The sequence below is a fragment of the Pseudomonas sp. P1_F1_2 genome (genome assembly GCF_056405815.1).
In genome coordinates this window covers 1-55,683 of the sequence record NZ_JBFUBK010000002.1, presented here as the reverse complement: position 1 = coordinate 55,683, position 55,683 = coordinate 1, and the positions used below count along the sequence as shown (strand labels likewise).

Here is a 55,683-nt window from a genome sequence, read left to right as displayed (position 1 = left end):
TCAACGAGCTGTCGAAGCAGGAAGGGCAGATCATTCTGTTCATCGACGAACTGCACACCATGGTCGGCGCCGGTAAAGGCGAAGGCTCGATGGATGCGGGCAATATGCTCAAGCCTGCGCTGGCTCGCGGTGAACTGCATTGCGTCGGTGCGACCACGCTCAATGAGTACCGCCAATATATAGAGAAGGACGCAGCCCTTGAGCGGCGCTTCCAGAAAGTACTGGTGGACGAACCGAGCGAGGAAGACACCATCGCCATTCTGCGTGGCCTGAAAGAGCGTTACGAGGTTCACCACAAAGTGGCGATTACCGACGGCGCGATCATCGCTGCGGCCAAACTCAGTCATCGCTACATCACCGACCGCCAGTTGCCGGACAAGGCCATCGACCTGATCGACGAAGCGGCCAGCCGTATTCGTATGGAGATCGACTCCAAGCCGGAAGTACTGGATCGTCTGGAGCGTCGCCTGATTCAGTTGAAGGTGGAATCCCAGGCGCTGAAAAAAGAAAGCGATGAAGCGGCGATGAAACGCCTGGAAAAACTCCAGGAAGAAATCGCGCGTCATGAGCGTGAATACTCGGACCTCGAAGAAATCTGGAACTCGGAAAAAGCCGAAGTCCAGGGCTCTGCGCAGATCCAGCAGAAAATCGAACAGTCCCGTCAGGAACTGGAAGCCGCGCGCCGTAAAGGTGACCTGAACCGCATGGCCGAGCTGCAGTACGGGGTGATCCCGGACCTGGAGCGCAGCCTGCAAATGGTCGATCAGCACGGTAAAAGCGAGAACCAGTTGCTGCGCAGCAAGGTGACCGAAGAAGAGATCGCTGAAGTCGTGTCGAAGTGGACCGGCATTCCGGTGTCGAAAATGCTCGAAGGCGAGCGCGACAAGCTGATGAAGATGGAAAGCCTGTTGCACCAGCGTGTGATCGGTCAGGACGAAGCCGTGGTCGCGGTCTCCAACGCCGTGCGGCGTTCCCGGGCCGGGTTGTCCGACCCGAATCGCCCGAGCGGTTCGTTCATGTTCCTCGGCCCGACCGGTGTCGGTAAAACCGAGCTGTGCAAGGCGTTGGCCGAGTTCCTCTTTGATACGGAAGAGGCCATGGTGCGAATCGACATGTCCGAGTTCATGGAGAAACATTCCGTGGCCCGACTGATCGGTGCGCCACCAGGATACGTAGGCTACGAGGAGGGCGGTTACCTGACCGAGGCGGTGCGTCGCAAGCCTTACTCGGTGATCCTCCTGGATGAGGTCGAGAAGGCCCACCCGGATGTGTTCAACATCTTGCTGCAAGTGCTGGAAGATGGTCGCTTGACCGACAGCCATGGCCGCACGGTGGACTTCAAGAATACCGTGATCGTCATGACCTCCAACCTGGGCTCGGTGCAGATCCAGGAACTGGTCGGTGATCGTGAGGCGCAGCGTGCGGCGGTGATGGATGCGATTTCCAGCCACTTCCGGCCGGAGTTCATTAACCGGGTCGACGAAGTGGTGATCTTCGAGCCACTGGCGCGGGATCAGATCGCGGGCATTACCGAGATCCAGTTGGGTCGCCTGCGCAGTCGCCTGACCGAGCGCGAGCTCAAGCTTGAACTGAGCCCTGAGGCCATGGATAAGCTGATCGCGGTGGGTTACGACCCTGTGTACGGCGCACGTCCGCTCAAACGAGCGATTCAGCGCTGGATCGAGAACCCGCTGGCTCAGTTGATTCTGTCGGGTCGCTTCATGCCCGGCGATACCGCCAAGGGTGTGGTGGAAAACGACGAAATCGTATTCGTCTGATCCATCCTGGCAACAAAACTGACGAGGCCTCGCATTGCGAGGCCTTTTTTTCGCCAGGCTGTTGAACTCTAAGGAAAAGGCTTGTAAAGTGCGCCCCGCAGTAAGTCACCCGGAAGGGTTTCTGCTCCCCAAGCGGAAATCTGAAATAAGTTGCAAATCATTAACTTGAAAGCAATTTAGGGGGTTGACAGAGGTGCTTAAGATTGTAGAATAGCGCGCCTCAGACACACGAACGCAGCGATGCGAACGGGTCGAAGAGAACGCAAAAAGCTTCACCGTTGTAAATTGAAATATGTAGTTCCGTGATAGCTCAGTCGGTAGAGCAAATGACTGTTAATCATTGGGTCCCAGGTTCGAGTCCTGGTCACGGAGCCAATTTCAAACCGGGGTATAGCGCAGTCCGGTAGCGCGCCTGCTTTGGGAGCAGGATGTCAGGAGTTCGAATCCCCTTACCCCGACCATTTTTGGGTCGTTAGCTCAGTTGGTAGAGCAGTTGGCTTTTAACCAATTGGTCGTAGGTTCGAATCCCACACGACCCACCATTTTTGAAACCAGTTAACGCTGGAATCGAATCTTAAGATCAGAGGCCAAAAGCGCTGATCGAAGAAGGCGACTTGCAAAGGTCGCCTTTTTTTTACCGGGGTATAGCGCAGTCCGGTAGCGCGCCTGCTTTGGGAGCAGGATGTCAGGAGTTCGAATCCCCTTACCCCGACCATATTAAAAATCCTCGTATCGAAAGATACGGGGATTTTTTTTGTCTGCCGTTTTTTTGTCTGCCGAAAATGCAATTCCCTTCAAGTCATCGTACAACTTGCCGATAGCCAAGCGACGGGGTCCTGCCGTAACTGCCCCTTATCCAAGTCATTACAAGAAAAAGGGCGTTCGTTATGTTGCTTCGTCAGTTGAATATTGCTCCTCGAGCAGCGCTGGGGTTTGCCCTGATCGCTGTGTTGGTCGCTTTGCTCGGCGTATTTGCGCTGGGGCAGATGTCGAGCATTCGCGACAGTGAGGTGGCAGTGGAGAAGCAATGGCTGCCGAGTATTCGTGGTGGGGACGAGATCCGCGAGTTGATGCTGCGCATTCGTACCATTTCGTTGCGCATGGCCCTGGACCAAGACCCGAAAAACATTCCGGTCTACCGCGGACAAATGGACACCCGAGACAAAGAACTGAGCGAGAAAATCGCGACTTACGACAAGTTGGTCGACACCCCCGAAGGCCAGGCCTTGTATGACCAGTTCAAAACCACTTTCGCGGCCTATCGCACAGGCATTGCCCAGTCTTTCACCCTTGCCGAGCAAGGTCGCCATGACGAACTGACCAAACTGTTGTTGATCGACATGAAAACCGTGGTCGACGGCTCCGGCAAGCAGCTTAATGACTTGGCCGACCTGTTCGCCAAACAAGTTGCAACTGAGAGTGAGAAGTCCGCAGCGCATTACGACACGTCGCGAACGATCGTCAGCCTGTTCATCGCATTGGCGGCGCTGGCCACCGTCGGCCTGGCCATGTTGCTGACCCGCAGCATCGTCCGTCCATTGAACGAAGCCCTGACCGCAGCGGAAAGTGTGGCACGAGGCGATCTGACCCGGCCTATCGAAACCCATGGCAATGACGAAGTCAGCCGCTTGCTCAAAGCCCTGGCGTCGATGCAGCGCAATTTGCGCGAAACCCTGCAAGCCATCAGCGGTTCGGCCACGCAACTGGCCACCGCGGCGGATGAGTTGAACGCCGTCACGCTTGATAGCACTCAAGGTCTGCAACAACAGAACAACGAGATTGAGCAGGCCGCCACAGCGGTCAATCAAATGACCATCGCCGTGGAGGAAGTCGCGCGCAACGCGGTGTCGACCTCCGATGCCACCCGTCAGTCCAGCGAATCGGCGCATCTGGGGCAGGAGCGGGTCAGCGAAACCGCGAGTGCCATCAGCGCCTTGGCCAATGACGTGCAGCATACCGGTGAGTTGGTGCAGTCCTTGGCCAACCAGTCTCAGGACATCGGCAAAGTGCTGGATGTGATTCGGGCTATCGCCGAGCAAACCAACCTGTTGGCGCTCAACGCGGCGATTGAGGCGGCGCGCGCGGGTGAAAGCGGACGCGGTTTTGCGGTCGTGGCCGATGAAGTGCGTGCGCTGGCGCATCGCACGCAGCAATCGACCCAGGAAATCGAGCAAATGGTCCAAGGCATGCGCAATGGTTCGAGCCTGGCGCTGGACTCGATGAACGCCAGTGCTTCCCGTGCTGCCAGCACGCGGGTCCTGGCGGAGCGGGCAGGTGACGCGCTGCAGACCATCACTGCCTCGGTCCATGAAATTCACGAACGTAATCTGGTGATCGCCAGCGCCGCCGAAGAACAAGCGCAAGTGGCCCGCGAAGTGGACCGCAACCTGGTGAACATTCGTGATCTGTCGGTGCGTTCCGCCACCGGCGCCGATCAGACCAGCGCCTCCAGTCATGAGTTGTCAAAATTGGCCAACGCTCTGCAGGGCTTGGTACAGCGCTTCCAGGTGTAAATCCGCCAGACAAAAAAGCCCCGCTTCTCGTTGGAGAGCGGGGCTGGGTACTCGAAGGCTTAGGCGCCGTCTTGGTCTTTCAGGTGCTCGAACAAGCCTTTTGGCATTTTCTTGCCGTTCGCTTCGAAGTTGGCTTTCACGTTGTCGTAAGCCTCTTTCTCGTCGATGAAGCCATCGTGGTTGGTGTCGATCTTGTCGAAGTTGGACTTCGGCGCAACTTTCTGGAATTCCGCGCGGGATACCTTGCCGTCGCCATCGGTGTCGGTCTTGGCCATCGACGCATCGCCACACTTGCCTTCACCACATTTGCCCTCAGGGGTTTTCACCACCTGTTCGGCCGAAGCCAGCAGATAGCCTTGAGTCAGCGGCTGCGAAGCGAATACGGTGCCGGTCAACATCATGCCACCGGCCAAAACAGCGCCAAGCAAACCGATAGTGTTTTTGGTGGTACGGGACATTTCAAATCTCCTGGGTTGCGCGACACAACCGTTCGATAAAGGACGCCACGTGAGTGCGGCGATAACCAGTGCAGGCGGGGTGCCTTGCTCGGGTGTGGCCATTTAGCGGGATGGGTGTATCGCTACTGTGTCGCGCAAGGGGGGAGTTTGTAAGCGAAGGGGCAAATCGCGGGGGCAGATACAGTGAGACACAGAAGTGTTCGCCGGTTAGACCGAGGCGCCTGCATCGCGGGTAAGCCGCGCTCCTACATTGGATCTGCGTCGTGCACAGATCCAATGTGGGAGCGTGGCTTGCCCGCGATGAGGCCCTGGCTGACGCCGGAAACTTTAGTGCAGCTTGAGCCGAGGCTCAGTCCCGCGACCAATCTTGCTGCCCAGCATCAGCATCGCTGTGCGGAACGCGCCATACAGCGCCATCTGGTGCATGCGGTACAGCGACACGTAAAACATCCGCGCCAGCCAGCCTTCCAGCATCACGCTGCCGGTCAGGTTACCCATCAAGTTACCCACAGCCGAAAAACGCGACAGCGAGATCAATGAGCCGTAATCGGTGTACTTGTACGTCGGCAATGCCTTGCCTTCGATACGCAGCTTCAGCGATTTGGCCAGCAACGAAGCTTGCTGGTGCGCTGCCTGTGCTCGCGGCGGCACATTACGGTCAGTGCCCGGTTGCGGGCAGGCCGCGCAGTCACCGAAGGCGAAGATGTTCTCGTCGCGCGTGGTTTGCAGGGTCGGCAGTACCTGCAGTTGATTGATGCGGTTGGTTTCCAGGCCGTCGATGTCCTTGAGGAAACCCGGTGCGCGAATGCCCGCCGCCCAGACTTTCAGGCTGGCGTTGATCACTTTGCCATCGGCGGTGATCAGGCTGTCGGCCGTCACTTCACTGACCGCCGCATTGGTCATCACATTGACCCCGAGTTTCTCCAGGGTTTTATGCACAGGCCCACCGATACGTTCCGGCAGGGCGGGCAACACCCGTGGGCCGGCTTCGATCAGGGTGATGTGCATGTTTTCCGGTTTGATCCGGTCCAGGCCATAAGCGGCCAGCTCGTGAGCGGCGTTGTGCAGCTCGGCGGCCAGTTCCACGCCCGTGGCACCGGCGCCGACGATGGCCACGCTGATCTGTTCGACCTTGTCGGTTTGCCCGGCATGGGCACGCAGATAGTGGTTAAGCAGTTGCTGGTGGAAACGTTCGGCCTGTTTTCGGGTATCGAGGAACAGGCAGTGCTGCGCCGCGCCCTGAGTGCCGAAATCGTTGGTGGTGCTGCCGACGGAGATCACCAGCGAGTCGTAGGGCACTTCGCGGGCAGGGACCAATTCCAGGCCGGCCTCGTCATAGGTGGCGGCCAGCTGGATTTTTTTCTGCGTGCGGTCAAGCCCGCTCATGCGCCCCAGCTGGAACTCGAAGTGGTTCCATTTTGCCTGGGCAACATAATTGAGTTCGTCTTCGGATGAGTTCAGCGACCCGGCCGCCACTTCATGCAGTAACGGCTTCCAGATGTGGGTCAGGTTCGCGTCGACCAGCATCACACTGGCCGTGCCACGCTTGCCCAGAGTCTTACCCAGACGGGTAGCCAACTCCAGACCGCCGGCGCCGCCGCCGACAATAACAATACGATGGGACATGGGGATAACTCGCAAGGCTAAAAGAAATCGGTGCAATTACCCGAGCGAGCGCGATGCGGCTCATAGCGTCAGGTAACTGATAAGTCGGCTCAAAAGGCCCAGACCAATGGTCACTGCCAACACCACCACCAGGAGCATCCACGGCCGGAAAGGCCGGCGCTCGACTCGGTGCTGGGACAGGTGCAGGTACTCTTCGACATGCTTCTGGTCGTCTGGGTTCAAGCGGCTGGTCATATAGGCCTCGTCAGTAGACGTTGCTGAATGTGTAGAAGCTACAGGCTGAGTTAACGAACGTTGAACGGAGCATAGCCGCTGTCCGGGATGGGCTCGACGCTCACCGTGTCGTCCAGTCGAATGATGCCACTTTGTAACACTCGGACGGTGATTCCGCCATGGCCGCGCACGGCCTGAAAGGTCCCGGGGCCGAGGTTGTGTTCAAGCCGCGCGCAGGGCTGGCACCAACCAGTGGTTTCAAAAACGGCTTGGCCGATTTTGAAGCGTCGGCCCTTGAGGCTGAACAGGTTGATGCCGCTGACCACCAGGTTGCGCCGTAGGTCCTGCGGCAATACCGGTTGATCGTCGGGCCGGCCCATCAGCGAACTGATGGCGGCCAGGTGTTCCCATTGAATCAACGTCACCTGCCGCGCATTGCGCGCTCCGGGCCGGGCGTGATCGCCGGTCAAACCGGCTTCAAACCGCGCCTCCACAGCATCGAGTGCGATCATCGGCGAGCGTGATTGCGGGCGCACGCCGATCCAGCGTACGCGGCCGGTTTGCGGGACCTGCGCGATCAATTCCTGCAGTGGACTCACAGGCTGATGCCGACATCGAAGACGATGCTGCGACCCAGGTTGCTGCGCAGGAAATCCGGGGCTTCGGGGTGCGCGAACAGCACCCGGGCGAATGTCGGGCCGACCAGCGATAACGAGCGCCAGCCTTGGCGCAAATATTCGGTCGGGGGTGGAAAGTGGCTATTGAGGTCCAGCACTTCGCGCTTGAGGCTGGCGAAGGCGATGATGTCGAGCTCCCCCAGGTCCATGCCACGTTCTTTGTAGTTGTGCGCTTTTTTGCGCAAGGTCGGCGCCAGTCTCAGCAAAAATTCATTGGCGGGGATGCGTTTGGGTTTGGCTTCACGTCGTACTAACTGACTCAACGAAAACGCGCTGCGGCGACGTTGCAACTCGTCGCGCCATTCGTCGTTCAGGCGCCGGCCCTCATCGAGCACGAAGAACACTTCGAAATTCGCCTCGCGAAACAGCACGTCCGGCGGCTCGCCGGCCGGGGCGAATTCGTCGGCGCGGTAGGGAATGTTCAAGCCTTGCAGCAGGCGCTGGCATACCCAACGCTCCCGCTCCCATTTGCGGGCATTGGAGAGGAACGCGTTGGCTTGCTCGGCCGCGATGGTCAGCAGGCGTAAATAATCTGAGTCATCCATAGGCCCAAGCTTAGCGTTCAAATGCGACAAGCAGAAAGCGTTTACCGGCAATGGACGTCACTGGGCAGTCTGAAAGGGCGGTGTAGACTGATGGCCATCATGCAGAAGCGATAGGACAAGGGGATGAATGTGAAATATTGGCCGGTGTTGCTGCTCGGATTTCTGCCCTTGTGGGCCCAGGCGCTGGAAGTGGGCGAGCGGCTGGCGCCCTGGACCTTGCTCGATCAGTACGACCAGGCGTTTACACTGGATAATCAGACCAAGACTCAGACGCTGCTGGTGGCGCGAAGTATGGATGCCGCCAAACTGGTAGAGGCTGCGCTGCAAGGCCAGCCAAAAGGCTATCTGGAGGCGCGGCACGTCGTATTTTTAGCGGACATTCAGCGCATGCCACGGTTGATCGTGAAGATGGTTGCCATTCCGGCCATGCGTGATTACTCCTACCGGGTAATGCTGGACCGTGAGGGGCGTGTGGCGCCGCGCTACCCTGGGGCTGAGGACAAAGTACTGTGGTTGCAACTCAAGGACGGCCAATTGTTGGCACAACACGAATATGCCACGGCCGCGCAACTGCATGAGGCGCTAGAGAAGGCCCGGCCATGATCGGCGCCGAGCTGCTGTCACCCGAAACGCTGACAGTCGGCTGGCTGATCTTTGTGCCCATCGTGCTCTGGGCCATCTGGCGTGCGCCTTGGGTTGAGCTGTTCACCGACAGCCGCCGCCAGCATTTGCTGTTTGGCACCGTGTTCGCGCTGTTTATGCTGTGGCTGGTGCGACGGGATTTCGACACCGGCGTGTCTTATCACTTCATCGGCATGACGGCCGTGACCTTGTTGCTGGATTGGCCGTTGGCAATCGTCGGCGGCTTGATTGCGCAGTTCGGACTGGTGCTGCTCGGACGTCAGGACCTGGTCGCTATCGGCGTAAACGGGGCGTTGCTGATTTTGCTGCCCGTGTGGGTTACCGAGTGCATCGCCATCCTGGTGGAGCGCGCACAACCGCGTAATCCCTTTGTGTATATCTTCTGTTCCGGTTTTTTTGCCGCCGCGCTGTCGGCGTTGTTGTGCCTGCTGCTGGCGCTGTTTGTGTTGTGGTACGACGAACGCTTTGCCATGCCGTATTGGCTGGAAGATTTTGTCGGCTATCTGTGGCTGCTGATTTTTCCGGAAGCGTTCATCAACGGCATGCTGGTCAGCGCACTGGTGGTGTTTTGCCCCGAGTGGCTGGAGACGTTCAACCGCACACGCTATCTTTCAGCACCCTGGAATGACGACGATCCGAAGTCTTGATCCGCATCAAATCTTTCTGACGCGGGTGAACTCATGCTCGGCAAAACCTTCAGGAGCATGGGCATGAGTGTTTACGAATGGGCACGGCAGGAGTTGCGTCAGAGTCTGGATGGGGCGCAGGAGGTGGGATTTGATCCGGGCTTGAGCTTGCGCGCCCTGCTCAGTGCCGTGGTGCAGCAGAGTAAAGCGGTGCGCAGTGCCGAAGACCTGGCCGACGAGTTGCGTTTTCTCGCGGAAAACCTCGATGACGGCCAGGACTACGGTTTTACGCGGCCTTGAACATCAGTGGCGCGGTTCGAAATCTTCGCTGAACATTTCGTCTTCGGCGTCCGGGCTGACGGGAATCTTGTGTTCTTCCGATGCCCACGCCCCGAGGTCGATCAGTTTGCAGCGATCCGAGCAGAACGGCCGGAAGGTGCTCTCGGCACTCCATTCAACAGGAGCGCCACAGGTTGGGCATTGGACGGTTGGGGTCTGGCTCATGACTGGCCTCCACGCAAAGTAAGGTAAAAGTGATGCAGGCGTTCGACCTCGCTGTGCAGCCAGGCGAGGTCACGGTCGTTGACCACGACGTCGTCGGCATGGCTCACGCGGTCCTGGCGGCTGGACTGGGCCTTGAGGATCGCCTGGACCTGTTGCTCGCTGGTCTGGTCACGCTGCAAGGTGCGTTCGATCTGTAGTTTTTCAGGGGCATCGATCACCAGGACACGTTGGGTCATGGCGTACTGCCCGGATTCGATCAGCAGCGGTGAAACCAGAATCGCGTAAGGCGATTGTGCCTTGGCTAGATTGTGAGCAATTTCTTCACCGATCAACGGATGCAACAAGCCTTCGAGCCACCGGCGTTCCTCCGGCACTTCAAAAATCAAGCTGCGCAGAGCCGCGCGATCCAGTTGCCCGTCGGCTTGCAGCACACCGGGGCCGAAGTGTTCGGCGATGGCGGCCAGCGCCGGGCGACCCGGTTCCACCACCCAGCGCGCCGCGTGATCGGCGTCCACGACATGGATGCCCAGGTCGATGAAGTGCTGGGCAGCGGCGCTTTTGCCGCTGCCGATGCCGCCGGTCAGGCCAAGAATCCAGGGTTTTTCCACAGGGGTATTCATTTCAAACCGACAAACTGCCAATAGAAGTCGGTTATTTGACCACCCCAGAGCAAGGCAATCCAGCCGGCAATCGCCAGATAGGGGCCGAAGGGGATCGGCGTCGATGTATTCGCATTGCGCAAGCGCAGCAAAATCACGCCGACGAATACCCCCGCGAGCGATGACAGCAGAATCGTCAGAGGCAAAATCTGCCAGCCGCCCCAGGCCCCCAGCATGGCCAGCAACTTGAAATCACCGTGGCCAATCCCGTCTTTGCCGGTGAGCAGCTTGAACAGCCAGTACACCGTCCACAACACCATGTACCCGGCCACTGCTCCCCACAGGGCTTCATGCAATGACACGAAAACCCCGAAGCTGTTGACGATCAACCCGAGCCACAACAGCGGCAGCACCAACACGTCCGGCAGCAATTGGTGCTCGGCGTCGATCAGGCTCATCGCCAGCAATCCCCAACTCAGGACCAGTACCGTGCCGGCCTGCCAACCGAAACCGAAATGCCAGGCGATAAACGCCGAGAGCAGGCCGCAGGCCAGTTCAGTCAGCGGGTAGCGCTTGCTGATCGGTGCGCTGCAGTTTGAACACCTCCCCCTTAAAAACAGGTAACTGAGCACCGGAACGTTTTCCCATGGGCGAATTCGATGGTCGCAATGCGGGCAATGGGAATGGGGCAGCATCAAATTGTAGGGCGGGCCTGGTGCTTCGGCGGGGACACCGAGCACGTCATGGGCCTGCAACCGCCATTCGCGGTTGAGCATTTTCGGCAGGCGCCAGACCACCACATTGAGGAAACTGCCCACCAGCAGACCTACAACCAGTGCGATGGCCACGAACGCCAGCGGATAAACAGTCAGGATTTCATTCAAGGGCATGTCAGATCGCTGAGCCGAGTTGGAAGATGGGCAGGTACATTGCAACCACCAGGCCTCCGACGATAACACCGAGCACGACCATGATGAACGGCTCCATCAGGCTGGTGAGGTTATCGACCATGTTGTCCACTTCGTCCTCATAGAAACTCGCGACTTTGTCGAGCATGTCATCCAGTGCGCCGGACTCTTCGCCAATCGCTGTCATCTGAATCGCCATGTTGGGGAAGATGCCCGAGGTGCGCATGGAGAAGTTCAACTGCATGCCGGTCGACACGTCCTGCCTGATCCGCAGCACCGCACGCTTGAACACAATGTTGCCAGTGGCGCCGGCCACGGACTCCAGCGCTTCGACCAGCGGGACACCTGCGGCAAAGGTGGTCGACAGCGTACGGGCGTAACGGGCCACGGCAGATTTGTACATCAGCGTGCCAATCAGCGGCAGCTTCAACAGCCAGGTGTCCGTCCAGTCGCGAAACCCGGGGGACTTCCTGAAAGCGTGGCGCACACCGAAAATGCCCGCGATCAACCCGCCGAGCAGCGCCCACCACCACTGCTGCATGAACGCCGAAAGGCCGATGACCATCACGGTGAACGCCGGCAGTTCAGCGCCAAACCCTTTGAACACCGACTCGAACTGGGGCACCACCTTGACCAGCAGAATCCCCGTGACAATGATCGCGACAAACACCACCGCGAGCGGGTAGGTCATGGCTTTCTTGATCTTGGCCTTGAGGCTTTCGCTCTTTTCCTTGTAGGTGGCCACCCGTTCCAACAGGGTATCGAGAGCGCCAGCCTGCTCGCCGGCGTCCACCAGGTTGCAGTAGAGCTCATCGAAATACTGCGGCTTCTTGCGCAGGGACGCGGCGAAGCTGTTACCGGCCGCGACTTCCTGTTTCACCTCGTCCACCAGTTTGCGCATGGCCGGGTTATCGAAGCCTTCGCCGATAATGTCGAATGACTGCAGCAGCGGCACGCCCGCTTTCATCATGGTCGCCATCTGCCGGGTGAACAGGGCAATATCCTGGGTCTTGATGCGTTTGCCGACGCTGAAAATCGAGGCGGATTTCTTGCGTACCTTGCCGGGATTGATGCCTTGCTTGCGCAGTTGGGCCTTGATCAACGCCGGGTTCTGGCCGCTCAACTCGCCTGTCATTCGGGTGCCTTTGCGGTCTGTGCCTTCCCAGGCATAGACGCTGATTTTTGCTGCTTTGACCGCCATGTTCAGTCCTTGGTGACCCGGTTGATTTCTTCAAGGCTAGTGAGGCCTTGCATGGCCTTGAGCAGGCCCGAGGTGCGCAAGTCGTTGAAACCGTCCTTGCGCATCTGGCTGTCGATTTGCAGTGAGTTGCCCTCGGCCATGATCAGCCGTTGCAGGTCCTTGGTGTTCTTCACCACTTCATAAATCCCGACGCGCCCTTTGTAGCCGTTGTTGCACTGATCGCAACCGACCGGCTCATAGATCGCGAATGAGCCGATGCGTTCCTCGGGGAAACCTTCCTTGAGCAGCGTTTCACGAGGGACGTCGATGGATTGCTTGCAGTGGTTGCACAATTTGCGCGCCAGACGCTGGGCGATGATCAGGGTGACCGAGGTGGCGATGTTGAAGCCCTGAATGCCCATGTTATGCAGACGGGTCAAGGTTTCGGCGGCGCTGTTGGTGTGCAGGGTGGACAGCACCAGATGCCCGGTCTGCGCGGCTTTGATGGCGATTTCGGCGGTTTCCAGATCGCGGATTTCGCCCACCATGATCACGTCCGGGTCCTGGCGCAGGAACGAACGCAGCGCCTGGGCGAAATCCAGCCCCTGCTTGGGATTGACGTTGACCTGGTTGATGCCTTCCATGTTGATCTCCACCGGGTCTTCGGCGGTGGAAATATTGATGTCCACGGTGTTGAGGATATTCAAGCCGGTGTAGAGCGACACGGTCTTGCCCGAGCCGGTGGGCCCGGTGACCAGAATCATGCCCTGTGGCTGCTTCAGGGCGGCCATGTACAAGTCTTTCTGGTCGGACTCGTAGCCGAGGGCATCAATGCCCATTTGCGCGCTGGACGGGTCGAGGATCCGGATCACCACTTTCTCGCCCCATAGCGTCGGCAGGGTATTGACCCGGAAATCAATCGACTTGCTCTTGGACAGGCGCATTTTTATCCGCCCGTCCTGAGGTTTGCGGCGCTCGGAAATGTCGAGGCTGGCCATGACTTTGAGCCGCGCCGCAATGCGGTTGGCCAATTGAGTGGGCGGCTTGGCCACTTCGCGCAACATGCCGTCGGTGCGCATCCGCACCCGGTATGTTTTTTCATAGGGCTCGAAGTGCAGGTCGGACGAGCCGCTCTTGATCGCGTCGAGCAGCATTTTGTGGACGAAACGCACGACGGGCGCATCGTCGGCATCCTGCCCGGCGATAGCGTCCTTTTTGTTGTCATCGACCGACTCGATGTCCAGCCCGTCGAGATCGACATCTGCCATGTCTTCCAGGCCGCTGGCATGGCTGTCGAAGAATTTCTCGATGGCATCGCTGAGCTTGTCGTCCTCCACCAGGATGGCTTCGGTGTTCAGCCCGGTGCTGAACTGGATGTCATTGATCGCCTGATGATTGGTCGGGTCGGAAATCCCCACGAACAACTTGTTGCCGCGTCGCCAGAGAGGCAGCGCATGGTGCTGGCGGATCAGCTTTTCGCTGACCAGTCCTTTGGGCTGGGTTTCCTTGTCCAGGCAATAGAGGTCCAGCAGCGCCATGCCGAAATGCTCCGAGGCAATCTCGGCGATCTGTCGACTCTTCGCCAGATTGTTCTGTACCAGGTAACTGACCAGGGAAATCTTGTTGCGTTGGGCTTGCTGATACGCCTGTTGCGCGCTTTTGTCAGTGAGCAGCTCGGCCAGGACCAATTGCTTGGCCAGACCGCTTAGGGCGATGTCGTTCATGGGGATACCGGACACAGACAGTTCAAGACTTATAGCCTAGTCAAGGCGCTGAACCAAACCAGCGGCGTTGAGGTGACAAAAAGTGTCAGATAGTGCGGTTGCAGGGGGCTCGAAAGCCCTTCGGCTCGACTTCGCGCCCCGCCAGCAGGGGCTCTGGCGCTTGGCATGGGCTGTGCTGATGCTCTTGCAGATCATGAGATTTCAACTCATGCATGGAGCGTGTCTATGAAGACTCAGAAAGGTTTTACCCTGATCGAACTGCTGATCGTGGTGGCGATCATCGGGATTCTGGCGACGTTTGCGTTGCCGATGTATTCCAAATATCAGGCTCGGGCGAAAGTGACGGCAGGCTTGGCCGAGATTTCCGCCATGAAGGTTCCGTATGAAGATGTGATCAACCAGGGGACTGCGCCAACGGTGGCCAACGTGGCGCCGGCGGGCAATGCCACCACCAGCAATTGCACGGTCGCAGTGACAGGTACGGTTGCCACGGGTGCCGGCACCATCACGTGCACGATCTTGAATGCACCGGGGCCTGTGTTGAGCAAGACCATCACATTGACCCGTGATGCCACTAATGGCTGGGCGTGTACCAGCACTGCTCAACAAGACTACGTGCCTAAAGGCTGCACGGGTTCCGCTACGTAAACGCTGAGATCCGGCACAGCCCCGCTTCTAAGGACACGGGGCTTTTTTTGCTTGCGAATGTCTCGCAGACACAGAAAAAAAGCCAAAAAATTCAGCGTGTTAGGAACTTTGTGAAAACCCGCATGTTGCATGCAGAGATTTACCAGGTCATGCATTTTGCATGATTTCGAAAATGGGTCGAATTTATAAGTTATTGATTTATAAGAATTTGTTAGTTGTTTCAAAGTTGGCACAGCGTTCGCAATATCCCCAGTAACCCTGCTGAGAAGACAACCAGCAGACTTTCTAGAAAAACAGGAGTTACTCGTATGAAGAAGTTCGCTATCGCTGCCGCTACTGCTACCGCGCTGACCCTGACCCTGGCCAACGCAGCATTCGCGCAGACCACCACCACTCAAGCCCCTTTGACATTGGCTTCTGGTGAGGCTGCCAAGGTCGAGGAAGCTACTTCCGATACCTGGATCACCACCAAAGTTAAAAGCGACCTGCTGACTGAAAAAGGTATTCCTGGCACCGACATCAAAGTCGAAACCAACAAAGGTGTTGTGTCCCTGTCGTCCACGGTTGCCGTGACTGATTCCCAGAAAGCCACCGCCGTGGCGATCACCAAGAAAATCAAAGGCGTCAAAGCGGTCTCCGCTGACGGCCTGAAAGCCGAGTAAGGCAAGACTTCTCGCCTGGACCGGGAGAAGGTGTGGCAGACGGGCTGAGCAATACGCCTGCCGCTTCTTGGGAGTTCATGCGAACGGCCATAAGGATGTGGCCATTACAGGCCTCCGACATTCGTGTCGGGGGCCTGTTCTATATGGGCAACACAAAACAACTGTGGGAGCGAGCTTGCTCGCGATGAGGGCATAACATTCAACATCCAGGTTGACTGTTAGACCGCCATCGCGAGCAAGCTCGCTTGTATGTTTAGACTTGAAGGGGTGGGGATTTAATTGCCGCGTTTGCTGGTGATTTGGGTCAGGCGATTGCCTTCAAAACGCAGGAACTGGTACATCCCGCCGTTGGGCCCGTAGGTCCATTCCTCCACCTGGAACTCTTCACGTCGATTGGCACTGCGTTTGTACCCGAGCAAATCGCGGCTGACAGGTTCTCCACACTTTTGCAGCACTTCGCTGGACCTGTCGCCGACGCTGATCAATTGACTGCCACAGCGCAAGGTGTCGGCCGCGGAGACTTGGCTGGCGCCCATCACCAGCACCAGGCCTGAGAGCAATCGCCTGACCTTCACTCGGCGTCCAGATGCATCGGCGTCACCACCCGGCCATCACTTTCTGCTTCGCCAAGGCTGGCGTCGATGAAGTACACGCGGTCATCGGCCAACTGGCCCTTGTCGACCAGATAATCCTTGATGCTGCTGGCGCGGTCCTGACCCAACTGACGCAACAGCACATCGCTGGTACTCCAGAACTTGATCACGTCCGCACGCATTTTCGCGGTGCGATCTTCCTTGCCCAGGTCCTTCCATTCGGCGGGTGGCTGGGTCTTCAGGCGGGTGCGGTAGATGCCTTCCAGCAGCGGGCCTTTCTCGTTGTCCGGAACATCCAGCAATGAGGCCTGTGCTGGCACCTTGTCGCCACGACGCTGGAGCATTTTGTAGTAGTTGTACTGGTATTCCCGCTCCAGGCGTTGCTCGGCGATCAGCGGGCCATCGCTGCTCGCCGCCGCCGTGCCTTCGATTTCCAGGCGCAGGGCCGGGCGTTCCTTCAGGGCGTTGGACAGTTTGACCAATGCCGCTTCGGCATCCTTGCCCAGGTCGCTTGAACCCGGCGCGAATGACACGCTGCCCAAGTCTTCGGAACCGCCGCCACTGACCAGCCCGCCAATCATTTTGAACGGCGCAGCGGCTGCCTTGACGATCAGGTTGCGCAGGGTTTGCCAGATAATCGGCATGACACTGAACTGCGGATTATTGAGGTCACCGGTGACGGGCAATTCGATGGAAATCTTGCCGTCGACATCCTTGAGCAAAGCGATCGCCAGCTTCAGTGGCAGGCTCACGGCATCCGGGCTGTCGACTTTTTCCCCTAGCTGCAATTGCTCGACCACCACTTTGTTTTCGGCCTTGAGCTGACCTTTGGTAATCAGGTAATGCACGTCGAGATTGAGCCGGCCCTTGCGGATGCGATACCCGGCAAATTTGCCGGAGTAAGGGGTGAGCGTGGTCAGCTCAACGCGTTTGAAACTGGTGGCGATGTCGAGGCTGGCCATCGGGTCGAATGGATTGACTGCGCCCTTGATCGTCACGGGTGCATAACGATCTACCTTGCCTTTCACATCAACGCTGGCCGGTTTTGGCTGGCGGCTGTCGATGGTGCCGATCTGCCCGTTGAGCTGTTGCACAGCGGTGGCGAAGTTCGGGGTCAGGCTGAAGTCGGCGAAGTTGGCCGAACCGTCATTGATGGCAATGCCGCCGATGTGGATGCCCAGTGGTTTGCCGTTGCCGGCCGGTTTGGCCGCGGTGGTTTTCGCGCCGGTGTCGGGCGGTTGCGGGATCAACAAGTCATCAATGTTGGTGGTGCGATCTTCATTGATCATGAAGCGCACATAGGGCTGGAACAGGTTGACCTTGTCGATCGACAGGCTGTCACCGTGTTGATAGTTCAGGCCTTCGACCACCACCTGCTGCCACTTGAGAAAGTCCCGGGTTTTCAGGGTGTCGAGGGTGTGCAACTGATCGACCTGAGCGCGACCGGTGACGCTGAACGCCAGAGGCTCGGTGCTTTTCAGATCGACTGCCAGATCACTGCCGAGCATGCCGCTGCGCAGTTCCAGGCGAATGAACGGGGTGATGTATGACTGGGCGACACGCAGGTCGATGTCTTTGGTCTGCACCTTCAGTTTGGCGCTGATCGGGGCGAGATTGACCACGCCGTCTGCCAACACCTTGCCCTGCTTGCCCAGGCCGGTGTCGAGCTTGAGATTGAAAGGCGAGCCATTGAGGCTGTCGAAGTTCTGCAGGTCCAGGTTCAACGGGCCCACTTCCAGCGCGACGGCGGGTTGCGCCTTGCGGTCGGCCAGGTGCACCTGGTAATCGCGCAGTTGCACGTCTTTGAGCAGCACTTGCCACGGTTTGCTCGGTGGCGCAGGTTCCGGTTTCGGTGAGTCGGCAGCCGCGGGTGTAGTGGCCGGTTCGGCCTTGGCTTTGGCAGCGGGTTTGGATGGCTGGCTGGCGAACAGTTTTTGCCAGTCAAGTTGCCCGTCGACTTCGAGGGCGGCCCAGGTTTCCAGTTTGTGGCTGCGGACTTTGCCGACCACCACTTGTTGCTTGGCCAGGTCCACGGTGGTGTCGCTGATGTCCAATCGTTCGAGCTTCGCCAGCGGCCGCCCGTCCGGAGCCTTGATCGCGAAAGGCGCGACGCTGACAGCGACATTGCTCAACAGCAGTTCGGTTTCCTTGGACAGATTGAGCTTGTAGTCGGTGCTGAGGCTCATGATGCCGCTTTCGAGGTCCAGGGGGACTGCGTCGCGGACATAGGGCCAGAAGGCTTTCATCTTGCCATCGGTGATTTTCAGCTTACCTTCGGAGGCGAGCGGGATCAGGCTGAAGTTGCCGGTCCAGTCGATCTGTCCGCCGTTGGGGCCGATGGCCACCAAGGTCATGTCGGCGCTGTCTTCGGGCAGGGTGCTGAGGTTTTTCAGCTCGAAGTCGAGTTTGTCGTAGAGAAACTCGATGGGTTCGCTGGGCCGGGCATCTTCAAAGTGCAAGGCGCCGCCCGCCAGCTGGATCCGCTCGATGCGCAGTGGAAACGGCTTGGCATCCGGGTCGGCGGGGGTGGGTTCGCTTGCTGGCAGTTTGAACAGCCCAAGCAGATTGAGCTTGCCGTCCTTGCCGAAGAGGATTTCAGTCTTGAGTTTGTCCAGTTCGATATCGGACAGATGCACGGCCTTGGTCCAGAGGCTGTCGATTTGCAGGTTGGCGTACAGGCGTTCGAAGCCGATCTGTTCCTTGCCCGGCTCGCCGATGACCAGGCCCCAAAGGGTCACTTCAAGGCTGAACGGGTTGAGTTCGATACGCTGGAGGTGGGCGGGCACCGTGGCGTAGTTGGCCAATTGTTGGTTGGCAACCCGCAAGGCGATGCCCGGTAAAATCAGAAACCCCAGCAAGCTGTAGAGAGCCAGAGCAGTCAACAAGGCGCCGATAGCGCGAATCAATCCTTTGGGCATGTGCGGCTTCATCTGTCTGAATCGGAGTGCCTTGGAGTATGGCATGCGATTGCAGTTCCGAAGTAACCACGCTTTGCAGGATTTGTCTGAAATGCTGCCTGGGTTTCAGAGCTGCAGGATCAATGTTTTTAGCGGTGGTTGCTGATCCATCGACGGGAAATCAGCGCCCGGTGTCATCACTGTCCATTCGCGCACCGGTCGCCCGGCTTTCTCGGCGCAACGCAATACCTGTTCACGCCAGTCGTCCATGGTGACCTTTGCCAGGTTGTTGCAGCAGATCAGCACGCCATTGTCGGCGGTGGTCAGCAGTGCGGGTTTGAGCAGGCTCTGGTAGTCGCGCAGCAGGTCGACGGTGCCGAAGGCGCTCTTGGCCCAGGCGGGCGGGTCGAGCAGCACCAGGTCGTATTGACGCTGTTCCAGGCGTTGATAACTCGGCAACTTCTGCCCACGGCGTTGACTGATCGGCAGCCCTGCCAGTTGGCGGATCGCCGGGAAGTAATCGGACTGGATGAACTCCATGGCGGGCAATTGCGGATTGAGCAGCCCATTCTCACAGCCGACCGCCAGATTGCCCTCGGCGAAATCGAGGTTGCACACCTCGCGGGCACCACCGGCCGCTGCACTCAGCCCCACGCCACAGGTGTAGGCAAACAGGTTGAGCACGCTTTTGTTCTGGCTGTGTGCTTTGACCCAGCCACGGGTGTTGCGCAGGTCGAGGAATAGCAAAGGGTCCTGGCCGGCATGGCGCCCGCGAACCCGGTAGTTCAGGCCCCACTCGTGGCCGACCAGATCCTGAAGCGCGGCTTCATCGGCCTGGTAGACGGTGTCTTCGCGGTCGATGCGCGAATTGCCACGGGAGCGGTCGTTGTAGACCAACAGGGTTTCCAGGCCCAGGTGTTGATTTATGGCGTCGTGCAATTGCAGCAGGGCGTCGCGTTCCAGAGACTGGTGAAAGCTTTGCACCAGCAGTTGCGGACCATAGCGGTCGATGGTCAGGCCACCGGCGCCTTCCTGGCTGCCGTGGAACAGGCGATAGCAATCGGTGCCTTGCTGATGCAGTTCGGCAAGCAGGTCCTGGCGATGTTCGAGGGCGGCGCGCAGCGCCTGATTCAAGGAAGACATGCTGGGCGCCTTGCAGGAGGGAATTTGGCGCGGGAGTTTAACAGCATTGCACCTGATCCCGAGCCACTGATCGTTCCCACGCGGAGCGTTGGAACGATCAATCGTCAGGTCAACAGCCCCATCCGCCGCTTCGCCCGCTGCACCGAGCCATTGCGCACTGCCCAGCGCAGCATCGGTGCACTGCGGTTGACGCTGGCGCGGATCAGTTTGCGTTGCAGTGGATTCTGGCTGACGCCGAGCATGGCACTGGCCCAGTCCGGTAGCAGATCGATACCCGCCTGCATCATCAAACCGCCAAAAGGCTTGGCCAAACGGCTGGGGGAGGGCGCGCTCAGCAGCAACCGCAACACTTCCCGGCTGCGTTCGTCGCACAGCAACTGAGGGCGAATGCGCGCAAGGTAATCGGCAATGGCCTGTCGCGAGCGGGGTACATCGCGGGCACCCAGGCGTTCGGCAACGATGGCGATTTCTGCGTAGTAGCGATCCTGATCGGCCAGCGACAGCGCCGGATTGCGGTAACGCAAATGCGCGGCGAGAAAGTTGCTGACCTCGGCCACATGCACCCAGGTCAGCAAGTCTGGATCACTGGCGGCGTAGGGGCGTCCGTCCGGTGCCGTACCGGTGACTTGCAGGTGGATGGTGCGGACTTTCTCGATCAGCCAGTCGGCATCCTTTCGCGAACCAAACGTGGTGCCAGAGATGAACTGCCCGGTGCGGCGCAGTCGGCCGAGCATGTCCTCACGAAAATTCGAATGATCCCAGACCCCGGCCAGCGCCAGTGGATGCAGGGCTTGCAGCATCAGGGCGCTGATGCCGCCAATGAGCATGCTGCTGAAATCGCCGTGCACTTGCCAACTCACCGAGTCGGGGCCGAACAGGCCGGGATCACCTTTGGGATTTTCCAGATCGAGCTTGCCCAGTGACAGACCGCTCAGGCTCATGATTTGGGTTTCGATGCGGGTACGGATGAATTCCATGGCGACTCAGTGGCGAAAAAAAGGCGCGGCCATCGCTGGCCGCGCGGGTGGGATGCAACAACGAATCATTGGTTCAGGCGTTTGTCGATCAAGCCCTGAACGACACTCGGATCGGCCAGGGTCGAGGTGTCGCCCAGGCTGTCCAGCTCATTGCAGGCGATCTTGCGCAGAATACGCCGCATGATCTTGCCCGATCGGGTTTTAGGCAAGGCCGGAGCCCACTGGATCAAGTCCGGTTTGGCGAAGCTGCCGATGTCCTTGCTGACGTGGTCGAGTAATTCCTTCTTCAGTTCGTCATTGGGGTCGGTGCCGTTCATGGGCGTGACGAAGGCGTAGATGCCCTGGCCTTTGACGTCGTGGGGATAACCGACCACGGCGGCTTCGGCGATGCTGTCATGCAGCACCAGGGCGCTTTCCACTTCGGCAGTGCCGATGCGGTGGCCGGAGACGTTGATCACGTCGTCGATGCGCCCGGTGATCCAGTAATCGCCGTCCTCATCGCGTCGCGCGCCGTCGCCGGTGAAGTAGTAACCGGGGTAGGGCTTGAAGTAGGTGTCGATCATCCGTTGCGGGTCGCCGTAGACACTGCGGATCTGTGCCGGCCAACTGGACTTGATCGCCAGCACGCCGCTGCCGGCGCCTTTGATTTCCTTGCCCGTTTCATCGAGCAACACCGGTTGTACACCAAACATCGGTTGCGTGGCGCAGCCGGGTTTGATCCGTTGCGCGCTGACCAGCGGACTGAGCATGATGCCGCCGGTTTCGGTCTGCCACCAGGTATCGACGATGGGGCAACGCTGCTCGCCGACCACATTGAAGTACCAATCCCACGCCTCCGGATTGATCGGCTCACCCACAGTGCCGAGTAATCTGAGGCTTGCGCGGGACGTTTCCTGCAACGGTTCGCGGCCTTCACGCATCAAGGCGCGCAGGGCAGTGGGCGCGGTGTAGAAGATGTTGACGTGGTGCTTGTCGATGACTTGCCAGAAACGCGAGGTGCTCGGGTAACTCGGTACGCCTTCGAAGATCAGCGTGGTCGCGCCGTTGGCCAACGGGCCGTAGACGATGTAGCTGTGACCGGTGACCCAGCCGACATCGGCGGTGCACCAGAACACTTCGTCATCACGGTAGTCGAGCACGTATTTGAAGGTCATCGCTGCTTGCAGCAGGTAGCCGCCAGTGGTGTGCAACACGCCTTTGGGTTTGCCGGTGCTGCCGGAGGTGTAGAGGATGAACAGCGGATCTTCGGCGTCCATCGGTTCCGGCGGGCAGTCGTCGCTGACATCACGCAAGGCCTGGTGATACCAGAGATCGCGGCCTTCAACCCAGTTCACATCGCCCTGGGTGCGCTCGACGACGATGACCGTGCTGACGTTCGGGCAGCTCTGAAGGGCCTTGTCGACGTTGTGTTTGAGTGGCACGAATTTACCGCCACGCACGCCTTCATCGGCGGTGATTACCGTGCGGCAGTCAGCGTCGAGAATCCGGTCGCGCAGGGAGTCCGGCGAGAACCCCCCAAACACCACCGAATGCACCGCTCCGATGCGTGTACAGGCGAGCATGGCGTAAGCGGCTTCGGGGATCATCGGCATGTAAATGCAGACGCGATCGCCTTTCTTCACGCCGCGGCTCTTGAGCACGTTGGCCAGGCGACAGACGTTGTGATGGAGTTTTTTGTAGGTGATTTGCGCGGATTCGGCGGGATCGTCGCCTTCCCAGATGATCGCGATTTGATCGCCGCGTTGTTTCAAATGACGGTCGATGCAGTTGTAACTGACGTTCAACTGACCGCCGGCAAACCAGCTCGCTTCACCGGTTTTCAGGTTATAGCGCTGGACGGTGTCCCACGGCGTACTCCAGTCGAGAAAGCGCGTGGCTTGTTCGGCCCAGAACGTACTGGGGTGTTCGATGGATTCGCGATACAGGCGCTGGTAGTCGTCTTGACTCAAATGCGCAGCCCGGCGGACGGCATCGGCTTTGGGGAACGTGCTGATATCGAACATGACGGTTCCTTATGCTTGTTTTGCGACAAGGATAAAGATGCGCCGAGTAGCGAGTGGGTTCAAGCCTTGCACCGCCCCTGTAAGAGCCGAGCTTGCTGGCGATGCAGACGTCGCGGTGGATCAGATACACCGCGTCATCGTTCATCGCGAGCAAGCCCGGCTCCTACGGGAGTGGGGTGTTAACCGCGGTGACGACCGCGGAAGTAGTTGATCAGGCCTTGGGTCGAAGCATCGTCAGCCGGGGTTTCTTCGCTGCCGACGAGGCGGTTGTAGACGCCTTTGCCCAACTCTTTACCCAGTTCCACGCCCCACTGGTCGAAGGCGTTGATGCCCCAGACCACGCTTTGCACGAAGACTTTGTGTTCGTACATGGCCACCAATGCACCGAGACGACGCGGGCTGATGCGCTCGACCACCAGGGTGTTGCTCGGGCGGTTGCCCGGGATCACCTTGTGCGGTGCGAGTTTCTGCACATCGGCTTCGCTCATGCCTTTGTCACGCAGTTCGGCTTCGGCCTCGCTGAGGGTCTTGCCGAGCATCAGCGCCTGGCTTTGCGACAGGCAGTTGGCGTACAGCCACTGGTGGTGGTCGGACACCGGGTTGAAGCTGACGATCGGCACGATGAAGTCAGCCGGGATCAGTTGGGTGCCTTGGTGCAGCAACTGGTGATAGGCGTGTTGGCCGTTGCAGCCGACGCCACCCCAGATCACCGGACCGGTGTCGGTGGACACTGGCGTGCCATCCTGACGCACGCTCTTGCCGTTGGATTCCATGTCCAGCTGTTGCAAGTGCTTGGTGATGTTCCGCAAGTAGTGGTCATACGGCAGGATGGCGTGGCTTTGTGCACCCCAGAAATTGCCGTACCACACGCCGAGCAAGGCCAGCAGTACCGGCATGTTCTGCTCGAACGGCGCGGTCTGGAAATGCTGGTCCATGGTGTAGGCACCGGACAGCAGTTCCTTGAAGTTGGACATGCCGATGGCCAGGGCAATCGGCAAACCGATGGCCGACCACAGCGAGTAACGACCGCCGACCCAGTCCCACATCGGGAAGATGTTTTCTTCACGAATGCCGAAGGCCACGGCCGCTGCATTGTTGCTGGAAACGGCGATGAAGTGGCGATACAACTCGGCTTCCGAGCCGCCCTGAGCCAGGTACCAGGCGCGTGCGGCCTGGGCGTTTTTCAGGGTTTCGAGGGTGTTGAAAGATTTCGACGAGACGATGAACAGCGTGGTCTCGGCGCGCAGCTTCATGGCCAGTTCGTGGAATTCGCTGCCGTCGATGTTTGCCAAATAGTGGCAACGCACGCCTTTCTGGGCGTAGGACAGCAAGGCTTCGGACACCAGTTCCGGGCCGAGGAACGAGCCACCGATGCCGATGTTCACCACGTCAGTGATCGGCTTCTCGGTGTAACCGCGCCACAAGCCGTCGTGGATGCGGCCCACGAGGTCGGTGATCTGGTTCAGTACTTTGTGCACTTCCGGCATCACGTTGACGCCATTGACCGACAGCTTGTCGCCAACCGGGCGGCGCAGTGCGGTGTGCAGGGCCGGACGACCTTCGGACGCATTGACGATTTCGCCTTCGAACAGCGATTTGATCGCGCCCTTGAGGTCGACTTCGTTGGCCAGACCCACCAGCAGATTGCGGGTCTCGGTGGTGATCAGGTTCTTCGAGTAATCGAGAAACAGACCGCAGCTGCTAAGGGTGAATTGAGTGAAACGCTGCGGGTCGGCATTGAAGGCCTCGCGCATGCTGAAATCCTGCATGGCTTGGCGGTGATCATTCAACGCTTGCCAGGCGGGCAGAGCGGTAACGTCGTGAGGGGTGCGGTAGTACGCCATCGCTGCGGGTTTCCTTTTTACTTGAACGGCCTTTTGAACACTAAAAATCCCGGAGCGCCTGGGGTGGCGCGTCCGGTCAACTGCGTCGACACGATCTCATGGCGCAGGGCGACTACAGTAAACCCCGCGCCTTGATCTGTCTTGACTTTGTCTGACCTGTTTCCTGTACTTTTTTAACATCGAAGTCAGGAACAACCCGACAAACGGAGGGTCGGCAGCGCTTCGGTGCGATCAGGCGACCTGAACCGGAATGGCGTTACTGGTGTGGCTCAGCTCATTGCCCGGCGCCATGTAGAGCATGCGCGGTTTGAAGTTGAGCAATTCGGCTTCGCTGTAATGGGCGTAAGCACAGATGATCACGCGATCACCGACCTTGGCCTTGTGGGCTGCGGCACCATTGACCGAGATCATGCGCGAACCTTCTTCGCCACGAATGGCGTAGGTGGTGAAGCGTTCGCCGTTGTCGACGTTATAGATCTGGATCTGCTCGTATTCACGGATGCCGGACAAGTCCAGCCATTCGCCGTCGATGGCGCAGGAACCTTCGTAATCGAGGACAGCGTGGGTGACTTCGGCGCGATGCAGCTTGGCCTTGAGCATGATGGCGTGCATGAGTGTTTCCCCAGGTCGGAATCGAACGGCGGGCAGTTTGCCCGAAGGGTTTGTGGGCGGCAATACAGCTGAAATGCAATCTTCAGAGCCACCAAAAAACCTGTGGGAGCCAAGCTTGCTCGCGATGAGGCCCGCACATTCAACATCATTGTTGAATACCAGATCGCTATCGCGAGCAAGCTCGGCTCCCACAGGGTTTGGTGGTGTTTAGACGGGGGCGTCGAGGTTCAGGTGCAGGTTGTCGATCAACCGCGTGGTGCCGAGGAACGCGGCCACCAGAATCACCAGGTCGCGATCTTCTGGCGTCGCCGGGCGCAAGGTCAGCGCCTGGCGGATTTCCAGATAGTCGGGACGCAAACCGGCGGTTTCAAGTTGTTTGATCTGTGCGTCGATCAGCGCCGGGAAATCCCGCTCACCTTGCTTGATTGCCTCGGCAATCGAACTCAGCGTGCGATAGACCACGGGCGCCACGGCACGCTGTTCTTCGCTGAGAAAGCCATTGCGCGATGACAGCGCCAGGCCATCGGCTGCACGGACAGTCGGTTCGCCAATGATCTGGATCGGCATGTTCAGGTCATGCACCAGGGATTTGATCACCGCCAGTTGCTGGAAGTCTTTCTGGCCGAAGATCGCCAGGTCTGGCTGGACCATGTTGAACAACTTGCTGACCACCGTCGCCACACCTTCAAAATGCCCAGGACGGCTGGCGCCGCACAGGCCTTCAGACAGCAGTGGAACGCTGACGCGAGTCTGGCCGGCCATGCCGTCCGGGTACATTTCTTCAACGGCTGGCGCGAACAGCAAGTGGCAACCGGCCTGGAGCAGCTTCTCCTGGTCGGCAGCGAGGGTGCGCGGGTATTTGTCGAGGTCTTCGCCAGCGCCGAATTGCAGCGGGTTGACGAAGATGCTCGCGACCACGAAATCCACCCGCTGGGAGGCTTTGGTAATCAGTGCAATATGACCGCTGTGCAGGTTGCCCATGGTCGGCACGAAGCCGATGCGCTTGCCTTCGCTGCGGGCACGGGCCACGGCGGCCCGCAGTTCGCGTACGGTTTTTACGGTGTTCATGCAGAGAATCCGTGTTCGATGCCTGGGAAAGTCGCCGCTTTGACTTCGGTCACGTAAGCACTCAGGGCTGCTTGAATGGTGTTCTGGCCAGTCATGAAGTTCTTCACGAACTTTGGCACACGGCCGGTAATCGACAAGCCCAGCATGTCGTGCAGGACCAGGACCTGGCCGTCAGTGCCGCTGCCGGCGCCGATCCCGATGACCGGAATCTTCACGGCTTGGGTGATTTCTTCAGCCAGTTCGCTGGGCACGCATTCGAGCAGCAACATGGCGGCGCCAGCCTGTTCCAGTGAGATGGCATCGGCGCGCATCTGCCTGGCCTGGTTTTCGTTACGCCCCTGGACTTTGTAACCGCCCAGGATGTTCACCGATTGCGGTGTCAGCCCCAGGTGCGCGCACACCGGGATACCGCGTTCGGCCAGCAGGCGGATCGAGTCCGCCAGCCACAGTGCGCCTTCTACCTTGACCATGTGTGCACCGGCCTGCATCAACAGGGCACTGTTGGTCATGGCTTGTTCGGTGGTGGCGTAGGCCATGAACGGCAAGTCGGCGAGGATCAACGCATCGGTGTTGCCGCGTTTGACCGCTGCGACGTGGTAAGCCATTTCGGCGGTCGTCACGGGCAGGGTACTGTCGTGACCTTGCAAAACCATGCCGAGGGAGTCGCCCACCAGCAACACTTCGACACCAGCCTCATTGCAGGCGTGGGCGAAGGTCGCGTCATAGCAGGTCAGCATGGTGATTTTTTCACCTTTTTGCTTGAGACCTTGCAGCGTGGTCAGGGTGATGGCTGGCATGAAAAGTTCCTCATTCAGGCGCTGTGGAAACTACTGCGAGTAACGCGCGTGATTCTTCGTTAAATACAGGCGCACGGTCTGTTGTCGTGCTTTTACGGCCTGGATTGCGCCCTTCAACGCCGTGTTGGCGGCAGCGGGACGCCTATAGTCGTGAGGAGAACTCGGGAAGTCAATTGCATGTGTTACCGCATTGTTACGACAGGGGTGTTACCGGGGTAACTGATGCGATTCAGCAACTATCGATCTCATGCCAGACACCAAACCAATGTGGGAGCGAGCCTGCTCGCGAATGCGGTGGATCAGTCAACTTTAAGTTTAATGACACACCGCATTCGCGAGCAGGCTCGCTCCCACAGGGGATTTGCGTCAACTTTTGGGGAGGCGTTCCAGGCCGACGAACGGGCAGGCTGCGACTAGATCCTTCAGATTGCGGCCATCGGCCAGGCGCAAATCCGCAGGCGCCAGTTCGGCCAGTGGATACAGGACAAAGGCCCGTTCCTGCAGGTGGTAATGCGGAACCTTGAGGCGCGGCTCATCGATCAGTCGATCGCCAAACAGCACGATGTCCAGATCCAGCGTACGAGGGCCCCAACGCTCCAGGCGCTCACGACCCTGTCCGTTCTCGATGGCTTGCAGCGCATCGAGCAGTTCCAGCGGGGCGAGTGTGCTGTCGAGGGCGGCGACCGCGTTGGTGTAACGCGGTTGGCCGGGTAGCAGCGAATCGCTTTGATAGAAAGCGGACACATCGACCAGCTCGGTCTGCGGTAAACGCGCCAGCGCTTCGACGGCGCTGCGCAATTGTTCGGCGGGGGCAGCCAGATTGCTGCCCATGCCGATGTAGATGCGTTCCATGGATTTACTCGCCCGAGACGCTCGGTGCACCGGCAGCGCGTTTGCGCTTGGCGCCACCGCTGCGGCGACGTTTGCGGGGTGCGCCGGTGCCGTCGTCCTTGCCGCTGAGGTCGCGGATCATGTCGCGACGTTCGCTGTCATTGGCGTCCTGATAGTCCGTCCACCATTCGCCCAGGCCATCGGTCTGCTCGCCGGCGCTTTCGCGCAGCAGCAAGAAGTCGTAACCGGCTCGGAAGCGTGGGTTGTCCAGCAACAGGTCGGCACGCTTGCCGCTGCGGCGTGGCAGGCGCTCTTGCATGTCCCAGATCTCACGGATCGGCATGGTGAAGCGTTTTGGAATCGCAATACGCTGGCACTGTTCGGCAATCAGCTCGTGAGCCGCTTCCTGCATGGCCGGAATCGGCGGCATGCCGCGTTCTTGCAGGCGCAATACGCGAGCCGGCAGGGCAGGCCACAACAGGGCGGCAAACAGGAACGCCGGGGTCACCGGTTTGTTCTGCTTGATCCGCAGGTCCGTGTTGATCAGCGCTTCGCTGATGAGGGTGTGGGTGTACGTCGGGTTGTATTCCAGCGCCTCGGCACTGGCCGGGAACAGCGGATCGAACAGTTGCAAGTCGACCAGCATCTCGAAGGTGTCCGCGGCGTGGCCGGAGAGGAACAGCTTGAGCACTTCTTCGAACAGACGGGCCGACGGGATCTCGCGCAGCATCGGTGCCAGTTCGCGAATCGGCAGGGCGCTGTGTTTTTCGATACCGAAATTCAACTTGGCGGCAAAACGCACGGCCCGCAGCATCCGCACCGGGTCTTCCTGGTAGCGCTGCTTCGGATCGCCGATCAAGCGGATCAGGTGATTGCGGATGTCGTGTACGCCGTTGGCGTAGTCTAGGATGCGCTCGCTGACCGGATCGTAGTAGAGGGCGTTGATGGTGAAGTCGCGGCGTTGCGCGTCTTCTTCCAGCGTGCCATAGACGTTGTCGCGCAAGATGCGCCCGCTTTCATTACGGGAAGACTGGTTGCTGTCTTCTTCCTCGTCGTTTTGCGGGTGATTGGCGCGGAAGGTCGCGACTTCGATGATTTCTCGACCGAAGTGGATGTGCACCAGTTTGAATCGACGGCCGATGATCCGCGCGTTGCGGAATTCGGCACGCACCTGTTCAGGTGTGGCGCTGGTGGCAACGTCAAAGTCTTTGGGCGTGATGCCGAGCAGCATGTCACGCACGCAGCCGCCGACCAGGTAAGCCTGATAACCGGCGTTCTGCAGGCGTTCGACGATATTCACCGCGTAACGGCTGAATTGCGCCTTTTGCAGCGAGTGTTGGCCGCTGTTGAGCACTTCAGGCGTACTGCGAATGTGTTGCGTATGACGCTTGGGAGAACGGAATGACTGGAACAGCTTCTTCAGCATGGGATGCACTGTTTGAAGGAATGTTCGGCCATAACAGAAGAATGACCGCATGATGGGCGGGGATTCTAGCATTTAGTCGAGGGATGGTGTAGGAAGCTGCGCAAGCAGCTGAAGGGGATATCTGGCAGACGCTATCCGTGTAGCCGGTGACGAGCAACACGAGGCTGCGTCCGGCGGCGAAGCCGTCGTCATTGCGGTGTTTCAGATGAAACGGGTCGTCTGTATTACGACTGCTGCGCAGCCGAACGCAGCCTCGCAGGCTCGACAGCTGCTACACGAGCCAACGCAGCCTCGCGTTGCTCGACAGCTGCTACAGGTCGGACGGGGGTTGGCAATTGCTGTCGCGTAAACGCCAGAAACTACAAGGGGAGCCGAAGCTCCCCAAGAAGTAGTTGCATGCTCTATTTTTATTATTGGTTTCGGGCTTTTTGTTTTTGTTAAGTGCCCTCGCCATGAAGATTTTCCTTCATGACCCTCCCAATCGGGAGCCAAGAGCAAACGGATTGCTTTGGTCGCTGTGCTGCAGTGATCTTGCGATCCAACCAGTTCAGGCACTGTCTGAGTGACAGTTTTTTATTATTCTCGGCCTGGTCGTGGGGCAAGCCCCAAATACAACGCCTCTCCAAAAGAATCAGTTAGCTGCGCCTCTCGCCGTCTTGTTTTTATTGTGCGTGAGTCGATTCGTCTTATTTTTATTGTCTTTTGCATTGCTTGTTATTGTTCTTGTACTAAACATATAGCAGGGTGCGTGCCAACTTTTGCGAACCCCAATAAAACAAGGGGTTAGGTCGGTCGGTGGGGTTTTTCAGGGGCAAAAAAAACCGGGGCTTCGTTACCGTAAGCCCCGGCTTCTGTTACGTGATAAATCTGAGGTAACAGTTTTTTCAGCGTGTCACGTGTTACCCACGCCTCAGACAGGTGACGTTCAGCTCTCGCTGGCGACCCCGGTCTTGCGCCGTGGGATGCCCAGGCGCTGACGCCGCTCCCACAGGCATTTGCGGCTGACCCCGAGTTTGCGGGCCAGCTCGGTTTCGGTCATGTGGTCCTGGTGCTCGAGAACGAAGTGCTGGAAATAATCTTCCAGTGACAAGTCTTCGGTTGGCTCATGACTGGAATTACCGCCGTTGTTGCCCTGCTGCGGCGCCAGGCCGATGAACTCGTCCTCTTCCAGATCGCTCAGCTCGATGTCGATACCCAGCAGTTCAGCAGAGATTTCCGGGCTCTCGCACAGGATGACCGCGCGCTCGACCGCGTTTTCCAGCTCGCGAACGTTACCGGGCCAGGAATAATGACGAATCGCTTGCTCGGCATCCGCGGCGAATTTCAGGTCGGTGCGGTTGATCCGCGCGCTCTGTCGCGCCAGGAACGCATTGGCGATTTCGTTCACGTCCGCACCGCGCTCGCGCAAGGCTGGCAGCTTCAGGGCGATCACATGGAGGCGGTAATACAAGTCTTCGCGGAACTGGCCGATTTTTGCCAGGCTCTTGAGGTCGCGGTGAGTCGCCGCGATCAGGCGCACGTCAACCTTCTGCGATTGAACCGAACCCACACGGCGAATTTCGCCTTCCTGCAACACGCGCAGCAGGCGAGCCTGGGCTTCGAGTGGCAGTTCGCCGATTTCGTCGAGGAACAGGGTGCCGCCGTCCGCCGCTTCCACCAGGCCGGCACGCCCGGCGCTGGCGCCGGTGAATGCGCCTTTTTCGTGACCGAACAGCTCGGACTCGATCAGGCTTTCCGGAATGGCCGCGCAGTTCACCGAAATCATCGGCGCCTTGGCGCGGCGGGACAGGTTGTGCAGGGCGCGCGCCACCAGTTCTTTACCGGTACCGGATTCGCCCTGGATCAGGACGTTGGAATCGGTTGGGGCGACTTTGCGAATTTTGCTGTACAGGTCCTGCATCGGCGGACACGAGCCAATGATGCCGATTTCGCCGTTGCTGTTGTCGGCACCCGCTTTCGCGGCGCCATTGCCGGCTTTACCCGCAGCAGGTTCACCGTTGGCTGGCAGCGATTGTCGGTCACGCAGGATCCGGGCGACGGCCTGGAGCATTTCGTCGTGATCGAAAGGCTTGGCAATGTAATCCACCGCGCCCATCTTCATTGAGTCGACCGCCGAACGCAGGCTGGCGTAGCTGGTCATGATCAGCACCGGGGTGCCTTGGCCGAGTTTGATCAACTCGGTGCCAGGTGCGCCGGGCAGGCGCAGGTCACTGACGATCAGGTCGAACGTGGGAATGGTGAAGCGTTCTTGTGCTTCCTGCACTGAACCGGCTTCGCTGACCTGGTACTGGTTGCGTTCCAGCAGGCGGCGCAAGGCGGAGCGGATAATTGTTTCGTCTTCGACGATCAAAATGTGCGGCATTGATTCGATACTCTCGACGGTCTCAGTTCACAGCGGACGTCGCTTCGACATGACGCGGCAAGGTCACCCTGATACGGGTGCCGCGTTGGCTTTGAACATCAGCCGGGCTGTCGATGGTGATTTGTCCATAATGCTCTTCAACGATGGAATAGACCAGTGCAAGGCCCAGACCGGTGCCTTCGCCAGGATCCTTGGTGGTGAAGAAAGGTTCGAACAATCGGTCCATGATGTTCTTCGGAATACCGCTGCCTTCGTCTTCCACGATCAGGTCGACCGTGTGTTCGCCGGCTTCGCTTTTAACCCGCACGGCGCTACCCGCAGGCGAGGCGTCGCGGGCGTTTGAGAGCAGATTGATGAGTACTTGGGCGAGTCGCTGCGGATCGCCTTCGACCCAGTGATCGGGGTCGCACAGATTATAGAACTGCACTTCGAAATTGCGTCGGTTCAAGGCCAGCAGGCCGATGGCATCTTGAGCCACTTCGGCCAGACAGACGGGTTCGTCGCTGTGCTGGTGACTGCCGGCGTGGGCGAAGCTCATCAGCGATTGAACGATGCGTGAGACGCGTTTGGTCTGTTCGAGGATCTGCCCGCTGATTTCCTTCAGCTCGCCATCGTCTTCGCGCTCTTCGCGCAGGTTCTGCGCCAGGCACGCAATGCCGGTAATCGGGTTGCCGATTTCATGGGCCACACCTGCCGCGAGTCGGCCGATGCTGGCCAGGCGCTCGGAATGCACCAGCTTGTCTTCGAGCATCTGGGTTTCGGTCAAGTCTTCCACCAGCAACACCAAACCGCTGTTACCCGGCGCCAGCGGTTCATCGATCGCCGCTTTGTGCAGGTTCAGCCAGCGAGTCTGGCCATCAAGGGCCAGGTGCTGCTTGTGCAAATGCTCGTCGGGCAGGTTGATGAAGCCTTGCAGCAGTTCTTTCCACGGATCGGCAATGGTGCTCAGGCGTGAACCGACCACACGCTGCGCGGCAATACCCGTCAGTTCCTCCATGGCTTTGTTCCACATGAGGATTTCCTGATCCTTGGCCAGCGAGCAAACGCCCATCGGCAGTTCTTGCAGGGTCTGGCGGTGATAGCGGCGCAGGGCATCGAGTTCGGCGGCCAGGCCGGTCAGCCGTGAGTGGTAATCCTCAAGGCGACTTTCGATGAAGTGAATGTCCTCGGTGACGTAGTTCTCGCCACCCGCCTTATAAGGCAGGAACGTCTCGACCATGTCTTGGGCAACGCTGGGGCCCATCAAGCCGGACAGGTTGGCTTCGATACGGTCACGCAAGCGACGCAAGGCGTAAGGCCGGCGCTCGTCGAACGGCAGATAGAGATCGCGCAGCGCCTGTTCGACTTCCTTCTGTGCAGCCTTGGCGCCCAAGGGTTTTGCCAGCTGCGTGGCGAATTCCTGGGGTGACGCGGCGTGCAGTTCGCGACGTTGCGGGCGACGTACATTGTCCACGGCGCAGGCTTCGGCGGCGCTGGCCTCTTCGGGGCTGGCGTTGGTAAACAGCGAGATCAGGGTGAACATCAGCACGTTGGCCGCCAGCGATGCGATGGCCGCCATGTGCCAGCTAGTGTCGTCCAGCACGTAGATCATGTTCAGCAGGGGAATGTAGAAGCCCTGCAGGTTGCCCACCAGTGGCAACAACATGGTCACCAGCCACACCAGAATCCCTGCCAGCAAACCGGCAATGAAGCCCCGGCGGTTGGCGGTCGGCCAGTACAGAACCGAGAGAACGCCTGGCAAGAACTGCAATGTGGCGACAAACGCGACGATGCCGAGATTGGCCAGATCCTGCTCCACGCCCAGCAGCAAGTAGAAACCGTAGCCGGCCATGATAATTGCGACGATCAGCGCCCGACGAGTCCACTTCAGCCAGCGGTAGATATTGCCTTCGGCCGGTGGTTGATAGAGCGGCAGCACCAGGTGGTTCAGTGCCATCCCGGACAGCGCCAGGGTGGTGACGATGATCAGGCCGCTCGCTGCCGACAAACCGCCGACATACGCCAGCAGCGCCAAGGCTTTGCTGTTGGCGGCGATGCCGATGCCAAGAGTGAAATACTCAGGATTAGTCGTGGCGCCGAGTTTCAGCCCGGCCCAGAGAATCAGCGGCACCGCCAGGCTCATCAGCAGCAGAAACAGCGGCAAACCCCAGCTGGCACTGACCAGCGAGCGCGGGTTGAGGTTTTCGGTAAACGTCATGTGATACATGTGCGGCATCACGATTGCCGAAGCAAAAAACACCAGCAGCAGCGTGCGCCACGGACCTTCTTGCAGCGGGGTGTGCAAGGCGGCGAGGGCGGTCTGGTTTTGCAGCAGCCACAGTTCAAGCTGTTGCGGGCCGTCGAACACGCCGTACAGCGCATACAGGCCGACGCCGCCAATGGCGATCAGTTTGATGACCGATTCGAAGGCAATCGCGAACACCAGGCCTTCATGTTTTTCTCGGGTGGCGATGTGGCGCGAGCCGAAGAAAATCGTAAACAGCGTAATCAGGGCGCAGAAACTCAGGGCCACGCGATGTTGAACCGGTTCGCGAGTAAGGATGCCGATGGAGTCGGCCACGGCCTGAATCTGCAACGCCAATAACGGCAGGACGCCGATCAGCATGAAAATCGTCGTCAGCGCGCCGGCCCAGGTGCTACGGAAACGGAACGCGAACAGGTCGGCCAGGGACGACAACTGATAAGTGCGAGTGATTTTCAGGATTGGGTACAGCAACACCGGTGCCAGCAGAAATGCGCCGGATACCCCCAGGTAGCTGGACAGAAAGCCGTAACCGTACTGGTAGGCCAGGCCGACCGTGCCGTAAAAAGCCCAGGCGCTGGCGTAGACGCCCAGCGACAGGGTGTACGTCAGCGGGTGGCGAATGATCGCCCGGGGGATCATGCCCCGTTCACTGACCCAGGCCACGCCGAACAGCACCGCCAGGTACGCGGCGCTGATCAGGATCATCTGGGTCAGGCTAAAGCTCATCGGCATCTTTTTGGCTCTGCAGGATGAAGGTCACAACGATCAGGATCAGCCAGAGCAAATAAGGGCGATACCAGGCGCCAGTGGCGTCGATCCACCAATCCATGATGGCCGGGGAGAACAGATAAATCCCCACTACCAGGAGCAGGACCAAGCGATAGATGTACATCCCGGCCTCTCTTTTTTATGCGTGTGCCCGAAAACGTGCGGCGATGGTAACGGATGGGCGCGCCACTGCAAGTGCGATCACTGCAGTTGCGCCTCGGGCAGGTTCAGTGTGCGCGGGATCAGCGACGCATCCCAGTGGGCAATGCCCCAGTCCAACACTTCCCGTGGGGTGGCGTAAGCCAGTTCGGTACCGGGTTTTTGCCCGAGTGCGCGTAAGGCACGCAACAACAAAGGTGTCGCCTGATCTTCGGTCAACGGCGGCGATCGGTAGGATTTGCCGAGTTTGTTGCCATCGGGCTGGGTAATCAGCGGGATGTGCAGATAACGCAGTTGGCGCAGGCCGAGCAGTTCTTGCAGATAGAGCTGGCGCGGCGTGGAGTCCAGCAGGTCGGCACCCCGCACGATATCGGTGATGCCTTGCCAGGCGTCATCCAGGACGACGGCCAGTTGATAGGCATACAGCCCGTCGCGGCGGCGAATCACAAAATCGCCCACCTCGCGACCCAGGTGCTGACGGTATTCGCCCTGGACGCGGTCGGTGAAGTGGTATTCCAGTTCAGGGACGCGCAGGCGAATCGCGGCGTCTTCGGTGCCATGGCCGGCATTGCGGCACAGGCCCGGATAAATGCCGTGATAAGGCTCCAGCTGTTTTCGCGAGCAGGTACAGGCGTAAGCCAGGCCATGGTTGAACAGGCTGTTGAGCACTTCGGCGTAGGCGTCGTGCCGTTCACTCTGGCGGACCATCTCGCCGTCCCATTCAAAGCCATAGCTTTCCAGGGCATTGAGGATCGCCGCTTGAGCGCCGGGTTCTTCCCGTGGCGGGTCGAGGTCTTCCATGCGCATCAGCCAGCGGCCCCCCACCGAGCGGGCGTCGAGGTATGAAGCGAGTGCGGCGACCAGCGAACCGAAATGCAGGTGGCCGCTGGGGGTAGGGGCGAAGCGCCCGATGTAAGCGGAAGAGATGATGGCAGTCATGAGGGGCGATTACGTTGTCTGGTCGTATTGAGCATGGCTTGAAGCCGTCATCGCGAGCAAGCTCGGCTCCTGCAGGAAGTCGCGCCAGCCTTTGTAGGAGCCGAGCTTGCTCGCGATGGCGATTTTAAAGACAACAGGTATCTTCAAATACCAGAAACAAAAACGGAGCGTTCGCACGCTCCGTTCTTCGTTCAAGTCGATGTTACTTGCCGACTTGCTTTTCCTTGATTTCCGCCAGGGTCTTGCAGTCAACGCACATGTCGGCGGTAGGGCGGGCTTCCAGTCGCTTGACGCCAATTTCGACGCCGCAGGACTCGCACCAGCCATATTCTTCGTCTTCAATCAACTGAAGGGTTTTGTCGATCTTCTTGATCAACTTGCGCTCGCGGTCGCGGGCGCGCAGTTCGAGGGCGAACTCTTCTTCCTGGCTGGCACGGTCTGCCGGATCCGGGAAGTTGGCTGCCTCGTCCTTCATGTGATCAACCGTGCGGTCGACTTCCTGCATCAAGTCCTGTTTCCACTTGTTCAGGACCTTGGTGAAGTGCGCGCGCATGGGCTTGCCCATGTACTCCTCGCCCTTCACTTCTTTGTAGGGTTCGAAGCCGCTGATCGTCGGGCTCGGTTGTTGCTTTGCTTGGGTGGACATGAAATAGACCGCCTCTACTCTTGTAATCCATCTGCGCAGGATTGCTCCATCACCGACACCTGCCGGCCCCGCGGCTGCAAGCGGGCGAACTTACCAGATCAAATCGGACCGCGCTACTCCCGGATGTCGAGGTAGTGGCCCGCAGGCCTTGCAAATCATTGCAAAGCCTTGTCTGGTGGTGCTGGAGACCTGATCAAATATTGATTTTAGTCAAACTTGGGGTACTCGTTTGGGTCGTTTGTGGCCGGGCTTATTAACGGTTGTGACCGCTTTAGGTTCTCGCTCGTTCCTGTGCTTGGGTAGAATTGATTTTTTTCTCTGTTGAAGGAAGGCTAATGGCTCAGTCCTACAGTGCCCGCAGTCGCGCGATCGAACCTTTTCACGTCATGGCGTTGCTGGCACGGGCCAATGAGCTGCAAGCCGCCGGTCACGACGTGATCCACCTGGAAATCGGCGAGCCGGACTTCACCACCGCCGAACCGATCATTCAGGCCGGCCAGGCCGCGTTGACGGCGGGGAAGACCCGTTACACCGCCGCACGGGGCATTCCCGAGCTGCGAGACGCCATCTCCGGTTTCTATCAGCAGCGGTATGGGTTGAACATCGACCCTCAACGAATCCTCATCACCCCCGGCGGTTCGGGTGCTTTGTTGCTGGCCAGCGCCTTGCTGGTGGACCCGGGCAAGCACTGGCTGCTGGCGGACCCCGGCTACCCGTGCAATCGCCACTTCCTGAGATTGGTGGAAGGCGCGGCGCAGCTTGTTCCAGTAGGTCCTGAGGTGCGTTATCAACTGACCCCTGATCTGGTGGCGCGTCATTGGGACCACGACAGTGTCGGCGCATTGGTAGCGTCCCCGGCCAACCCGACCGGGACGATCCTGACCCGTGACGAGCTGGCGGGGTTATCGCAGGCGATCAAGGTTCGCCATGGTCATCTGGTGGTGGACGAGATCTATCACGGCCTGACCTATGGCACCGATGCGGCCAGCGTGTTGGAAGTCGATGACAACGCCTTTGTGCTGAACAGTTTTTCAAAGTACTTCGGCATGACCGGTTGGCGGCTCGGCTGGCTGGTGGCGCCGGAAGCGGCAGTCGGCGAGCTGGAAAAACTCGCGCAAAATCTCTATATCAGCGCGCCGAGCATGGCCCAGTATGCCGCTCTGGCTTGCTTTGAACCGGCGACCATCAGCATTCTCGAAGAGCGTCGCGCCGAGTTTGGTCGTCGTCGCGATTTCCTGCTGCCGGCCCTGCGTGAATTGGGATTCGGCATTGCCGTGGAGCCTGAGGGCGCGTTCTATTTGTATGCGGATATCAGCAAGTTCGGCGGAGATGCCTTCGCGTTCTGCCGGCACTTCCTCGAAACCGAGCATGTGGCATTTACTCCGGGGCTGGATTTCGGGCGATATCAGGCTGGGCACCATGTGCGTTTTGCCTACACCCAAAGCCTGCCGCGCCTGGAAGAAGCGGTCGAGCGGATCGCTCGTGGATTGAAGAGTTGGCAAGGCTGATGCGTTTTCATCCTCCCCTCGAAAAAGGGCGACTTATCCGCCGTTACAAGCGTTTTCTTGCCGATATCGAAACCGTTAGCGGCGAGTTGCTGACCATTCATTGTCCCAATACGGGCTCGATGCTCAATTGCCAGGTCGAAGGCGGGCAGGTCTGGTTCAGCCGCTCCAATGACCCGAAGCGCAAGTTGCCCGGTACCTGGGAGGTTGGCGAAACCCCGCAAGGGCGCCTGTTTTGCGTTAACACCGGGCGAGCCAATGGTTTGATCGAAGAGGCGCTGCGCGGCGGTGTCATCAGCGAGTTGAACGGTTTTACCGAACTGAAGCGCGAAGTCGCCTACGGTCAGGAAAGAAGCCGAATCGATTTCCGCCTCGATTACCCCGGCGGTCCTGCTTATATAGAAGTCAAAAGCGTCACCCTGGGTTTTGACGGCTCATCGGTAGCTGCGTTTCCCGACGCCGTTACCCAGCGCGGGGCCAAGCATTTGCGTGAATTAGCGCATCTGGCCCGTGACGGGATTCGCGCGGTTCAGTTGTATTGCGTCAACCTGACCGGCATCGACGCGGTACGTCCAGCAGAGGAAATCGATTCGGCCTACGCGGTGGCCTTGCGTGAGGCGGTCGCGTGCGGGGTCGAGGTGCTGGCCTATGGTGTGCGGTTGACCCATGAAGAGATGGTGGTCGATCGGCGTCTGGACGTGCTGCTCAACGGCTAAAGGCTGACCCAGATGCCTTGCGCGTCTTCGCGGCAGGGCACGGTGGTCAATGATTGGCCCGCGCAGGGGCCGGAAACGCACTCGCCGTCTTCAATCAGAAACAGTGCGCCGTGGGTGGCGCACTGGATCAGGCTGTTGCTGGGGTCGAGAAAGCTGTCTGGCGTCCACTCCAGGCCAACGCCGCGGTGCGGGCAGCGATTGATGTAGACGTAGACCTGGCCAGCCCGGCGTACGGCGAAGAGCTTCTGGCCGTCGATGTCGAAACCGCGACTGCTGGCGTCAGCCAATTCGGCGCCGGTGCAAAGAAACTTCATGTCTATCCTCAAGTCCTGCGTCTCGTGACCAGATATGTCCGAGCTTGACGTTCAAATGCAAACAATTATCAAATGGCCGCCTTGCCCGTCGGGCGCAGGTGCCAGTGGCCGAGAATACTTGGCCTGCCATCTCGATGCCTGGGAAAACTTTAAAGGAAGCTGTTTATGCGCCTGAGTACCCGCGTTGCTGCGCTCTGTGTCGGACTTCTCGTCAGCCACCACGGCGCAGCGGCCGAGTTGCCACAACGTTGGGTCAGTGCCGGTGGCGCATTGTCCGAGTGGGTGAGCGCGCTGGGGGGCGAATCGAAGCTGGTCGGCGTCGACACTACCAGTCAGCATCCTGAAAGCCTCAAGTCGCTGCCAAGCATTGGCTATCAGCGGCAGTTGTCGGCGGAGGGTATCTTGAGCTTAAGCCCGCAGATACTGATCGGCACCGAAGAAATGGGTCCGCCGCCCGTGCTGTCGCAGATTCGTAATGCCGGGGTGCAGGTCGAATTGTTCTCGGCGCAGCCGGATTTGCCGACATTGCAGGGTAACTTGCAGCACCTGGGCCAGTTGCTTGGGGCTGAAGATCAGGCTGCGCAGGCGTTCCAGCGTTATCAGGAGCAACTTGAACAACAAAAAGTCCGGGTGACCAAGGTGCAGCTGACGAAAAAATCAGCGGGCGTGTTGGTGTTGCTCGGTCATGCAGGCGGCAAGCCGCTCATCGCAGGCAAGGACACCGCGGCCGATTGGATACTGCGACAGGCCGGCGGCCACAACCTGGCAACGCATACTGGTTACAAACCTTTTTCAGTCGAGTCGCTGGTCAGCCTGGACCCGGAGGTGCTGGTGTTTGCTGACCGGGCACTGACCGGTGATGCGGCGCGGGCCGCGCTGTTCAAGGAAAACCCGATGCTGTCCTCGACCCGTGCGGCGAAGGACGGTCGAGTCATGGAGCTGGATCCGACGTTGTTGGTGGGCGGGTTGGGGCCACGGCTGCCGGAAAGCCTGAAGAAGCTCTCTGACGGGTTCTTCCCAGGCACCTTCGGCCAATGACTCTCCTGATTAAACCTCGTGCGTTGTTCATTGGCCTGAGCCTTTTGTGTTTGCTGGCGATCTGGCTGTCATTGGCGCTGGGTCCGGTCAGCTTGCCGTTGCTCGATACCGCGCACGCAGTGCTGCGCCTGGCCGGATTGCCGATTGCACCGCAAGGCCTTGAGCAAGCCGAATTGATCGTGGGGCAGATCCGTCTGCCGCGAACCTTGCTGGGGTTGGCGGTGGGGGGCGTGCTGGCGCTCTCCGGTGTGGCCATGCAGGGCCTGTTTCGTAACCCGTTGGCCGATCCGGGATTGGTGGGGGTGTCCAGCGGCGCCGCATTGGGTGCGGCCATCGCGATTGTGGGCGGGTCGATGTTTGGCGGCCTGCCTGAGTCGTTCGGGCCTTACCTGTTGTCGGTGTGTGCGTTTCTCGGTGGGTTGGGTGTGACAGCACTGGTGTATCGGCTCGGTCGACGCAACGGTCAGACCAACGTCGCAACCATGTTGCTGGCCGGTATCGCCTTGACCGCTCTGGCGGGCTCGGCGGTGGGGTTGTTCACCTACCTGGCGGACGACGCGACCCTGCGTACGCTGACGTTCTGGAATCTGGGCAGCCTTAACGGCGCCAGTTACGCGCGTCTCTGGCCATTGCTGCTGGTGAGCACGGGCGTGGCGCTCTGGCTGCCGCGTCGAGCCAAAGCCTTGAATGCATTGTTGCTGGGGGAGTCGGAAGCCGGCCATTTGGGCATCAACGTTGAAGGGCTCAAGCGCGAATTGGTGTTCTGTACCGCCTTGGGTGTCGGCGCGGCGGTGGCGGCGGCGGGGATGATCGGGTTTGTCGGCCTGGTGGTGCCGCACCTCGTGCGCTTGCTGGCCGGTCCTGATCATCGGGTGTTGCTGCCTGCCTCGGTGCTCGCCGGTGCCAGTCTTCTGCTGTTCGCCGATCTGGTGGCGCGCCTGGCGTTGGCGCCCGCCGAATTGCCGATCGGTATCGTCACGGCCTTTATCGGTGCGCCGTTTTTTCTGTTTTTACTGCTCCGGAGTCGCGCCTGATGTTGCGCACGCAAAACCTGCAAATCCGTCGGGGCAGCAAGACTGTACTGGCGGACATCACGCTCGAACTTCGGCCAGGTGAAGTGCTTGGTGTGCTCGGCCCTAATGGCGCCGGCAAAAGTACCTTGCTCGGTGCCTTGTGCGGGGAGTTGCACGCCGACCAAGGCAGTGTCTGGCTCGATGATCGCGAATTGAATCACTGGGCCGCACCGCTGCGCGCACAGCGGCTGGCGGTACTGCCGCAGGTGTCGACGCTGGACTTTGCCTTTCGTGTTGAAGAAGTCGTGGGTATGGGGCGTTTGCCCCATCAAAGCGGTCGAGTGCGCGATGACGAGATCGTTGCCTGCGCCCTGCGCGCCGCTGATGCCGGGCACCTGAGTGGTCGCAGCTATCTGGCCTTGTCCGGCGGCGAGCGTCAGCGCGTGCATCTGGCGCGGGTGCTGGCGCAGCTCTGGCCGGGCGAGGCGGGCCAGACGCTGCTGCTCGATGAGCCGACATCGATGCTCGACCCGCTGCATCAACACACCACCTTACAAGCGGTGCGCGAGTTTGCCGATCACGGCGCGGCGGTGCTGGTCATCCTGCATGATCTGAATCTGGCGGCGCGTTACTGTGATCGTCTGTTGCTGCTTGAAGGCGGGCGCCCGGTTGCGCTGGATACGCCGCAGCACGTCCTGAAGCCTGAGTCGCTCAAAGCAGTGTTCGGGCTGGAAGTGTTGGTGCAGCAGCACCCGGAGCGCGGGCATCCGTTGATCATCGCCCGCTGAAAAATATATCGGGTTGAACATGCCTCTGGTGCCGGTTTTTCACAGGCAAAAAAAGACCCGGCAAGAGCCGGGTCAAATAACCGTGATTAGCCTGATGAGGAGATATCTGAGAGTCCGAACCAAGGGCTGTTCAAATATCGACCAGTCTCGCGACCAGTTGGTGGTAATCATATCGATTCTCATTACCATGTCAACCGCTGTTTTTCAGTTTCTTTGAGATGCCTCGTCAATTCGGTTCAAAGCCAATGATTTCAAGCCTTGTGGCGCGAGGAAATCGCCTCTAGCTGTTTGTTCAAGGCTTCTTTGCGCTCGGCGGGAATGTCATTCCAATGCACGTCCATCAGTGCGCCTTCGATCGCATACAACAACACCTTGGACGCCCGAAAACCGCGCGTACGCACGGCCCGATAAGCATCCACCGCCCCGAGGCGACGCAAGTCCGACGCACTGTGGATGCCCACGGCATGCAGCCACTGTGCTGACGTCTTGCCAAGATTCTTCAGGTGTTGCAGTTCATCATTCATCAAGCCTCCTTGCGACGGCCGAACGGTGCGTGGGCGAGCCTATCAGGAGTGTAGCCATCAGTAGGAAAAGCGTGATTGTTTGGTCGTTTTCGACGCAAAAGCTTCTAAGAGGAAGACACCAGTCATTGAGTAAAAAGCATTGCGAATGCAGTGGGGGCGGGTGTCGGAAGTCGAACCTGGGGCAGTCCACACGGCATCCAGCGCAAAGCGGGGGCGCTGGATTTGTTGGGTAGAGCGTCGTTTTTAGCGGGTGCGATAACGCAGGCGAGTGCCGAAGTTCATCGACATAAGAATCTCGTCTGCACTCAGCTCTGGCGGGAAGTAGGCACCGGAGATTTGAGCATGTGCCAGGCTGGCACCTTCCAGTGAGGCGTTACGAAAATCGATGCCGCGTAAATCGGCGGAGCGAAAATAGGCATCGGTGAAGTCGACACCATCAGCGTTCAGCTCGCGCAAGTCCAGGCCTCGGAAATCGCCACCGACCATGTCGACAGTTCCGTAGTTGGCGCGTTCGGCGTTGAAGCCTGCGATGTCATCTTTGTGCAGCAAGGCATACAGCGGGGTGTCGAGAAGTTTGGGCTGGCTCATGTCGCATCACCTGATGGTTTTATGACGCCAGTATAGTGCCACTATTTGGCAGCCGTGAAGCCAGCGGAGGCCTCACGGCTGAAATAGTTTTTACAGACCTGGCATGCGTTGACGAATTTGCGCGACGACCGTGTCGAGCGTCCCGCTTTCATTGGTCTGAACGCGTTTGCTGTACAGAATCTCTGCTGGCGTCAGCGGTTCGCGATTGGCTTGCTGGGCTGCGATAACGGTCAGGTTGGCGTCAGACGGATCCTTTTTGTCTGCCTGGCGCAGGGCCAACCAACTCTCGATCACGGCTTGCGGTGCATGGCAATCAAGGATCAGGAACGGAGCCCCAGTGGCTTCGGCGACTTTTGCCGCGTTTTCGCGCTGGTCGTGCTTGAGGTAAGTGGCATCGATCACCACCGGAAAACCGGCGCGCAAGATGACCGCAGCAATCTCGTGAAGACGGCTGTAGGTGGTGGCGCTGGCGTCGGCGCTATAAATGCCGGCCTGCGGGTCATTCGCGACGGTTTGTTCGCCGAACAGACGCTTGCGCTCTACATCCGAGCGAAGACGAATGGCGCCCAACGCTTCTACCAGGCGCATTGCTACGTGGCTCTTGCCGACAGCGGACACGCCGTGAGTGATGGCCATGAAACGCGAGGGAATGGTGCTGTAGCTTTCCGCGAGGTTGGCGTAGTTGCGGTATTGGCGCAGGGTCGTGGCGCGTTGTACCGGGTCGGCTTCGGCCGGCATGCTGAACAGGCTCACCTTGGCGCGAACCAGTGCGCGATAGGCTTTATAGAAGTTCAGCAGCTCAAGGCCCTGGTAGTCGCCGGTCAGCTCCAGGTACTGGCTGACCAAACGGCGCGCGAGGCATTTCAAGCCACGGTCTTCCAGGTCCATCGCCAGGAAACCGGTGTCGGCATAAACGTCGGTGAAGCGGAACGGTTCGTTGAACTCGATGCAGTCGAAGATCACGACCTTGCCATCGATTACTGTCGCGTTGCCGAGGTGGATATCACCGTGGCATTCACGAATGAAACCTTCGGCCTTGCGCTGGGCGAACAGCGGCTTTAGGCGTTCGAAGCTGCTTTCGGCCCAGGCTTGCAGGGCGTCCAGTTGTACCAGGTCGGCCTTGTCGCTGAGGAATGGACGGATCTGTTCAAAGTTCTGGCGTACGGGTGCCATAACGCTGTCGGGGGTGCCGGCTTCGTGTTCGGCAGGCACTTTCGGTGCGTTGAGGTGGAAATGAGCAATCTGCGCGGCCATCTCGTCGATGTGGGCGGTAGTCAGTTCGCCATTGGCCTGCAGGGTGCTGAGCAATTGGCTCTGTGGGAACTGACGCATTTTCAGCGCGAAATCGACTACAGGGCCGTCGCCACCGAACTGCGGTGCTTCGGCGCTGCCGGTGATCGGCAACACTTGCAGGTACAAGTCGTCGGTCAGGCGCTGGTTGAGGCGCAGTTCTTCACCGCAGAAATGCTCACGTGCATCCAGGCTGGTGAAGTCGAGGAAACCGAAATTCACCGGCTTCTTCACTTTATAAGCAAAGGGGCCTGTGAGGATGACCCAGGAAATATGGGTCTCGATGACCTGGAAACCGTCTACCGGGTGCGGGTAGAGGGCCGGGTTTTGCAGGGCAGCAATCAGGGACTGGCTCACAGGCGATCCTTCAGAGTCTGGGAAAAATTCAAGGCCGCCATTATGGCCGCAAGTCCGCCTGACGCAAACCTCGGAGGGCTCCTGTTGAGTATTAATAAAGTGCGTATAATCCGCCGCCATGACTCGTACTCGATCCCCCCGCACTCCAAAAAAACCACCTTCCCGGGGCCTGCACCCGTGGCTGGGCTGGGCCCTTAAACTCAGTCTGGTCGGCCTTGTGGTGCTCGCCGGATTTGCGGTTTACCTCGACGCTATCGTCCAGGAAAAGTTCTCCGGCAAACGCTGGACCATTCCGGCCAAGGTGTATGCACGCCCGCTGGAGCTGTTCACTGGCCAGAAGCTGAGCAAGGAAGACTTTCTCACCGAACTCGACGCCTTGGGCTACCGGCGCGAAAGCGTGAGCAATGGCCCTGGTGCGGCGTCGGTCAACGGCAATACCGTCGATCTGAACACCCGTGGCTTCCAGTTCTATGAAGGCCTGGAGAAACCTCAGCCCGTGCGCGTGCGTTTCTCCGGCGACTATGTTGCTGAACTCTCGGCGACCAACGGTTCGAAGCTTTCCGTGGTGCGCCTTGAACCGCTGATGATCGGCGGTATTTACCCGAAAAATCTGGAAGACCGCATCCTGATCAAAATTGATCAGGTCCCGCCGTATCTGCTGGAGACCCTGGTCGCCGTGGAAGACCGGGATTTCTATAGCCACTGGGGCGTGTCACCCAAGTCGATTGCACGCGCTGTCTGGGTCAACACGTCTGGCGGCAAGATGACCCAGGGCGGCAGTACGCTGACGCAACAGTTGGTCAAGAACTTCTATCTGACCAGTGAGCGCAGCCTGACCCGTAAACTCACCGAAGCCATGATGGCGATGTTGCTTGAGCTGCATTACGACAAACCGGAGATTCTTGAGGCTTACCTCAATGAAGTGTTCGTCGGTCAGGACGGCCAGCGCGCGGTGCACGGTTTCGGTCTGGCCAGTCAGTTCTTCTTCGGGCAGCCGTTGTCCGAATTGAAACTGCATCAAGTTGCCTTGCTGGTGGGGATGGTCAAGGGGCCGTCCTATTACAACCCGCGTCGCAATCCTGAGCGAGCGCTTGAGCGGCGCAATCTGGTGCTCGATGTCCTCCAGGAACAAGGCGTCGCCACCGCCGAGCAGGTCGAAGCTGCAAAAAAAATGCCGCTGGGTGTAACGACACGCGGCAAGCTGGCCGACAGCTCGTTCCCGGGCTTTATCGACCTGGTCAAGCGCCAGTTGCGCGAAGACTACCGCGACGAAGACTTGACCGAAGAAGGCCTGCGGATCTTCACCAGTTTCGACCCGATTCTGCAGATGAAAGCCGAAGCTTCCGTCAACGACACCTTCAAGCGACTGTCCGGTCGCAAGGGTTCCGATGACGTCGAAGCGGCCATGGTCGTGACCAACCCGGAAACCGGTGAAGTCCAGGCCATGATCGGCAGCCGCCAGGCCAGTTTTGCAGGCTTCAACCGTGCGCTGGATGCGGTGCGCCCCATCGGCTCATTGATCAAACCGGCGGTTTATCTGACGGCGCTTGAGAAGCCTACCCAGTACACGCTGACCAGTTGGCTGTCGGACGAATCCTTCTCGGTCAAGGGCGCGGACGGTCAGGTCTGGAAACCGCAGAACTATGATCGCCGTTCCCACGGTACAGTGTTCCTGTATCAGGGGCTGGCGCATTCCTACAACCTGTCGACTGCGCGTCTCGGATTGGCAGTGGGTGTACCGAATGTCCTCAAGACCCTGGCGCGCCTGGGGGTAACTCGCGAGTTCCCGGCATTCCCGTCGATGTTGCTGGGGGCCGGTGGCATGACGCCAATTGAAGTGGCGACCATGTACCAGACGCTGGCCAATGGTGGTTTCAACACGCCGATGCGCGGGATTCGCAGCGTATTGACCGCCGAAGGCGAACCGCTCAAGCGCTATCCGTTCCAGATCGAACAGCGTTTTGATCCGGCTTCTATCTACCTGATCCAGAGCGCCATGCAGCGAGTCATGCGTGAAGGTACCGGCAGTTCGGTTTATAACGTGTTGCCAAAGACCCTGACCCTGGCCGGCAAGACCGGTACCAGTAACGACTCGCGGGACAGTTGGTTCGCAGGTTTCAGTCAGGACCTGCTGGCGGTGGTCTGGCTGGGTCGTGATGACAACGGCAAGACGCCGTTCACCGGTGCTACCGGTGCCTTGCAGGTCTGGACCAGCTTCATGCGTAAAGCCGATCCATTGCCACTGGACATGCCGCAGCCGGATAACGTTGTTCAGGCGTGGGTCGATTCGCATACCGGACAAGGCTCCGATGCCAACTGCCCGGGCGCCGTGCAGATGCCGTATATTCGCGGCAGCGAACCACCTCCCGGTGCAGCTTGCGGTGGCGAAGGCCCTGCTTCCGGCGAAACGGTGATGGATTGGGTCAAGGGCTGGATGAATTAAGCAAAGAGGGATTCACGTGAACAAGTGGTTGATACCAGCGGTTGCCGCCGTGGCATTGCTCAGCGGTTGCTCCACCGTACAACGCGGTTCGATTCCGGTTGAGGATTCCGGTACGGCTGTGTCCAACAGCGAGCGGATCTCGGCGAATGGCGGTTTCCGCAAGACGACAGTGAAGCGTCCTGTGCAAGCCCAGACCCAAACCCAGGCGATTCCGCAGGGCGACACCGGTGTGGTGGTGATGGTCCCGGGTGGCGGCGCCGTCACTTCGGCCCCGATCAGTACCTCGCCGATCACCCCAGGCCCGATTACTCCGGGGCCGATTACTCCGGGGCCGATCGATACGTCGCCGGTCCAGTCGGCACCGATCAATCAGGGCAGCTACAGCATGCCGTCGACACCGAGCGGGATTCCTTCGGCCAGCGCCGGTGGCCTGTCGGCCGATGAGCAACTGGATGGCCCGGTGCTCGCGCTGTTGACCACGGCTCAGCAGCAACAGGCCAGCGGCGACCTCAACGGTGCTTCGTCCAGTCTCGAGCGCGCCCAGCGTGTCGCGCCGCGTGAGCCACAAGTGCTTTATCGCCTCGCTCAGGTGCGCATGGCTCAAGGTGATGCCGCGCAGGCTGAACAATTCGCTCGTCGTGGGCTGACGTTCGCCAATGGTCGTCCGGATCTTCAGGCCAGCCTGTGGGAATTGATCGCCCAGGCACGCGAGAAACAGGGTGATTCCAGCGGCGCTACGCTGGCCCGCCAGAAGGCCAAGGTTTCGCTGTGATGGATGCCCGCTTTCCGAAGATTGCCGAGCAGTTGCTGCTGATCGAGCGTGAATTGCGGGTGCAGGGGTGGTGGGATGAAGTCCCACCCTCCGCTGAAGCGCTTGCCAGTGTCGAGCCGTTTTCGGTCGATACGCTGGATTTTGAACAGTGGCTGCAATGGATTTTCTTGCCTCGCATGAAGATCATCCTCGAACAGGATTTGCCGCTGCCTAACGCTTCGGGCATTCAGGAGATGGCCGAAATGGTCTTCGCCGGGCGCAATGTCCAGGGCAAGGACCGGCAGCTACAAGTGCTGCTCAAAGAGTTCGATCTACTGATCACCGCCTCCCGCTAACACCGATCTCTGTAGGAGCCGAGCTTGCTCCGGGCGGCGTTCCGACGATAGCGGTGCAACATTCAACAGGCCGGTTGGGTGTTTCGCCCTCATCGCGAGCAAGCTCTGCTCCTACAGGTACTTACTGGCAGTTATCCGTAATCTGTTTCTGTGTTTCGCTGATGCGCTCCTGACGTTGTTGATCGGTCAGGCGGCGCATCTCGCCGTCCACATCTTCCCGAAGTCGCGGATTGTTCTGCAGTTGCGCCAGATTCGTTCGCGCCTGCATGCAAAATGTCTTCAACTGAGCTTGCTGCTCGGCGACCTGCTTTTTTACGTTGTTGTCGATGACCTGTTGATCGCCTATGGCGTTGCTGCGTGGCAGCGTCTGCGGATTGCTGGCAGAAGAGGAGGGCGGCAGCACGGTGGTGGCCTCCTGTCCTTGGGGCGGTTGTGAATCAAAGTGCGTTACGCCTTGGGCATCGACCCATTTGTAGATCTGACCCGCCATGCATAAAGGGCTGATCAGCAGGCAGACCATGAAGAATGTCGTTCGCATGCCATTTCCTTGTCATTAGTTGCGCAATCCAAGCTAACACAGTGGCTGTTTAGCGATTTTTTCTTGCTTTCTCATGTGCTTACTTCAATAAAGCACATACACGACTTGACTTGCAGGGGACGAAACAGAAGAATCCAAAGTCCGCTGTAGAGGGACTGCCAGAAGCAGACCCACTCGGCAGATCATGAGGCGCACATCCGCGCCGACCTGTTACACCCGCAACGCGTTACCTCGCGCTGGGTGGGAAAAGCCCGCAACACTTGGGACGATCCCAATACTTGCTCAGTCAGTGCTGACGTAGTCGGCGACCACCGTCGCTCATGCTCTGCTGAGAAGTAAACCTATTAAGACCCGTCCCTGTTTATGTGGGCGGTATTCTGGCGTTTTAGAGGTGAACAACGTGGAGCTTTTATCTGGCGGTGAGATGCTCGTCCGCTTCTTGCGTGACGAAGGCGTCAAATATATCTACGGGTACCCGGGTGGTGCTCTTCTTCATGTCTACGATGCCCTGTTCAAAGAACCGGAAGTGACCCACATCCTGGTTCGTCACGAACAAGCGGCTACCCATATGGCTGACGGCTATGCCCGTGCCACCGGTAAAGCCGGCGTGGTACTGGTGACTTCCGGTCCTGGCGCAACCAATGCCATCACCGGTATCGCCACGGCTTATATGGACTCCATTCCGATGGTGGTTATTTCCGGCCAGGTGCCTAGCACCATGGTGGGTACCGATGCGTTCCAGGAAACCGACATGATCGGTATCTCCCGGCCGATCGTGAAGCACAGCTTCATGATCAAGCACGCGTCGGAAATTCCGGAAGTCATGAAGAAGGCCTTCTACCTGGCGCAATCCGGTCGTCCTGGTCCGGTCGTTGTCGATATCCCGAAAGACATGACCAACCCGGCCGAGAAGTACGAATACGTATTCCCGAAAAAAGCCAAGCTGCGTTCCTACAGCCCGGCCGTTCGTGGTCACTCCGGGCAAATCCGCAAGGCGGCAGAAATGCTCCTGGCGGCCAAGCGTCCTGTGATGTACGCAGGCGGCGGCGTGATTCTCGGTGGTGGCTCCGCGCCGCTGACCGAATTGGCGAAGATGCTCAACCTGCCAGTGACCAATACCCTGATGGGTCTGGGTGCCTACCCTGGCACCGACCGTCAGTTCATCGGCATGCTCGGTATGCACGGCAGCTACACCGCCAACCTGGCGATGCACCATGCCGACGTGATCCTTGCGGTCGGCGCTCGTTTCGATGACCGCGTGATCAATGGCCCGGCCAAGTTCTGCCCGAATGCCAAGATCATTCACATCGACATCGACCCGGCTTCTATTTCCAAGACCATCAAGGCTGACGTGCCTATCGTTGGTCCGGTCGAGAGCGTCCTGACCGAAATGGTCGCGATCCTCAAGGAAATCGGCGAGACCCCGAACAAGGAGTCCGTTGCCAGCTGGTGGAAGCAAGTTGACGAGTGGCGTGGTGATCGCGGCCTGTTCCCTTACGACAAGGGCGACGGCAGCGTGATCAAGCCGCAAACCGTGATCGAAACCCTGTGCGAAGTGACCAATGGCGATGCCTATGTCGCTTCGGACGTAGGGCAGCACCAGATGTTTGCTGCGCAGTACTACAAGTTCAACAAGCCGAACCGCTGGATCAACTCCGGTGGCCTGGGCACCATGGGCTTCGGTTTTCCGGCAGCCATGGGCATTAAGTTGAGCTTCCCGGAAGACGATGTCGTCTGTGTCACCGGCGAAGGCAGCATCCAGATGAACATTCAGGAACTGTCGACCTGTCTGCAATATGGTTTGCCGGTAAAAATCCTGATCCTGAATAACGGTGTGCTGGGTATGGTTCGCCAGTGGCAGGACATGAGCTATGGCAGCCGTCATTCTCATTCCTACATGGAATCGTTGCCTGACTTCGTCAAACTGGCAGAAGCTTACGGCCACATTGGCGTGCGCATCACCGATTCGAAAGATTTGAAGTCGAAGATGGAAGAGGCGTTTGCCATGAAAGATCGCCTGGTGGTGATCGATGTTTCGGTCGACACCAGCGAGCACGTCTACCCGATGCAGATCAAAGACGGCTCCATGCGCGATATGTGGTTGAGCAAGACGGAGCGTACTTAATCATGCGGCACATTATTTCCTTGCTTCTGGAAAACGAACCCGGCGCTTTGTCTCGCGTAGTCGGCCTGTTCTCGCAGCGCAACTACAACATCGAAAGCCTGACTGTGGCGCCAACCGAAGACCCGACCCTGTCGCGTCTGACGCTGACCACTGTCGGTCACGATGAGGTCATCGAGCAGATCACCAAGAACCTGAACAAGCTGATCGAAGTGGTAAAACTGGTCGACCTGTCGGAAAGTGCTCACATCGAGCGCGAACTGATGCTGGTCAAGGTCAAGGCCACCGGCGCCCAGCGCGCCGAGATCAAGCGCACTACCGATATTTACCGTGGGCAGATCGTCGATGTCAGCGCCAGCGTGTATACCGTTCAATTGACCGGTACCAGCGACAAGCTCGACAGCTTCATTCAGTCCATCGGCACTGCGTCGATTCTGGAGACCGTCCGTAGCGGCGTGACCGGTATTGCTCGCGGCGACAAAGTACTCAGCATCTAAACCAAATTAGCGAATGGCCTGAACGGCCTGGATATATAGGGGAATTTCATGAAAGTTTATTACGAAAAAGACTGCGACCTGTCCATCATCCAGGGCAAGAAAGTTGCCATCATCGGTTACGGCTCCCAGGGCCACGCTCAAGCGTGCAACCTGAAAGATTCCGGCGTTGACGTGACTGTTGGTCTGCGTAAAGGCTCGGCCACCGTTGCCAAAGCTGAAGCTCACGGCCTGAAAGTGACTGACGTTGCTTCCGCTGTTGCTGCCGCCGACCTGGTCATGATCCTGACCCCGGACGAGTTCCAGTCTGCCCTGTACAAGAACGAAATCGAGCCGAACATCAAGAAGGGCGCCACCCTGGCCTTCTCCCACGGCTTCGCGATTCACTACAACCAGGTTGTTCCGCGCGCTGACCTCGACGTGATCATGATCGCGCCGAAGGCTCCGGGCCACACCGTACGTTCCGAGTTCGTGAAGGGCGGCGGTATCCCTGACCTGATCGCTATCTACCAGGACGCCTCGGGCAACGCCAAAAACGTTGCACTGTCCTACGCTGCTGGCGTTGGTGGTGGTCGTACCGGCATCATCGAAACCACCTTCAAGGACGAGACTGAAACCGACCTGTTCGGCGAACAAGCCGTTCTGTGCGGCGGTACCGTTGAACTGGTCAAAGCCGGTTTCGAAACCCTGGTTGAAGCTGGCTATGCGCCGGAAATGGCCTACTTCGAATGCCTGCACGAACTGAAGCTGATCGTTGACCTCATGTACGAAGGCGGTATCGCCAACATGAACTACTCGATCTCCAACAACGCCGAATACGGCGAGTACGTGACCGGCCCGGAAGTAATCAACGCCGAATCCCGTCAGGCCATGCGCAACGCCCTGAAACGTATTCAGGATGGCGAATACGCCAAAATGTTCATCAGCGAAGGCGCAACCGGCTACCCTTCGATGACCGCCAAGCGTCGTAACAACGCCGCTCACGGTATCGAGATCATCGGCGAGCAACTGCGCTCCATGATGCCGTGGATCGGTGCCAACAAGATCGTCGACAAAGCTAAAAACTAAGTCACGCGCTTGTACGGAAAACGCGGCCTAGGCCGCGTTTTTTCGTTTGAGTTCGCCGGTTCTGGTATAAAGCTGCATCGTTTGTGGCCGAACCGTCGCCCCAGACACCTGTCGAAAACTTTCCACCCTGTTGCAAGGTAATGTCCATGAGCGAACGCCCCGAAGAGCCAAACCAGGCTTCTGACGCCGAAAGCCTGCTGCCCATCGATGAGCACATCGAAGAAGGGCATGACGCTGAAGGCCGTAAAGTCCGGCATCGTGGTATCTATCTTCTGCCGAACCTGTTCACCACTGCGAACCTGTTCGCAGGGTTTTATTCCATCATCAACTCGATGAGTGCCCAGGCCGCGTTGAGCGCCGGTGATTCGGTCAATGCGAGCAAGTACTTTGCTTTTGCGGCGATCGCGATTTTTGTCGCGATGGTGCTTGATGGTCTCGATGGTCGTGTGGCCCGGATGACCAATACCCAGAGCGCATTTGGTGCCGAGTACGACTCGCTGTCAGATATGGTCGCCTTTGGCGTCGCGCCGGCATTATTGGCGTTTGGCTGGGCCTTGGGTGATATGGGCAAGGTCGGCTGGATGGTTGCCTTCATCTATGTGGCGGGTGCGGCTTTGCGTTTGGCGCGCTTCAACACCCAGGTCGGCACTGCGGATAAACGCTACTTCATCGGTCTGGCCAGTCCGGCTGCGGCGGGTGTGGTTGCCGGGATTGTCTGGGCGTTCAGCGACTACGGCATCCAGGGTTCCAAGATGTCCTTCCTGGTTGCGCTGATGGTGGCGGCTGCCGGTATGCTGATGGTCAGCAATATCAAGTACAACAGCTTCAAGGAGCTCGACTTGAAAGGGCGCGTGCCTTTTGTGGCGATCCTGGCGGTGGTGTTGGTGTTTGCTGTGGTATTCAGCGATCCACCACGCATCCTGCTGCTGGTTTTCCTTGCTTACGCGGCCTCCGGTCCGGTGCAGTACTTGTTGCGTCTTCGTCGGCACAAAAACGCCGAGTGATGTAATTTCCCTCATACTCCGCAGTCTATGGGTGCATCTGTCCTCCAAAGCTGCGGAGTTGTCATGCTGATCAAAGTCCCCAAAGCGTCTGACTGCCATGAGTCGGACGTCACATCTGAAGCCTTCTATCTATCCCGTCGAAAAGTTCTTGGTGCTGCCGTTGCGGGCTTGGCGATAAGCAGCCTGCCTCGTTGGGCGTCGGCCGAAGATGTTGCTCGTTATGCAGACGTCGAGCCTGGCAAGGCACCTACCTGGTTTACTGAAAAGCTTCCCTCTACCAAATGGGGGGTGGTCAACGTCAAGGATGAGTCGATTACGCCATTCAAGGACGCGACCCATTACAACAACTTCTACGAGTTCGGCACTGATAAAGGTGACCCGGCTGCCAATGCCGGCGCACTGAAGACCGAGCCGTGGAGCGTTGTAGTGGATGGCGAAGTGGGCAAGCCTGGACGCTATGCGCTGGAAGACTTCATGAAGCCTTATCAGTTGGAAGAGCGCATCTACCGTCTTCGCTGCGTAGAGGCTTGGTCGATGGTCATTCCGTGGATTGGTTTTCCCATTTCGGCATTACTCAAGCAAGTGGAGCCAACCTCCAAGGCGAAGTACATTCGCTTCGAAACCCTCGAGGATCCCAAGAGTATGCCGGGGCAGCGTTCCGGCTTTGCCTTGATCGACTGGCCCTATGTAGAAGGGTTGCGTCTGGATGAGGCGATGAACCCGTTGGCGATTCTTGCGATCGGCATGTATGGGCGTGAGTTGCCCAATCAGAATGGAGCGCCGTTGCGTTTGGTGGTGCCTTGGAAGTATGGATTCAAAAGCATCAAATCCATTGTGCGTATCAGTCTGGTCAGCGAGCAGCCGAAAACAACATGGCAGAGCATTGCAGCGGATGAGTATGGTTTCTACGCGAATGTGAATCCTGCGGTTGATCATCCGCGTTGGACTCAGGCGCGGGAGCGCCGTTTGCCCAGTGGTTTGTTCAAGCCCAATGTGCGCGACACACAGATGTTCAACGGCTACGCGGATGAAGTCGCCTCTCTTTATACAGGGCTCGATTTGCGGAAGAACTACTGATGCGTTTTCCGGTTTGGCGTCTTGGCGTTTTTATAGTGGCAGCGGTGTGGCCGCTGCTTTGGCTGTATCAGGCCTGGACGGATGTGTTGGGCCCGGACCCAGGCAAAATTCTGGTTGATCGGCTTGGGTTGGGCACGCTTGTTTTGCTACTCATTACGCTCAGTATGACGCCCCTGCAAAAACTCACCGGGTGGGCAGGGTGGGTGGCTGTGCGAAGGCAGTTGGGGTTGTGGTGCTTTGCTTATGTGGTTCTGCATTTGAGTGGCTATACGGCGTTCATTCTAGGATTTGACTGGTCGCAGCTGGGTGTTGAGTTGCGCAAGCGGCCATACATTATCGTCGGTACGCTGGCGTTTCTGTGTTTGCTGGCGTTGGCGGTGACTTCTAATCGTTACAGTCAGCGGCGTTTGGGCGCACGCTGGAAGAAGCTGCATCGGCTCGCCTATGTGATTCTCGGGCTTGGGTTGCTGCATATGTTGTGGATCGTGCGTGCTGATCTGAAGGAGTGGACGGTATACGCCTCGATAGGGGCGTTGCTGTTAGTGCTGCGTGTGCCAGCAGTTGCCCGGCGAATCCCGCGGTTTGTGGCTAAAAAGGTACCGTCTGCACGAAAGGTGTAATTAAGTGTTGACGGCAGATTCAGGATGTCTATAATTCGCCCCACTTCCGGCGCAGTCGAAACGGAAAACTCCTTGGTAAACAAAGAGTTACGCAGTTTTCGGCAGTGAGTGGCTTCAGTTCATCGAAGTCCGAAAGGAGTTGAAAAAGAGGTGTTGACAGCAGCGTGTAACGCTGTAGAATTCGCCTCCCGCTACCGAGTGATCGGAAGCGCAAGTGGTTGAAGTTACAAAGGAAACTTTGAAAGCTTCTGAAAATAACCACTTGACAGCAACAGAGGCTGCTGTAGAATGCGCGCCTCGGTTGAGACGAAAGATCTTAACCAACCGCTCTTTAACAACTGAATCAAGCAATTCGTGTGGGTGCTTGTGGAGTCAGACTGATAGTCAACAAGATTATCAGCATCACAAGTTACTCCGCGAGAAATCAAAGATGTAACCAACGATTGCTGAGCCAAGTTTAGGGT

The 55,683-nt window shown here is 58.7% G+C and carries 53 protein-coding genes and 4 tRNA genes (1 of these 57 only partly in view); 25 read left to right on the top strand and 32 right to left on the bottom strand.

Annotated features, from left to right (window positions below; all coding sequences use genetic code 11):
• The 6 genes from clpB to AC1D2P_RS00880 all read left to right on the top strand — a co-directional run.
• On the top strand, positions 1-1,778 hold the 3' portion of the coding sequence (gene clpB, locus AC1D2P_RS00905; protein WP_109786288.1) for an ATP-dependent chaperone ClpB. Its footprint begins 787 nt before the window's first position; the window shows 1,778 of its 2,565 coding nt (coding positions 788-2,565); the start codon falls outside the window, past its left edge; the stop codon is at positions 1,776-1,778.
• Positions 1,779-2,077: 299 nt separating this feature from the next.
• A tRNA-Asn gene (locus tag AC1D2P_RS00900) sits at positions 2,078-2,153 on the top strand.
• A gap of 9 nt (positions 2,154-2,162) precedes the next feature.
• A tRNA-Pro gene (locus AC1D2P_RS00895) sits at positions 2,163-2,239 on the top strand.
• A 5-nt stretch (positions 2,240-2,244) separates the two neighbouring features.
• Positions 2,245-2,320: transfer RNA gene (locus tag AC1D2P_RS00890), tRNA-Lys, on the top strand.
• 96 nt (positions 2,321-2,416) lie between these two features.
• A tRNA-Pro gene (locus AC1D2P_RS00885) sits at positions 2,417-2,493 on the top strand.
• Positions 2,494-2,665: 172 nt separating this feature from the next.
• Positions 2,666-4,291, top strand: coding sequence for a methyl-accepting chemotaxis protein (locus tag AC1D2P_RS00880; protein WP_109786287.1), 1,626 nt, complete (start codon positions 2,666-2,668; stop codon positions 4,289-4,291).
• Positions 4,292-4,350: 59 nt separating this feature from the next.
• Here AC1D2P_RS00880 and AC1D2P_RS00875 read toward each other — a convergent pair whose 3' ends face one another.
• The 5 genes from AC1D2P_RS00875 to AC1D2P_RS00855 all read right to left on the bottom strand — a co-directional run bounded on the left by AC1D2P_RS00875 (position 4,351) and on the right by AC1D2P_RS00855 (position 7,810).
• Complete coding sequence (locus AC1D2P_RS00875) at positions 4,351-4,749, bottom strand: HvfA family oxazolone/thioamide-modified RiPP metallophore (RefSeq protein WP_077431244.1); 399 nt, start codon at positions 4,747-4,749, stop codon at positions 4,351-4,353.
• Between the two features lie 327 nt (positions 4,750-5,076).
• Positions 5,077-6,375, bottom strand: a complete 1,299-nt coding sequence (locus tag AC1D2P_RS00870; RefSeq protein WP_046028521.1) for an NAD(P)/FAD-dependent oxidoreductase — start codon at positions 6,373-6,375, stop codon at positions 5,077-5,079.
• Positions 6,376-6,435: 60 nt separating this feature from the next.
• The gene (locus tag AC1D2P_RS00865) at positions 6,436-6,609 is read right to left on the bottom strand and encodes a DUF3094 domain-containing protein (RefSeq protein ID WP_032830895.1); all 174 of its coding nucleotides are present in this window, start codon (positions 6,607-6,609) and stop codon (positions 6,436-6,438) included.
• Positions 6,610-6,659: 50 nt separating this feature from the next.
• Positions 6,660-7,187: an MOSC domain-containing protein gene (locus AC1D2P_RS00860; RefSeq protein WP_477757928.1), complete on the bottom strand. Its 528-nt coding sequence runs from the start codon at positions 7,185-7,187 to the stop codon at positions 6,660-6,662.
• Complete coding sequence (locus AC1D2P_RS00855; protein ID WP_109786285.1) at positions 7,184-7,810, bottom strand: DUF1780 domain-containing protein; 627 nt, start codon at positions 7,808-7,810, stop codon at positions 7,184-7,186. The genes AC1D2P_RS00860 and AC1D2P_RS00855 overlap by 4 nt, the downstream gene beginning before the upstream one ends.
• 129 nt (positions 7,811-7,939) lie before the next feature.
• Between AC1D2P_RS00855 and AC1D2P_RS00850 the strand changes: the two genes are divergently transcribed.
• From AC1D2P_RS00850 to AC1D2P_RS00840, 3 genes are all read left to right on the top strand, one after another.
• On the top strand, positions 7,940-8,413 hold the full coding sequence (locus tag AC1D2P_RS00850) for an FAD/FMN-containing dehydrogenase (protein ID WP_477757958.1): 474 nt from the start codon (positions 7,940-7,942) through the stop codon (positions 8,411-8,413).
• Positions 8,410-9,099, top strand: coding sequence for an energy-coupling factor ABC transporter permease (locus AC1D2P_RS00845; RefSeq protein WP_077431246.1), 690 nt, complete (start codon positions 8,410-8,412; stop codon positions 9,097-9,099). The genes AC1D2P_RS00850 and AC1D2P_RS00845 overlap by 4 nt, the downstream gene beginning before the upstream one ends.
• Before the next feature lie 63 nt (positions 9,100-9,162).
• Entirely contained in the window at positions 9,163-9,378 is a 216-nt protein-coding gene (locus tag AC1D2P_RS00840; RefSeq protein WP_046028516.1) for a hypothetical protein, read from the top strand.
• 3 nt (positions 9,379-9,381) lie between these two features.
• On the opposite strand, the gene yacG is transcribed toward AC1D2P_RS00840, so the two are convergent.
• The 5 genes from yacG to pilB are packed head-to-tail and all read right to left on the bottom strand — an operon-like array spanning position 9,382 to position 13,993.
• Positions 9,382-9,582 carry a DNA gyrase inhibitor YacG gene (gene yacG / locus AC1D2P_RS00835; protein WP_046028515.1) on the bottom strand — a complete coding sequence of 67 codons (201 nt, stop codon included), beginning with the start codon at positions 9,580-9,582 and terminating at the stop codon, positions 9,382-9,384.
• On the bottom strand, positions 9,579-10,202 hold the full coding sequence (gene coaE / locus AC1D2P_RS00830; RefSeq protein WP_046028514.1) for a dephospho-CoA kinase: 624 nt from the start codon (positions 10,200-10,202) through the stop codon (positions 9,579-9,581). Before coaE ends, yacG begins: the two co-directional genes overlap by 4 nt.
• Positions 10,199-11,071: a prepilin peptidase gene (locus AC1D2P_RS00825; protein ID WP_477757927.1), complete on the bottom strand. Its 873-nt coding sequence runs from the start codon at positions 11,069-11,071 to the stop codon at positions 10,199-10,201. The genes coaE and AC1D2P_RS00825 overlap by 4 nt, the downstream gene beginning before the upstream one ends.
• A 1-nt stretch (position 11,072) precedes the next feature.
• The gene (locus AC1D2P_RS00820) at positions 11,073-12,290 is read right to left on the bottom strand and encodes a type II secretion system F family protein (RefSeq protein ID WP_109786283.1); all 1,218 of its coding nucleotides are present in this window, start codon (positions 12,288-12,290) and stop codon (positions 11,073-11,075) included.
• A 2-nt stretch (positions 12,291-12,292) separates the two neighbouring features.
• Positions 12,293-13,993 (bottom strand): type IV-A pilus assembly ATPase PilB, encoded by a 1,701-nt coding sequence (pilB, locus tag AC1D2P_RS00815; RefSeq protein WP_477757926.1) that lies wholly within the window; start codon positions 13,991-13,993, stop codon positions 12,293-12,295.
• Between the two features lie 225 nt (positions 13,994-14,218).
• On the opposite strand from pilB, the gene AC1D2P_RS00810 reads away from it, so the two are divergent.
• Together AC1D2P_RS00810 and AC1D2P_RS00805 are read left to right on the top strand one after the other, a co-directional pair.
• A complete protein-coding gene (locus AC1D2P_RS00810; RefSeq protein WP_109786282.1) occupies positions 14,219-14,641 on the top strand; it encodes a pilin in 423 nt (140 codons plus the stop codon).
• Between the two features lie 308 nt (positions 14,642-14,949).
• Entirely contained in the window at positions 14,950-15,303 is a 354-nt protein-coding gene (locus AC1D2P_RS00805; protein WP_077431250.1) for a BON domain-containing protein, read from the top strand.
• A gap of 275 nt (positions 15,304-15,578) precedes the next feature.
• Here AC1D2P_RS00805 and AC1D2P_RS00800 read toward each other — a convergent pair whose 3' ends face one another.
• From AC1D2P_RS00800 to dksA, 17 genes are all read right to left on the bottom strand, one after another.
• Complete coding sequence (locus tag AC1D2P_RS00800) at positions 15,579-15,839, bottom strand: DUF2845 domain-containing protein (RefSeq protein ID WP_109786361.1); 261 nt, start codon at positions 15,837-15,839, stop codon at positions 15,579-15,581.
• Between the two features lie 35 nt (positions 15,840-15,874).
• The gene (locus AC1D2P_RS00795) at positions 15,875-18,859 is read right to left on the bottom strand and encodes a DUF748 domain-containing protein (protein ID WP_223522738.1); all 2,985 of its coding nucleotides are present in this window, start codon (positions 18,857-18,859) and stop codon (positions 15,875-15,877) included.
• 60 nt (positions 18,860-18,919) lie between these two features.
• On the bottom strand, positions 18,920-19,936 hold the full coding sequence (locus AC1D2P_RS00790; RefSeq protein ID WP_223522739.1) for a class I SAM-dependent rRNA methyltransferase: 1,017 nt from the start codon (positions 19,934-19,936) through the stop codon (positions 18,920-18,922).
• 104 nt (positions 19,937-20,040) lie between these two features.
• Positions 20,041-20,913, bottom strand: coding sequence for an oxygenase MpaB family protein (locus AC1D2P_RS00785; protein ID WP_046028506.1), 873 nt, complete (start codon positions 20,911-20,913; stop codon positions 20,041-20,043).
• Positions 20,914-20,978: 65 nt separating this feature from the next.
• Complete coding sequence (acs, locus tag AC1D2P_RS00780) at positions 20,979-22,916, bottom strand: acetate--CoA ligase (RefSeq protein ID WP_109786278.1); 1,938 nt, start codon at positions 22,914-22,916, stop codon at positions 20,979-20,981.
• 179 nt (positions 22,917-23,095) lie between these two features.
• Positions 23,096-24,760, bottom strand: coding sequence for a glucose-6-phosphate isomerase (pgi, locus tag AC1D2P_RS00775; RefSeq protein WP_109786277.1), 1,665 nt, complete (start codon positions 24,758-24,760; stop codon positions 23,096-23,098).
• A 231-nt stretch (positions 24,761-24,991) separates the two neighbouring features.
• Complete coding sequence (gene panD / locus AC1D2P_RS00770; protein WP_003228271.1) at positions 24,992-25,372, bottom strand: aspartate 1-decarboxylase; 381 nt, start codon at positions 25,370-25,372, stop codon at positions 24,992-24,994.
• Positions 25,373-25,579: 207 nt separating this feature from the next.
• Entirely contained in the window at positions 25,580-26,440 is an 861-nt protein-coding gene (panC, locus tag AC1D2P_RS00765) for a pantoate--beta-alanine ligase (protein WP_223522740.1), read from the bottom strand.
• Positions 26,437-27,237: a 3-methyl-2-oxobutanoate hydroxymethyltransferase gene (gene panB, locus AC1D2P_RS00760; protein WP_109786275.1), complete on the bottom strand. Its 801-nt coding sequence runs from the start codon at positions 27,235-27,237 to the stop codon at positions 26,437-26,439. The genes panC and panB overlap by 4 nt, the downstream gene beginning before the upstream one ends.
• A gap of 366 nt (positions 27,238-27,603) precedes the next feature.
• Complete coding sequence (gene folK / locus AC1D2P_RS00755; RefSeq protein ID WP_109786274.1) at positions 27,604-28,089, bottom strand: 2-amino-4-hydroxy-6-hydroxymethyldihydropteridine diphosphokinase; 486 nt, start codon at positions 28,087-28,089, stop codon at positions 27,604-27,606.
• Between the two features lie 4 nt (positions 28,090-28,093).
• Complete coding sequence (locus tag AC1D2P_RS00750) at positions 28,094-29,494, bottom strand: polynucleotide adenylyltransferase PcnB (protein WP_046028499.1); 1,401 nt, start codon at positions 29,492-29,494, stop codon at positions 28,094-28,096.
• A gap of 925 nt (positions 29,495-30,419) precedes the next feature.
• A complete protein-coding gene (locus AC1D2P_RS00745) occupies positions 30,420-31,856 on the bottom strand; it encodes a sigma-54-dependent transcriptional regulator (protein WP_223522742.1) in 1,437 nt (478 codons plus the stop codon).
• A 22-nt stretch (positions 31,857-31,878) separates the two neighbouring features.
• Positions 31,879-34,833 (bottom strand): sensor histidine kinase, encoded by a 2,955-nt coding sequence (locus tag AC1D2P_RS00740; RefSeq protein WP_175648970.1) that lies wholly within the window; start codon positions 34,831-34,833, stop codon positions 31,879-31,881.
• Positions 34,817-34,993, bottom strand: a complete 177-nt coding sequence (locus AC1D2P_RS00735) for a hypothetical protein (RefSeq protein WP_003176118.1) — start codon at positions 34,991-34,993, stop codon at positions 34,817-34,819. Before AC1D2P_RS00735 ends, AC1D2P_RS00740 begins: the two co-directional genes overlap by 17 nt.
• A 77-nt stretch (positions 34,994-35,070) precedes the next feature.
• Positions 35,071-35,955 carry a tRNA glutamyl-Q(34) synthetase GluQRS gene (gene gluQRS / locus AC1D2P_RS00730; protein WP_223522748.1) on the bottom strand — a complete coding sequence of 295 codons (885 nt, stop codon included), beginning with the start codon at positions 35,953-35,955 and terminating at the stop codon, positions 35,071-35,073.
• A 21-nt stretch (positions 35,956-35,976) separates the two neighbouring features.
• On the bottom strand, positions 35,977-36,162 hold the full coding sequence (locus AC1D2P_RS00725; protein WP_223522743.1) for a hypothetical protein: 186 nt from the start codon (positions 36,160-36,162) through the stop codon (positions 35,977-35,979).
• Between the two features lie 7 nt (positions 36,163-36,169).
• A complete protein-coding gene (gene dksA / locus AC1D2P_RS00720) occupies positions 36,170-36,613 on the bottom strand; it encodes an RNA polymerase-binding protein DksA (protein WP_046028491.1) in 444 nt (147 codons plus the stop codon).
• Positions 36,614-36,948: 335 nt separating this feature from the next.
• Here dksA and AC1D2P_RS00715 point away from each other — a divergent pair, with 335 nt between their 5' ends.
• Both AC1D2P_RS00715 and sfsA read left to right on the top strand, forming a co-directional pair.
• Complete coding sequence (locus AC1D2P_RS00715; protein ID WP_109786270.1) at positions 36,949-38,121, top strand: pyridoxal phosphate-dependent aminotransferase; 1,173 nt, start codon at positions 36,949-36,951, stop codon at positions 38,119-38,121.
• Entirely contained in the window at positions 38,121-38,834 is a 714-nt protein-coding gene (gene sfsA, locus AC1D2P_RS00710; protein WP_046028488.1) for a DNA/RNA nuclease SfsA, read from the top strand. The genes AC1D2P_RS00715 and sfsA overlap by 1 nt, the downstream gene beginning before the upstream one ends.
• On the opposite strand, the gene AC1D2P_RS00705 is transcribed toward sfsA, so the two are convergent.
• Positions 38,831-39,148: a Rieske (2Fe-2S) protein gene (locus tag AC1D2P_RS00705; protein WP_109786269.1), complete on the bottom strand. Its 318-nt coding sequence runs from the start codon at positions 39,146-39,148 to the stop codon at positions 38,831-38,833. The two genes, sfsA and AC1D2P_RS00705, sit on opposite strands and share 4 nt — an antisense overlap.
• A gap of 165 nt (positions 39,149-39,313) precedes the next feature.
• On the opposite strand from AC1D2P_RS00705, the gene AC1D2P_RS00700 reads away from it, so the two are divergent.
• Genes AC1D2P_RS00700 through AC1D2P_RS00690 form a run of 3 tightly spaced genes read left to right on the top strand, consistent with a single transcriptional unit; the run spans position 39,314 to position 41,987 of the window.
• Positions 39,314-40,186: a heme/hemin ABC transporter substrate-binding protein gene (locus tag AC1D2P_RS00700; protein WP_477757925.1), complete on the top strand. Its 873-nt coding sequence runs from the start codon at positions 39,314-39,316 to the stop codon at positions 40,184-40,186.
• Between the two features lie 50 nt (positions 40,187-40,236).
• The gene (locus AC1D2P_RS00695; RefSeq protein ID WP_175649034.1) at positions 40,237-41,220 is read left to right on the top strand and encodes a FecCD family ABC transporter permease; all 984 of its coding nucleotides are present in this window, start codon (positions 40,237-40,239) and stop codon (positions 41,218-41,220) included.
• Positions 41,220-41,987 carry a heme ABC transporter ATP-binding protein gene (locus AC1D2P_RS00690; RefSeq protein WP_109786267.1) on the top strand — a complete coding sequence of 256 codons (768 nt, stop codon included), beginning with the start codon at positions 41,220-41,222 and terminating at the stop codon, positions 41,985-41,987. Before AC1D2P_RS00695 ends, AC1D2P_RS00690 begins: the two co-directional genes overlap by 1 nt.
• 251 nt (positions 41,988-42,238) lie before the next feature.
• On the opposite strand, the gene AC1D2P_RS00685 is transcribed toward AC1D2P_RS00690, so the two are convergent.
• From AC1D2P_RS00685 to AC1D2P_RS00675, 3 genes are all read right to left on the bottom strand, one after another.
• Positions 42,239-42,511, bottom strand: a complete 273-nt coding sequence (locus AC1D2P_RS00685) for a TfoX/Sxy family protein (RefSeq protein ID WP_007948654.1) — start codon at positions 42,509-42,511, stop codon at positions 42,239-42,241.
• 243 nt (positions 42,512-42,754) lie between these two features.
• Positions 42,755-43,099, bottom strand: a complete 345-nt coding sequence (locus AC1D2P_RS00680; RefSeq protein WP_046028469.1) for a pentapeptide repeat-containing protein — start codon at positions 43,097-43,099, stop codon at positions 42,755-42,757.
• A gap of 90 nt (positions 43,100-43,189) precedes the next feature.
• On the bottom strand, positions 43,190-44,746 hold the full coding sequence (locus tag AC1D2P_RS00675) for a bifunctional aminoglycoside phosphotransferase/ATP-binding protein (protein WP_477757924.1): 1,557 nt from the start codon (positions 44,744-44,746) through the stop codon (positions 43,190-43,192).
• A 118-nt stretch (positions 44,747-44,864) separates the two neighbouring features.
• Between AC1D2P_RS00675 and mrcB the strand changes: the two genes are divergently transcribed.
• From mrcB to AC1D2P_RS00660, 3 genes are read left to right on the top strand one after another with little or no spacing between them, the layout of a single operon-like run.
• The gene (gene mrcB, locus AC1D2P_RS00670; RefSeq protein ID WP_109786265.1) at positions 44,865-47,189 is read left to right on the top strand and encodes a penicillin-binding protein 1B; all 2,325 of its coding nucleotides are present in this window, start codon (positions 44,865-44,867) and stop codon (positions 47,187-47,189) included.
• 16 nt (positions 47,190-47,205) lie between these two features.
• A complete protein-coding gene (locus AC1D2P_RS00665) occupies positions 47,206-47,961 on the top strand; it encodes a tetratricopeptide repeat protein (RefSeq protein ID WP_477757923.1) in 756 nt (251 codons plus the stop codon).
• Positions 47,961-48,296, top strand: coding sequence for a YqcC family protein (locus AC1D2P_RS00660; protein ID WP_046028462.1), 336 nt, complete (start codon positions 47,961-47,963; stop codon positions 48,294-48,296). The genes AC1D2P_RS00665 and AC1D2P_RS00660 overlap by 1 nt, the downstream gene beginning before the upstream one ends.
• Positions 48,297-48,417: 121 nt before the next feature.
• On the opposite strand, the gene AC1D2P_RS00655 is transcribed toward AC1D2P_RS00660, so the two are convergent.
• Positions 48,418-48,834: a DUF4124 domain-containing protein gene (locus tag AC1D2P_RS00655; protein WP_109786264.1), complete on the bottom strand. Its 417-nt coding sequence runs from the start codon at positions 48,832-48,834 to the stop codon at positions 48,418-48,420.
• 400 nt (positions 48,835-49,234) lie between these two features.
• On the opposite strand from AC1D2P_RS00655, the gene AC1D2P_RS00650 reads away from it, so the two are divergent.
• The 6 genes from AC1D2P_RS00650 to msrQ all read left to right on the top strand — a co-directional run bounded on the left by AC1D2P_RS00650 (position 49,235) and on the right by msrQ (position 55,219).
• Positions 49,235-50,959, top strand: a complete 1,725-nt coding sequence (locus AC1D2P_RS00650) for an acetolactate synthase 3 large subunit (RefSeq protein WP_109786360.1) — start codon at positions 49,235-49,237, stop codon at positions 50,957-50,959.
• A gap of 2 nt (positions 50,960-50,961) precedes the next feature.
• Positions 50,962-51,453 carry an acetolactate synthase small subunit gene (gene ilvN, locus AC1D2P_RS00645; RefSeq protein ID WP_003176102.1) on the top strand — a complete coding sequence of 164 codons (492 nt, stop codon included), beginning with the start codon at positions 50,962-50,964 and terminating at the stop codon, positions 51,451-51,453.
• 48 nt (positions 51,454-51,501) lie between these two features.
• On the top strand, positions 51,502-52,518 hold the full coding sequence (gene ilvC / locus AC1D2P_RS00640; RefSeq protein ID WP_007948647.1) for a ketol-acid reductoisomerase: 1,017 nt from the start codon (positions 51,502-51,504) through the stop codon (positions 52,516-52,518).
• 146 nt (positions 52,519-52,664) lie between these two features.
• Entirely contained in the window at positions 52,665-53,522 is an 858-nt protein-coding gene (gene pssA / locus AC1D2P_RS00635; protein WP_007948646.1) for a CDP-diacylglycerol--serine O-phosphatidyltransferase, read from the top strand.
• Positions 53,523-53,585: 63 nt separating this feature from the next.
• Positions 53,586-54,599 carry a protein-methionine-sulfoxide reductase catalytic subunit MsrP gene (gene msrP, locus AC1D2P_RS00630; protein WP_477757922.1) on the top strand — a complete coding sequence of 338 codons (1,014 nt, stop codon included), beginning with the start codon at positions 53,586-53,588 and terminating at the stop codon, positions 54,597-54,599.
• Entirely contained in the window at positions 54,599-55,219 is a 621-nt protein-coding gene (msrQ, locus tag AC1D2P_RS00625) for a protein-methionine-sulfoxide reductase heme-binding subunit MsrQ (RefSeq protein WP_109786262.1), read from the top strand. Before msrP ends, msrQ begins: the two co-directional genes overlap by 1 nt.
• Positions 55,220-55,683: the final 464 nt, after the last annotated feature.

What these genes read in the sequence shown, in the direction of transcription:
- AC1D2P_RS00660 (WP_046028462.1), top strand. Translation starts at nt 47,961, where the DNA reads ATGGATGCCCGCTTTCCGAAGATTGCCGAGCAGTTGCTGCTGATCGAG.
- msrQ (WP_109786262.1), top strand. Translation starts at nt 54,599, where the DNA reads ATGCGTTTTCCGGTTTGGCGTCTTGGCGTTTTTATAGTGGCAGCGGTG.
- AC1D2P_RS00750 (WP_046028499.1), bottom strand. Translation starts at nt 29,494, where the DNA reads ATGCTGAAGAAGCTGTTCCAGTCATTCCGTTCTCCCAAGCGTCATACG.
- acs (WP_109786278.1), bottom strand. Translation starts at nt 22,916, where the DNA reads ATGTTCGATATCAGCACGTTCCCCAAAGCCGATGCCGTCCGCCGGGCT.
- AC1D2P_RS00810 (WP_109786282.1), top strand. Translation starts at nt 14,219, where the DNA reads ATGAAGACTCAGAAAGGTTTTACCCTGATCGAACTGCTGATCGTGGTG.
- AC1D2P_RS00870 (WP_046028521.1), bottom strand. Translation starts at nt 6,375, where the DNA reads ATGTCCCATCGTATTGTTATTGTCGGCGGCGGCGCCGGCGGTCTGGAG.
- AC1D2P_RS00680 (WP_046028469.1), bottom strand. Translation starts at nt 43,099, where the DNA reads ATGAGCCAGCCCAAACTTCTCGACACCCCGCTGTATGCCTTGCTGCAC.
- ilvN (WP_003176102.1), top strand. Translation starts at nt 50,962, where the DNA reads ATGCGGCACATTATTTCCTTGCTTCTGGAAAACGAACCCGGCGCTTTG.
- ilvC (WP_007948647.1), top strand. Translation starts at nt 51,502, where the DNA reads ATGAAAGTTTATTACGAAAAAGACTGCGACCTGTCCATCATCCAGGGC.
- coaE (WP_046028514.1), bottom strand. Translation starts at nt 10,202, where the DNA reads ATGAATACCCCTGTGGAAAAACCCTGGATTCTTGGCCTGACCGGCGGC.
- AC1D2P_RS00845 (WP_077431246.1), top strand. Translation starts at nt 8,410, where the DNA reads ATGATCGGCGCCGAGCTGCTGTCACCCGAAACGCTGACAGTCGGCTGG.
- panD (WP_003228271.1), bottom strand. Translation starts at nt 25,372, where the DNA reads ATGCACGCCATCATGCTCAAGGCCAAGCTGCATCGCGCCGAAGTCACC.
- AC1D2P_RS00745 (WP_223522742.1), bottom strand. Translation starts at nt 31,856, where the DNA reads ATGCCGCACATTTTGATCGTCGAAGACGAAACAATTATCCGCTCCGCC.
- AC1D2P_RS00790 (WP_223522739.1), bottom strand. Translation starts at nt 19,936, where the DNA reads ATGTCTTCCTTGAATCAGGCGCTGCGCGCCGCCCTCGAACATCGCCAG.
- AC1D2P_RS00655 (WP_109786264.1), bottom strand. Translation starts at nt 48,834, where the DNA reads ATGCGAACGACATTCTTCATGGTCTGCCTGCTGATCAGCCCTTTATGC.
- pilB (WP_477757926.1), bottom strand. Translation starts at nt 13,993, where the DNA reads ATGAACGACATCGCCCTAAGCGGTCTGGCCAAGCAATTGGTCCTGGCC.
- yacG (WP_046028515.1), bottom strand. Translation starts at nt 9,582, where the DNA reads ATGAGCCAGACCCCAACCGTCCAATGCCCAACCTGTGGCGCTCCTGTT.
- AC1D2P_RS00875 (WP_077431244.1), bottom strand. Translation starts at nt 4,749, where the DNA reads ATGTCCCGTACCACCAAAAACACTATCGGTTTGCTTGGCGCTGTTTTG.
- AC1D2P_RS00800 (WP_109786361.1), bottom strand. Translation starts at nt 15,839, where the DNA reads ATGGGCGCCAGCCAAGTCTCCGCGGCCGACACCTTGCGCTGTGGCAGT.
- AC1D2P_RS00700 (WP_477757925.1), top strand. Translation starts at nt 39,314, where the DNA reads ATGCGCCTGAGTACCCGCGTTGCTGCGCTCTGTGTCGGACTTCTCGTC.
- AC1D2P_RS00855 (WP_109786285.1), bottom strand. Translation starts at nt 7,810, where the DNA reads ATGGATGACTCAGATTATTTACGCCTGCTGACCATCGCGGCCGAGCAA.
- sfsA (WP_046028488.1), top strand. Translation starts at nt 38,121, where the DNA reads ATGCGTTTTCATCCTCCCCTCGAAAAAGGGCGACTTATCCGCCGTTAC.
- AC1D2P_RS00795 (WP_223522738.1), bottom strand. Translation starts at nt 18,859, where the DNA reads ATGCCATACTCCAAGGCACTCCGATTCAGACAGATGAAGCCGCACATG.
- AC1D2P_RS00685 (WP_007948654.1), bottom strand. Translation starts at nt 42,511, where the DNA reads ATGAATGATGAACTGCAACACCTGAAGAATCTTGGCAAGACGTCAGCA.
- AC1D2P_RS00805 (WP_077431250.1), top strand. Translation starts at nt 14,950, where the DNA reads ATGAAGAAGTTCGCTATCGCTGCCGCTACTGCTACCGCGCTGACCCTG.
- pssA (WP_007948646.1), top strand. Translation starts at nt 52,665, where the DNA reads ATGAGCGAACGCCCCGAAGAGCCAAACCAGGCTTCTGACGCCGAAAGC.
- msrP (WP_477757922.1), top strand. Translation starts at nt 53,586, where the DNA reads ATGCTGATCAAAGTCCCCAAAGCGTCTGACTGCCATGAGTCGGACGTC.
- AC1D2P_RS00785 (WP_046028506.1), bottom strand. Translation starts at nt 20,913, where the DNA reads ATGGAATTCATCCGTACCCGCATCGAAACCCAAATCATGAGCCTGAGC.
- AC1D2P_RS00690 (WP_109786267.1), top strand. Translation starts at nt 41,220, where the DNA reads ATGTTGCGCACGCAAAACCTGCAAATCCGTCGGGGCAGCAAGACTGTA.
- AC1D2P_RS00735 (WP_003176118.1), bottom strand. Translation starts at nt 34,993, where the DNA reads ATGTACATCTATCGCTTGGTCCTGCTCCTGGTAGTGGGGATTTATCTG.
- AC1D2P_RS00705 (WP_109786269.1), bottom strand. Translation starts at nt 39,148, where the DNA reads ATGAAGTTTCTTTGCACCGGCGCCGAATTGGCTGACGCCAGCAGTCGC.
- AC1D2P_RS00865 (WP_032830895.1), bottom strand. Translation starts at nt 6,609, where the DNA reads ATGACCAGCCGCTTGAACCCAGACGACCAGAAGCATGTCGAAGAGTAC.
- pgi (WP_109786277.1), bottom strand. Translation starts at nt 24,760, where the DNA reads ATGGCGTACTACCGCACCCCTCACGACGTTACCGCTCTGCCCGCCTGG.
- AC1D2P_RS00820 (WP_109786283.1), bottom strand. Translation starts at nt 12,290, where the DNA reads ATGGCGGTCAAAGCAGCAAAAATCAGCGTCTATGCCTGGGAAGGCACA.
- AC1D2P_RS00840 (WP_046028516.1), top strand. Translation starts at nt 9,163, where the DNA reads ATGAGTGTTTACGAATGGGCACGGCAGGAGTTGCGTCAGAGTCTGGAT.
- AC1D2P_RS00740 (WP_175648970.1), bottom strand. Translation starts at nt 34,833, where the DNA reads ATGCCGATGAGCTTTAGCCTGACCCAGATGATCCTGATCAGCGCCGCG.
- AC1D2P_RS00825 (WP_477757927.1), bottom strand. Translation starts at nt 11,071, where the DNA reads ATGCCCTTGAATGAAATCCTGACTGTTTATCCGCTGGCGTTCGTGGCC.
- AC1D2P_RS00880 (WP_109786287.1), top strand. Translation starts at nt 2,666, where the DNA reads ATGTTGCTTCGTCAGTTGAATATTGCTCCTCGAGCAGCGCTGGGGTTT.
- panC (WP_223522740.1), bottom strand. Translation starts at nt 26,440, where the DNA reads ATGAACACCGTAAAAACCGTACGCGAACTGCGGGCCGCCGTGGCCCGT.
- mrcB (WP_109786265.1), top strand. Translation starts at nt 44,865, where the DNA reads ATGACTCGTACTCGATCCCCCCGCACTCCAAAAAAACCACCTTCCCGG.
- dksA (WP_046028491.1), bottom strand. Translation starts at nt 36,613, where the DNA reads ATGTCCACCCAAGCAAAGCAACAACCGAGCCCGACGATCAGCGGCTTC.
- AC1D2P_RS00715 (WP_109786270.1), top strand. Translation starts at nt 36,949, where the DNA reads ATGGCTCAGTCCTACAGTGCCCGCAGTCGCGCGATCGAACCTTTTCAC.
- folK (WP_109786274.1), bottom strand. Translation starts at nt 28,089, where the DNA reads ATGGAACGCATCTACATCGGCATGGGCAGCAATCTGGCTGCCCCCGCC.
- panB (WP_109786275.1), bottom strand. Translation starts at nt 27,237, where the DNA reads ATGCCAGCCATCACCCTGACCACGCTGCAAGGTCTCAAGCAAAAAGGT.